Origin of the sequence: Nostoc commune NIES-4072, from assembly GCF_003113895.1 — a bacterium.
GTDB lineage: Bacteria > Cyanobacteriota > Cyanobacteriia > Cyanobacteriales > Nostocaceae > Nostoc > Nostoc commune.
Genome location: NZ_BDUD01000001.1, coordinates 2,638,754 through 2,695,841, shown reverse-complemented (window position 1 = coordinate 2,695,841; position 57,088 = coordinate 2,638,754). Strand labels below are relative to the sequence as shown.

Sequence of the window (57,088 nt, the reverse complement as noted above, 5' to 3'; positions counted from 1 at the left end):
ACTCATTTGTTATTTCGGGGTACTCATTTGCCATTTCGGGGTACTCATTTGTTATTTTGGCGTGTCTATAACGCACCCTACGAAACTACTAGAATTGAAACATAGTGCTGGTCATACTTGTGTGTACACCGTAGGATGTATTGGGGGGAAAAATAAAGGCTTGGGTACCGATAGCCTCTCATGAATGGGATTCGGGGAGACGCCAAGTGGAGTCTCTGGGTGTGGGGTGCAATGACTATGGAATCATAAAATTACCCAGACATGATATGACTCAGCACTCCTGAAATGATTTTACCCCTGACAAATGGTTCACCCGATTGGGTGAATGCGATCGCCTCATCAGGAACTACTCTGAAAGAAGGCGCAGTTTTGATTCTGTTAGCGATTATGCCTACAGAATTAAAACTGTTAAATTAGTTATTCTGGCTTTTAATTGTACATCAATAGCTTGTGTATCAAAGGGTCAAAGAGTGGATGAAACCGTTGTAAAATCGCTGTATACACCAAATTGCCAGCAAGACGCTATTAACTTGCTCTCAAAACTTGCGGTCAATTTACCAGGAATGATTTTCCAAGTTCTGCAACAGCAGGATGGTTCTGTGTTAGTCCTTTATGTTAGTTCTGGTTGTGAATATTTGTATGAATTAGAACCAGAAGCTATACAGAAAGACTTTCGAGTGCTATACAAACTGATTCATCCACAGGATATAAAAGCTTTTACAGAATCTATAGATTATTGTACTACAAATATTACACATTGGCATTGGGAAGGTCGCATCATTACGCCTAGTGGGAAACTTAAATGGATTCAAGCTACTTCGCAACCAGAATTACAAGAATCAGGTGATTTGCTTTGGAATGGCTTGGTCATGGATATTACAGACCGAAAACAAGCCCAAGAAAAATTGCTTGAGAGTGAGGCGCGGTATCAAGCAATTTTGGATGCTATTCCCGATTTAATGTTTCGCATCAGCCGTGATAGCGAATATCTTGATTTGAAAAGTGAAGGCGCAAATGTCATTCTTTCGAGAGAAGAAATAGTTGGGAAACATGTGCAGGAGTTATTGCCTAGTGATGTTGCTGCAATTAGTCTAGAAGCGATCACTAAAACTTTAGATTCTGGAACTTTGCAAACTTGTGAATATCAGCTACCAACGCCTTTGGGAGTCAAAGATTATGAGGCGCGGTTGGTAGTAAGTGGTGAAGATGAGGTAGTAGCAATTGTCCGAGACATCACAGAACGCAAACAAGCAGAAGTTGCTTTACAAAATCTTGCCCAAAAATTTGCTAAAGCTTTTAGTTGCAGCCCCGATTCAATTACCATTAGCACACTCCAAGAAGGACGCTTCATCGAAGTTAACGACAGTTTTGTGAAACTCTCAGGTTATGAGCGAGATGAGGCGATTGGTAAAACTTCTTTTGAGTTAAATCTTTGGGTACACGATCGCGATCGCCAGAATTTGTTACAGGAGTTGCAAGCCACAGGAGTTGTTCGCAACTTGGAATTTGAATTTCGGCAAAAGTCTGGCAAAATAATTACAACGCTGCTTTCAGCCGAAATCATTGATTTAGATGGTCTGCCTTCGATTTTAGCAGTTCATCACGACATTACAGAACGCAAGCAGGTAGAAGCACAATTACGTCTATCAGCAGAACGCGATCGCTTGTTGGCAGAAACCTTAGTACGAATTCGGTCTTCGCTTAAGTTAGAGGAAATTCTTCAAACCACCGTGACGGAAGTCAGGCAATTTCTGCAAGCAGATCGGGTTTTTATTGGTTTAAATAATACCAAATTAGGAGCCAAAACTCTTGCAGAATCAGTAGTTCCCAAGTATCCATCAGTCACAGGATGGTCTACTAATGATGAAGCTTATCTACAAGAATTAAGAAACTTACTCAAAGATAATGTTGTGGGTGTCATTGAAGATATAACCCAAGTCGCATTATCTCCCAAAGTCAAAGCGCACTTTCAAAAATTCCAAACAAAGGCGACTTTGAGTGTACCAATTATGCTAGGTAATGAATTATTTGGGGCGTTAATTGCCAATCAATGTTCAGGGCCGCGTCATTGGCAACCAATAGAAATTGATTTGTTACAGCAGATGTCAGAACAAGTAGCGATCGCCATTCAGCAAAGCCAGATTTACCAAAAACTTGCAGAACTCAACACTAATTTAGAACACCAGGTACAAGAACGAACAGCACAATTGCAGCAGAAAATGCAAGAAGTTGAAGAATTGCATCGGGTAAAAGATGTTGTTTTGCACACAGTTGCCCACGATTTACGAACTTCGGTGATGGGTAACTTGATGGTGTTAAAGAATTTGTTAAATCAAAAAGTGGGAAGTGGGGAGTTGGGAGTGGGGAGTTGGGAAGTAGAGGAGCAGGGAGCAGGGGGCAAGGGAGAAAATTTCCCTCTGCCCCCCGCTTGCCGCCTCTCTGCCTCTTATGCCCCATCCCCCATGCCCAATCCCCAATCCCCAATTCCAGTATCTCGCAGGGTAATTGAGCGGATGATTCAAGGCAACGATCGCCAACTGACGATGATTAATTCATTGCTAGAAATTAATTCTTATGAAAAACAGGGTATTGACATCAAACCCGAACCACTGGATTTTAACACCCTACTGGAAGTAACATTCACCCAGTTGGAACCCATACTGACACAAAATCAAGCAACTCTAAAGAACTTGGTTCCCGCCGATTTACCATTAGTAATGGCAGATGCAACTCGATTGCAGAAAGTTTTGGCACATTTGATAACACATAGCTTGCAAAATAATCCACCAGGATTAAATTTTATTCTGAGTGCCAGCGTTGAGGACAAAATGATTCGCACTCAGATTCAAGATGACGGTGTGATTATGAGGAAACTAGAGTGCGATCGCCTTTTCGATCTACATGTCCGCGATCCCCAAGACTGTTGTTCCACAAGCATTGGCTTAAAAACGTATCTTTGTCGGAAAGTTATTAAAGCACATGGCGGTGAAATCGGTGTTACTAGTAACCGCAAGCGCGGGTTAACTTTCTGGTTTACACTACCTTTAGCAACATCTGCAACAAATCACCCATAAATCACCAAAAAATGAGAGGGTGTTATTTATGGCAATGTTGAGTTAGGGAAACACCCTCAAGGTATGGGCAAAGTTGCTCGGATGCTAATGTTTACAAGAGTGCAAAGGTGGTGCAGACAAACCTTTTCTGCACCAATAAAAGATGAAACCACTACTCTCTACAGAGATTGGCGTAACCGTTTTTTGTGGCAGAGATTGCGTTTATGGTTATGGCTGGCGCTGATGTGTCTGTTGTCTTTTGCTTTGCGAGACATTTATGGCTTGTTTTTTCCTTTTGCAGAGTTGCAGCAGCTGCCAGAAGTGCTTAGAACTCAGCGCCTTGTAATTAATATTGCAATGTTGCTGAATATACTAATCTGCCTTGCTTTACATAAAACTAAGTTAGGTCGCAATCATCCAGATTTATTATTTTTGGGGTCTTCTTGGTCAATTAGTCTAGCATCACAGTTGTTTGCAACCATCAGAGGTTTCGCGCTACCTGATACCATCGGCTGGTCGCTGCTATTTTTAAGCCAAGCTGTGTTGATACCTGTCTGCTGGATTCTTCACTTGCTGACTCAAATGAGCGTGCTAATTTACTATTTTGGTGTGAATACGGCACTTGGGCTAAAAACACCAATCCTCGACCATCCAGAAATATATAATGTAACGTTCATTTTATACATTTTTTGGTTTTGTGCTATATGTGACATCGGTGTTTATCTGTACGATCGCCTGCAACGTTCTGAGTTTTACGCCCATAAAGAATTGGAATCTGCCTACCAAAAACTCAAGGTTGCAGAAGCTAAATATCGCAGCATTTTTGAAAACGCTGTTGAAGGGATTTTTCAAAGCAGTCCCGATGGACGTTACATTACAGCAAATCCGGCTTTAGCACGCATTTATGGCTACTCATTGGCGGAGGAAGTGACAGCAAATTCTACTGTTATTGAACAATTGTACGTTGAGCCGAACCGCCGCGCAGAATTTGTCCGCCTAATGGAAAAGTATGGCAGCGTTTCCGAGTTCGAGTCCCAAATTTATCGCCGCGACGGAAGTATTGTCTGGATTTCAGAAAAAGCCTACGCAGTGCGTGACGAACAAGGAAAATTGCTTTACTACGAAGGTTTGATTGAAGATATTACCCAGCGCAAACAAACTGAAGAAGAACTACGAGTATTTTTCCATGCAGTTTCCCACGACTTACGTAACCCAGTGCTGGGTACTTTAATGGTGCTGAAAAATTTGCTCAATAGCGGGGGATCGGGAACTGGGGACTGGGGACAAGGTAGAATTATTGAAGAAGTCTCTTCCCAATCCTCAATCCCCAACCCCCAATCCCCAATTCCTGTTTCACGCTCAATTTTAGAGCGAATGATTCAAAGTAGCGATCGCCAACTTAATTTAATTAATTCCTTGATGGAAGCTCATATCAGCGAGGTGCAAGGTGTTGTTTTGCAGCGTCAACCCGTACAATTACTAACAGTTGTCGAAGCTGCGGTCGCAGATTTGGAGCCATTGTTAGAGCAAAATCAAGCCAAGCTCACAAATCTAGTATCCGCAGATTTGCCATTAGTTAATGCAGATCCCACGCAACTATGGCGAGTTTTTTCTAACTTAATTGTGAATGCGCTGAAACATAATGCCCCTGGTTTGCTCTTGACAATTAACGCTACCCGTGAGGGTGAGATGATTTATTGTACTGTTAGTGATAACGGCGTGGGCATTAGTCAACAACAAAGCGATCGGCTTTTTGAGCTTTATTTTCGGGGTGCAAGTATCCGCAATTCTGTAAGTTTGGGATTGGGCTTGTATTTATGTAAGCAAATCATCCATGCTCACGGCGGCGAAATTGGTATTAATAGTGCATTGAATGCAGGGGCAGCTTTCTGGTTTACATTGCCTATTAGCTAACCTCCGGTTATTCATCCGCCAGCGATGCACTGAGCATAACCGAAGTGTCATAGGACTTACGCAAAAATTGCTAAAAAGCTTAATTTCTCGAACCGCCAAGACGCCAAGAGCGCCGAGAATTCGTAGAGTGTGCGTAAGTCCTATGTCATATAAAATACCCAACTGATATCATGTCCGGCTAAAGACTTATCATTAAGACTGCAAGGGAGCAGAGAGCAGGGGAAAAGAAGGTTTTCTAATTTTTGCACAGATGGGGTAATCATAAATGATTAACCGGACTTGATATTAATTCTGACTTCTGACTCCTGAATTCTATATTCTGAATTCTGCTGTAAATCTTAGTATTAGTGACTAAAGTAACTATTTAAGCGTGACGTTAGATACAGGCGTGTGCCTGATTATTCGGATTAGATTGTAAATATACAAATCAAGCAATGCAACGGAGATTATAAGGATATATGAACCGCTTTAAATCTATTCTTCTTGGAGGCTTATTAGCATCTGCTTCAATTGCTGCTCTTTCTCAAAATGCTAATGCTGCTGAATTTAAATCTGAGCAAGATCATTTTAATCGTAATAATACTGTAGCTTTTAATAACAATAAAGTCCAACACGAACGTCAAGTCCGCGAACAACGCGCTCGTGAATTGCGTGAACGCCAAGCCCGTGAACGACGCGCTCGTGAATTACGTGAACGCCAAGCCCGTGAACGACGCGCTCGTGAATTGCGTGAACGTCAAGCCCGTCTTCATCACTAAGCTGAAAGTTTTCCCTCAGATTACGTTAGGAGAGTAACACTACTCTCCTTTTTTTGTTTGCATAAATCTATTCAAATTAATGCCAAAATAATATTATTAGGACTAGCCCTTTCAAGATGACTCGTAAAATAAGATTGTTTTTTCTCAGCGCTCTCTGTGCCTCTGCGGTTTCAAAGTAGTTTATTGAACCACAAAGACACAGAGAACACAGAGAGAAGAGGTTATTGACACTCTCAGGTCTGAAGACACTGAGATTCTACTGACAGAATTAGATTAAGAGTACTATCTAAATCTAATCTCGCTACGACCGTCAAACGCCGTCTACCTAGTCACTCTAAGTCAAGCTTAAGTTTCTAGCTACTTTTATGTTTCTAATGCTTTCAGAATCCATCACTAAGCCAAAACGTGGTACGCTTTGCAACCTGCCATTATCTGCTCTTTCTTGTCATACTGCCATTAGGACTAAAACCTAACCGTTGTTTCACCGGAGCCGGGATTTCTCCGATACTAGGATGCTTCAACACGTAGATGTTTTTTGTTCTTACTAACAATCTAATTTTACCACAAATACCACTGCGACCTCTTGTCGCTCGTGCCGTTTCCCTCTCAGGTCTAAAGACGCGCTCGTTTCCCACATCCCGCGAGGTTCTATGAGAAATCTCTGTTGAAAGATTCTCAAAACTTTTTGGTATCTTCGATTTCTGTCCCTGGTAATGCAAGTGTATTTTCAGACCTAGCTCCCTGGAGTCTCCTTGGATCAAGTCCTAGTGCCTCCAATACTGTAACTGCAATCTGTTTGCTAGAAACTTTCTTGATCTGAAAAGTCCCCTTAACACGATCTTCTAGTCCACGACTACTGAGGATTAAAGAAATATGGGTATCGTCATCAGAAAAACCGCCGTGTTCTGCTCTTTTGGTACTGTCTGAAATCACATATCCTGGTTTGAGTTTGATAATGACATCAGGAGTACGATCTTCTTGCAACGGATTGCCAAAACCTGCTGCTAATAGTGCACCACCCGAATAAACTGTATCAATTGCTGGATTTGCCAGTTTCTTTAAAACACTTGTTGCAGTGCTGGCTTGGCTTTGATTTTTAAGCCAGAGTAAAGCAACATCATCCTGAGTAGCTTGATTAACTGTAATACCAGCTTTTGTTAAGGCATCTGTAAAAGTATTTTCAGGAATAAGGGTAGCTATTCCCAAACGGGGATTTTGACCATGTTTCGCTGTTAAAACTATCAGTGTCGAGTCAAATTTCCCTTCTTTCTTTAAGGTATTTACTATCTTGCCGATACTGCTATCTGTATGTTCTAGAGCATTAATTAAACCTGACGAAGGTGTGCCATTACTGGCAATCCCACCATTACTACTGGCATCTTTCTGGGCTACGCTAAGAGCTTGGAAATTCATGCCAAAAATTGCGGGAATTCCAGGTTTAGCTGTGCCTTGTGAATTTTTTCCAGCAATTTCGTTCAGTATCGCATTTACCTTCAGATCATCGTAAGCTTCTGTGAGGTTAATGTCTTTGGTGGTCGTTTTAAATGTGAGATTACCAGGATTCTGTGCTGTTGATTGGTCTACAAGTTTGCCATTTTCTAAAGCAACTTTGGCATTTATTTCTGGCGCGTAGAAGTCGTCAACTCCCTTACCAGAAGGGCCATTGGCAATGTCATAAGCAGGATGTTTATCAATAAATGCAGTGTGCAAACCTGAAGCTTTAGCTATTTCAAAAATGGTATTTACCTTTAAATAGTTGTGAGGATAAACACGATTTCCATTACTATCTACTGGTAATTTGCTTGGATCAATACTATTTATCCCGAAGTCACCACCACCGCTAAGGAGATCCGAGTTTTTATCTATGTTTTCCGCAAATTCAACTTCTATACCAGCAGGAGAACCTGGTTTTTCTGATAATACTCGACTATATGTATCGTCATAATAAACCCCAGTGGTTTTGGGACTTGCTCCTGTTAAGTAGTTTAATACACCAGGAAAGGAATCGGAAGGAGTGCTAGTAAAAGCGTTAGTGTAACTGATACCCGTTTGTCTCAAACAATTGATGTTCGGCAAATAATGTTGTAGTTTAGGATCTGACAAATCTGCTTGACGTAAACCATCAATTGATAGTAAAAGTACACTCTTAAACTTCCCAGGACGCTTATAAAAGGGTTCATCATCCTTTTTCCGGCTATCAGCTATTCTGACTGTGGGCGAGGAATAGTCATATCTGATTACTGGAGGCTGTAAGTAGTGAATTGGTATCATGATGTTTGTATATACTGTGTAAACAGAGTTTTAGAAGTTATTTTTGATAGTCACGCTTGGGCTTATGTCAATAAAGCTTCACAAAAGACTACTGAACTTTCAATAGAAACCCTGATATTTTCAACCTCAAGATACGAATAAAAGATTAAGAGAAGGTTATGTATAATAGTCACAAAAGGTTATGACATGAAACCAATTAACTGGCAAGGAGGCATGGTTTAATGTTGCGGCTATCAACCTTGACCGGAAAATTTTAGGTTCAATATCATCAATTTTAGAATCAAGATTTGCATATATATAGGATTACTATTTGATTTTTGAACGAAATTAAGTATTGTAGAGTGTGTTAGAACGGAGTTCGTAACGCACTATGAACACGAGTTTGATGCCGTACTCTCCGTGCTAACACATCCTACGTATATTTTCAAAAATCAAACCGGATTCCTATATTTAACGATTAGGTTTTCATCAACCTTATCGAGTTTGTTATTATTCAGGAAAAAAGTAATTAATAGAACAACAAAATCCGGGTAAAAGTGGCGATGTTATCTCATCATCACCTAACAAAGTAGCAACTAAAACCAACTGTGCTTTTTCTCGCCGATAAACTTCAATTTTTTTAGTTAAGCGATCAACAATCCAATACTCACGCACACCTTGAACTGAATATAGTTTCAGTTTTGCTTCTTTGTCTCGAAGTTCGTTTTGTTTACCAGGCGATAAAACCTCTACTACTAACTCTGGTGCGGCCGTCAAATGTCCCGCTTCATCTTCAATTTGCGCCAGTCGTTCTCGACTTACCCAAACAACATCCGGTATAACGCTATCTGCTTGCGAAAAAAGCACCCCTGGAGCTACAATTGTTTCCCCTAAACCACTCGAATCTGACCAAACATCGAGTTGTCGAGCAATTTTTACACAAACTTGTTGATGACGACGGTGAGGAGTGCGAGTCACAAATAGTTCTCCATTAATAATTTCATAGCGCGTCCACTCATTTTCGGGTAGAACCTCTAAATCGTGAATTGTCCAGCGTACTCCCTCAACGGCTTGGTTCATAATTGTCCCCGTTTGGCTCGTTGCCTTTATTTGTTTAATTTTATCTTTTCTTCGGGCAAGGCAACTATGAGGTTTAAATTACAACCATAATAAAAAGCGGAAGTTCAGACAAAATTCTCTATGCTGACATTTACCCAACTTAAACCATCTAATTACGATGCCGCAGTTACTTTTACTCTGGCGCTAACAGCAGAAGAACGCACCCGTAGCCGTCATCGCTTTGAAACGGAAGATGGTATTGTAGTTTTACATTTACCTAGAGGAACTGTCTTACATGATGGCGATATTCTGCAAGAAGAAGCCTATAGCAGTTTAATTAGAATTACAGCCAAACCAGAACTAGTACTGACTGCTTTTGCCCAAACACCACTTTTATTATTACGGGCGGCATACCATTTGGGAAATCGCCATGTACCTGTAGAAATTACTCCGGCTTATTTACGCTTGTCTTCAGATTCGGTTTTACGCACCATGTTAGAACAACTGGGGTTAGAAGTTAAAGAGGAAATTTTACCGTTTCAGCCAGAATTAGGAGCTTATGGACAACACCATCATGCTCACTGATAGTCATCTTTTGAGTATTTTACAGTTGGCTAGCCCCGCTTTACCTGTAGGAGCATATAGTTATTCTGAAGGTTTGGAAATGCTGGTAGAAAATGGTACGATCGCTAACCACACGCATCTCAGAGATTGGTTAAAAGCAGAGTTGCTCTACGGGGCAATTAGGTTAGAGGCAGGGGTGATGGTACGATCGCAGCAATCCGCAAAAATGGGTGATGTAGAGTCGTTATGCCGTTGGAATCTCTGGTTATCCGCAGCTAGAGAAACAGAAGAATTACGCGCCTCTAGTTGGCACATGGGGCGATCGCTGATCCAATTACTTGGTAAACTAGAACCGCAGATTATACCTGTTGCCAATGCTGTCGGTAATCCTTGCAATTATGCGATCGCTTTTGGTATTGCTATTGCCCATTGGCAAATTAGCATCCAAGCCGCATTACTCGCATATCTGCATAGTTGGGCAAGTAATTTGATTACTGCTAGCGTGAAACTTATCCCCCTTGGACAAACAGCAGGACAGCAGTTATTACTAGATTTACAACCATTACTCAGTGCTGCGGCATTAGAAATTCTTACGTTGGAGGATGATCAACTAGCCTGTTGTAGTTGGGGTTTATCGCTAGCGAGTATGCAGCATGAAACGCAGTATACAAGGTTGTTTAGGAGTTAAAAGTTAGGAGTTAGGAGTTAGGAGTTAGTGAGGAGTTATGAATGCATTTCGAGTAGGGGTTGCTGGGCCAGTGGGGTCAGGGAAAACGGCTTTAGTGGATGCTTTGTGCAAGGGATTGCGTGAGCAGTATCAGATTGCGGTGGTGACGAATGATATTTATACTCAGGAGGATGCTCAGTTTTTAGTGCGTTCTCAGGCGTTGGCAAGCGATCGCATTTTGGGTGTAGAAACTGGCGGTTGTCCTCATACTGCTATCCGCGAAGATGCTTCGATGAATTTGGCGGCAATTGAACAGTTAGAGGAACGTTTTATCGATTTGGATTTGGTGTTTTTGGAAAGTGGCGGTGATAATTTAGCTGCTACCTTTAGTCCAGAATTGGTGGATTTAACGATTTACGTTATCGATGTTGCGGCTGGTGATAAAATTCCCCGCAAGGGTGGCCCCGGTATTACTAAATCTGATTTATTGGTGATTAACAAAACTGATTTAGCACCTTATGTTGGTGCAGATTTAAGTGTGATGGAACGAGATGCAAAAAAAATGCGCGGCGATAAACCTTTTATTTTTACTAATTTAAAAACTCAGTCAGGACTTGCAGATGTAATTAATTTTGTTTGCACAAATATCTGTTAAAAAAAATGAGCCGGAGTCAGAATTGAGCAAAAATGCTTCGCTTCTCTATTTTTCTATACCTAGTTTTGCTTGGTATCAACGTAAATACCGTTGCCTTGTCTTCAGATGGGAACGTCAAAAACTTAGGACTTACGCACTGTACAATTAGATGCAAGTAAGTCTGCACGATAAAACCGAGGTATGTTTAGTTTTGTAAAAACTGTGGAATGACCTATTTTTTAAGTATTTGTTAGCTTGACATTTCGTTACGTAAGTCGATTTTTTTAACGCCGACTTACTTATCTATTGAGAGTATTGACTAAGAGAGGTGAATATGTATAACCGCCAACTTTCTTTTTTGCTGAGTCTGGGTGCTATTGCTGTACTTGGAGGTGATTTGTCTGCTCAAGCTCAAAAACCGACTACTTTTCCTAATAAAACAATGCCAATGGCAGAAAATAGAGAAGGTATAGGAAGTCAAAGGATAAAGTTATATTACGTTCGTAATGTAAACGCTTTAAAGGAACTACTAAATAAAGTGAACGAAAGCGAAAAATGGGGTCTTACAATAGGTACATCTACTGACACTACTGATAATGATATCATTCTCTATGGTTCAAGAGAAAAAAGAAAGTCTGCGTACCGATTGATTGCTGGAATTGATCTTCCCCGTCCCGGTATCAAGATGGAGATGTGGGGAATCCAGATTTCCAGCAATAATCCCAAAAACTTAGCTAAAGTAATGTCGGAAGTACGCCAAGAAATTAATCAAACTCAACAGTTAGTGCGAGAAACGTATGCTCTAGTTGAGCAATACGCAAAAAAATATATAGGGGAAAATGACTTTGATCCTGAGTTCAAAACACTTGTTGAGAGACTAGGGTATAAATCAGCCCTGAATAAAAATCGCCCTCTATCTCTGACGGATATAGTCCTACGCTTGGTGGCTGCGGAAACCAAAAATAACGATAAGACCGTAGAAATAGCCAATGAACTTACGAAGTTTGTTCAAGAAGATGACCGCTATAAATACTATTTAGATAAGTTAAGAGAGCAAGGAAGACAGCCACTCGAAAGGTTTTTTTCTATTCGTGGTCTGGAGCCAAAGTGCAGAGGTGAAAAGGAGACAAAAAATGCCTATCCCTTCTGTTGGAAGACAGATTTTGAAGACGACTATGCCCACATAAGTCGCGCTACACTACTTGATTTTGCGCTACAGTATGCCCATTTTATTGATAAACCAGATCAGTTTAGCCCTTACGATCTGCAACAATCAGCCGATGTCTTTAATAATCGCTTACAAGATACTGTTGATGCGTTAAACCAAGATATAGAAGATTTTTTTGTTATCCCTACTTTGGCCAAAATCCAAGAGATTGTGAGTGAATTTAAGGACGTGGAATATGCACAGGTGGGAAGAACCAGTGTATCTAGTCTGAGTGGGATAGAAACAAAGGTGAGTTCGGATTCGATTAGTGCCTTCGATGTGACTCCACCGTTGAAGCTTTCAGATTTGCTCACAAATGCTCAAAATCTCACAGGGCAGGTTGACAAATTTGTTCCAGCAATACCGTCATCAATGTCGGCAGATCCCATAAAGCCATCGGTTGGCTCTTTGCCTCTGGCGCAGGTTATTGGCCTAGTTGCTGCCCTCCAACAGCAAAACGCTGTATTTCGTGAGCTGAAAACTGGGGTTTCATTGACGGTAACTCCTAATGTGTTACGAAATATGAATTCTGCTGAACTCAAAATCGATTTGACTATCGCTGATCCATTATTTACTGGTACACAACAGAACAGATCACAAGAGCCACTATCACGTATCGGTGAACAGAAGGTCACAACCAGTGTTTACACCAAGGCCGTGGATTTTTTCGCTCTTTCAACATTCTCTAACCAAAGTACATTAAATGGGGGACGTGCTTACGTACCTATTATCGGCACGGTGTGGAAGGGGATTTTTGGTGATGTGCCGGTGTTGGGCGATTTGTTTAGTTGGAAAAAAGGTCCTAAAAAGGTTCTTCACGAAAGTTTGCTGTTGACTAACTCCTTCATTACACCTACAGCGATGGGAATGGGTTTGCTCTATCCATTAGACAGCGACAGCGAGACCCCTACTGATGACAAAAAATTCTGTAATTTAAAGCGTCAGGTTGAATACTATCGAGATGATAATCTAGATACAAATAATCGAGGGTTTAAAAAAGCTGTTTGTAACGACAACAATCGGTCAATAAACCTAACACGATAATGTTCAGATAAGTTTGCAGAAACTAATAATATCAAATCCAGTTGAACAACCACACTAAAAATAAGCTACAACTAATTTTGTTATTTGATTGAAACTATGTGCAATCAGCCGGATTTGATATTATAATTTGCGTTTGCAAGCAATACAGTTCAGATAAAGGTGTACTGAGTTTTTTTCACGCAATCAAATAAGTAAGTCAGTGTAAAAAACTCAAGGTTTGTAGTGAGCGCTTTAGCGCTAAAGCGCTCACTACAAACCTTCTGTCAATGGTCATCTGTCTTTTTAAATACAAATGACTAATGACTTTTGACTAATGACAACCGTCTCCTGAAGGAGACGCTGCGCGAACACGAGTAAATATACAATTTTATTTGCGTAACAGCTTAGTCTCTGTTCCAATCACTGTTGGAGGGAGGAAATCTCAATAGTAAAGTTTCTTGACAATTAATCGCTGCTACCGTTTCCGAAATACCAGTAGGATGTCCTTCAGTATCAAAAGTCAGGGAATCTACACAAGCCTCTAAAGCGGAAGTAAGAGGAGGTAAACATTCCTGTTCTGCTCTGTTTGTTGACATCTGTTGGCTCAAAACTCGAAAACATTGATTTGTATCCTCTAGAGCAAAATTACAGAGCCGTGTTGCCTGTTCCGTTGAGGTCACATTCCGCAAATCCTGGAAGCATTGACTGGTATAAGGTGTTGCTATACGGCATAGTTTCTCAGCGCGTTCCAAAGAGGTAGAATTTCTTAATTCCTGAAAGCACTGGCTTGTATAACGGGTTGAGTTACGACACAATCGTGCAACTCTCTTTGCAGAGATATCTGTTCGTAAATCCTGAAAACATTGAGTTCTCACACTTAAGCTGTGTTTATAATCCTCTTTTTCTGGTAAGTTGTACTGGTTTTGAGCGTGTACTGATATACTCGGTATAAACATTACAAATGCCAGAATCAGAGAAGTCTGGACTAAACCAAAATTCACATTGAAAAATTTCATAGTTTTTATTCTATGAGTTGAAAAATAATATTTATATTCAGATGTGAAGGTGATTTCTCAAAAAAAGTTCCAGGTAGTAACTCCCCAAGCTTTTGTGTCTAGGGTAGGGGTTTCAACAGCACACTCTTGGAGTAGGTGCGATTCGTTATGCAGTGAATCACGGTAGCCAGTCTGTAAATAACTACACCAACCCACTTTAGTAATATAAACTCTACAAAGCTCGTAAATGACGATTTCGCACCCGTTCAGCACTACCAGTAGGAATTGCAGCAATTAATTTTTGCGTGTATTCTTCTTTGGGTTGTTGGTAAATGTTTTCGGCTGTGCCTTCTTCAACAATTTGACCGCGATTCATAACTAAAATGCGATCGCTCATAAATTTCACTACACTTAAATCGTGAGAAATAAAGATATAAGTAAGCTGAAAATCTGACTGTAATTCTTTGAGAAGATTTAATACCTGCGCCTGTACTGAAACATCCAGTGCTGAAACTGATTCATCGCAGATGATAAACTTAGGATTTAACGCCAAAGAACGGGCTATACAAATCCGTTGGCGTTGACCACCAGAAAATTGATGAGGATAGCGGTTCATCGCATCTGCACTCAACCCCACCCGTTCTAAAAGTTCGACTACCCGTTGGCGTCGTTGTTGCTTTGTCTTACCCACGGCGTGAATTAACAATGGTTCCATCACCGCATCTCCAATCTTCATCCGTGGATCGAGGGAACTAAAAGGATTTTGGAAGACTATTTGCATTTCTCGTCGCAGTTTTTGCAACCGTTCTCCTTTAAGGCTAGTAATATCTTGTTTTTCAAAGATAATCTGACCACTCATCGGTTCAATTAAGCGCAGCAAGGTTCTGCCAAGGGTAGTTTTACCGCAACCAGATTCTCCCACTAGACCTAGTGTTTCTCCTGGTTTGACATCAAAAGAAACGCCATTAACCGCCATGTTGTAACGTTTTGTACCACCAAACACTCCGCGTACTGGAAAACCAACTTTCAGGTTGCGGATTTGCAGCAGGGGTTCCTTTTTATTGAAGTTTGCCAATCTTGCAGCAATCTCTTCAGTAGTGACTTCTGTAGGTTGTGCGGGTTCTTTCGGCTGAATTATTACTTGTCCAGTTGCTGTCTCTTCTGCACTCATGTAGTCAGAAACGGTAAGTAGTTTTTGGGGACGGCGGTTAAGTGTGGGGCGACAAGCTATCAAACCTTTAGTATATGGATGCTGGGGACTGCTAAAAATTTGCTCGGAAGTACCAGATTCGACAACTTTACCTTTATACATCACCGCTACTTGGTCAGCAATTTCTGAAATTAGCCCCAAATCGTGGGTGATGAAAATCATTGCCATATCACGGCTCTGCTGCAATTCTCGCAACAAGTCCAAAATTGTAGCTTGCACCGTCACATCCAAAGCTGTGGTTGGTTCATCGGCAATTAAGATTAATGGGTTGCAAGAAATTGCCATTGCAATCATTACCCGTTGCAACTGACCCCCAGAAAGTTCATGAGGGTAGCGTTCCAGCATGGCTTCTTTGTGTTCTTTAACCAACTGTGCTAACTTTGATGGTTCTGGTTTCGATGAAGTTTCGATATACTGCTGTTGTATCTCCTCATCGCTAGGTAGAAGTTTAACCTCTTGTAGACCTGCGATCGCAATTTGTCGTGCTTGGCCTGCTGACACCTTTTGATGCCGCATAATCGCTTCTGTTAGCTGAAACCCAATGTCATAAACCGGATTAAGCGAACTCATCGGTTCTTGAAAAATCATGGCGATGTCGCCACCCCGGTGTAGCTGCATTTGCTCAGGAGGCAATTTTACCAAATCAATGGCGTTGGCATTCTCTTGAGGACGAAACCAGATTTCACCGCCAGTCACTATACCGGGACTTTGCAACAAACCCATCACAGCTAGAGCTGTCACTGATTTACCACTCCCCGATTCTCCTACTATTCCTAGAGTTTCACCTCGATGCAGCCCAAAGGAAATACCATCCAAAGCTCTGACAGTATTCCCATCACTGGGAAATTCAACTTGGAGATTGCGAACCTCTAGGACAGTTTCTCTCATAGGAGTTAGGTAGAAATATTAACTTAAAATTATTTGATTTTAACAATAGTTTTGATCTATATGTAAGTGAATTTGGTTTTTACACTTTTTGGCAGTTTCTCACATACTTCCACAATATACACGCATTTGCGATGTAGAACTGCTTGTGATCTCTGCAAATTGCGATCAGCTCAAACACTATGCCGGAAGTCCCAAAGCTTTTAGAATCAGTGGCAATAGTTTACTGCACGACTCGATAATGTTGGCAGTGCTTGGCAAACTCTTCAATGTTGCATCAAAGATTTTTCTAGCAGTTCGCACCAATCCTTTCTTTTTCTCCTGCTCAGGTGTTTGTTCTGCTTCTGCCAAAACTTTCACCTGCTCTAATAAATCTGCTTTATCTTCGGGAGCTAAGTCGGTATCTTCATCAACCGCTTGTTGAAGTTGGATCAGTAATTCTTTAATTCCCGGTTGAGTGGGTTCTGGAGAACTAGGTAACTGATTGAGAACGTTAGACACGCTACCGCTAATTTCACCCAAATTAATGGTTGAACCTGTAATGTCGCGTCCCACTGTAATCTTGGCCCCTGTGGAGGCATCTACATTACCACCTGCACTACTAATGTTCTGATTTTCCATAATCTCTCCAACTTGATTTTTAAAGTAGATTTGATGGCCTTGTCCTTGAAAAATCACACTTTCAGCAGAACCATCTGTGCGTTCAGCTAATTTTTGCGAGAATTGCGAGTACATATCCATTAAAACCTGGAAGTGACTATTGAGACGGGAAATCTCACCTTCCTTAGCGTCCAAAGTCAACTGATAACGAGCCTCAAAGAGTTTACGCAAGTCTTCGTAAGTTTCATTTACCCGCTCCACCACTTGTGGGCGAGAAACCCCTTCCCGATGACCAACTTTGACAATCCAAAGATCGCCGCGTTTCTCTAAACCCTGTAACTCTAGCCCTAAACTCTCATCTTCCAAACGGAATTTCTCAAATACAAAACTGAGAGATATTGGGTCAATCTCCTGCTCAAACACCAACTCATAGGAAGTTTCTAGCTTGCGAACGATCGCCTCAAACTCCCCAGGCAAAAAGTTCCGACCTAAAGGATAACGTTGGGTAGGCTCACCATCTTCAAAGTCACGGTAGATATAGTCACAAATTACGCCCTGAAAACAGGTCTGGCGATTAAAGCTCCAATCTTTTAGACAGCAACCTGTTAAATCTGCTTGGGAAAAGTCTACATCAGTAACCAGTGTCCGCACAAATGTAGCATGACGGAGGTTAGCCCCTCGGAGGTCTGCTCCATCCAAAATTGCCTCTGTAAAGTCGAAATCCTGCAACTTCACCTCTTGCAGATAGGCTCCCCGTAGGTTGGTACGAAAAAAGTTTTGGGTTATGGGTTCTCCTTTTAGCAAGGCTTGCACTTTGGGCTGATGTAAATCTAAGTAGGAATCATCTACTGTTGTGGCGTCCCAACCAGTTGTACCAGTAAAACGAGTCCTGTAGAGTTTCTTGGCCCGTAGGTCAATGTTTGCTAAGGATATTTCGCAAAAGTTGAGATGGTTCAAGTCTAGCTTGTAAAAAGAAGTGCCTCCCAAGTTAGCGATCGCTTTTCCCAGACTAAGAATTGCATCGGGTTGTCCCTGCAAACGACGGTTGTCTTGGAAAAATTGCAGTATTACTAAGGCAATCGCTACAGCCAAAACACTACTACCTAACCATCCCACTAACTCAAATACGAGACTGGGAAAAGTTTTAGCTTGCCGTATTTCCTTCAAATACTCATTGTCTAGATTACCGCTTGCAGCCTGCACTACTCCTACTGCACCACATAACAGCATGAAGCTAGTCAGCAAAAACCCGTGCAACCAGCGAAATTGTCTTTGAAAACCCATAGTCAGCAGTGAACTCGCCAAGCTCAAACCGACTACACTTAACAGAGAAGCCGCTGTCAATAGAGTGCCAATTAAAGGGCTGCCAATGATAAACAGATTCAACTTTGACGGTGATACCAATCCTACCAGCCTCAACACCACCGCTAAAATCGGCAAACCCAGCCAGCACCCAACGAATATCACTAAAATACTCTGCAACCATTGGGTACGCACCCAGTAAACAAATGCAGCTAGGATAATTACCACAATGGCGATCGTCAGATAGCGCCACCCCTGGTAATCGAATACTAGATTGAGTGCTAACATAGCTCCTGCAAACGCTGCTACCACTGCACATAAAAAGCTCAGTAGTAAGCTTAAGGAAAATATCCCCATTCGACTAGTCGCAGAAAGTCCCAGCAAACATTGGCTGAAGTCCAGTTGACTCAGCATCTCTTGAGAAACCCGCTTTCCTCGGAGATTAATCAAGCGAGGCAGGCTAGTTGGTGGTGATGCCTGATTCATTCAAGTTAAGATAATAGCGGCTTTTAATTACGTAATAACACTGACTATATACAATTAGCTTAAACTACCATTGGAAATTTCTTATGGCAAAGATTTTATTGAACAATTTATTGGGTGGAGGAGTCGGCAAGCTTGTTCGCATACTAGAAAGTATCGATTCTAAAAAAGACGAGCCTCAAGAAAAAAATATAGAGTCAACCCGCGTGTCAGGGATTCAACTGGCAGATTTGATCAATCAGCGATTACGCCGACGGTTTGAGAAAGCTAATAACCTTTATGTCTTAAACGATAATGATTTGTTACCTTTCAGTTTTTTGGAGAAAGGGCGAGACGCAGGTAAAAGTGTCTGCTGTCTAGTCCGCCGGATTAGGAAACCCGAAGACTTAGACAAATTGATCGAAGCAGCTAACAAGGAACCAATACTGCGACGAACGCTACTGAAATGGTACAACATCGACCCGGTCGCGGAGCCAGGCAAATTTAAGACTAACGATAAAGTGGTAGATTTGCCTTACGCCTCTGGGTTTATTGTTGGCGGTGACTACTTGATAACCAATCGCCATGTTGTAGATGATAAAAATTTGCTTCCTGAATTTCGTGCCGTGTTTAACTACGAAGCCAAATTCCGCCGCCAGGAAGACGACCCAGAGCTATTAGCTGGATTAGACAAGTATGAGTTTGATCCTACATTTTTGGTCACATCACTCAACACAGACCTGGATTACGTGTTGCTGAAGCTGAAGCCACTGGATGGTAAGTTTAAGGGAGTTAATCTAGCAAAAAATTTAGCAGGAGAAATCGCCCCAGAACTGACTACAAAAACCCTGACTGACTCTGCCCTGAAAGATCAGCTAGAAAAGAAATTTATAGATATTATCCAGACCAAAAACTTTATTTCCGCCGACCCAATCCACATGATTCAGCATCCTGGGGGGCGACCTAAGGAAATAGTTGTGTTTAATAATCGCCTGGTAAATTTCTATGAGAATTTTCTTGAGTATGAGACTGATGCTGAACCTGGCTCCTCTGGTAGTCCGTTATTTAATACAGATTGGCAAGTAGTTGGTATTCATCAAGCAGCACTCTTAGATGAACAAAGTGTTGAGATGAAGGTCAAAGGCTATCTAGGCATTCGGATTGATAGCATTTTGGCAGACCTGAGAAAACAAAGCTCTGATAATTCACAGTTGCAAGATTTTCTGAAAGTCCTTGACGTTGATACCACCGCCCCACCCCAGCCTAAAGTATTTATCCTTGCGGGACGACCAAGACGTTCAGTTTTAGGAGATAACTACGCAAAGCTAGAAAAAAAGGCAATGGAGAATCTGCGAGGGTCAATCATTGCACAAATGAATCATCTTGATCAAGATGTGAAGGTTGTCTCGATATCAGTAGATCCTACTAATGAATCGCAAGAAATAGCAGCCATCAAGCAGACGATACAGAATATTAACCAGCAACGCAATCCTGAACAGCAGGGTGAACTAGCAATTGAACTGCTGGTCAATAGTTCAGATACTCCTAACTCCAGACCTCGTAGCATTAAACTCTACTACAGTGCTGCCAATGACCGCGCTAATAAATTAGCAGAATCCTTGCAAACCTTTCTGAAAAAGGACAATCCATTATTCGACATTAGCGCCCTTCCTGATTCCTATACGAATACTCGTGGCTTGATGTTTTGTCGAGATGTGAATTTACCAGCAGTTGTAATTTTTGTAGGTGATTTAGCTAATGCGAGCGATCGCGCTTACCTTGAAAAGATACAACAAGATCCTGGTAATGCGTCATTGCTTGCTACCAGTCTTACCAAAGGTATTCTTAATGCCTTAAAAAGGCTGGAAAACTGATAGCATTAGTTCCTCTATGTTTAGAACGGAATATCATCTGGATCTGGTTCTTCCGCTTTCACTGTCGGATAAGTGGTTCGCTCATAATTTGTGGGTTGGGGTGCGGGTTCGTAAGTTTTCGCTTGGGGAGCAACGCCAACAGGATTTGTAGCCGGGGTAGGCGCTGGACGTGGTGACTCGTAACTGGGAGTGTCTTTTTGTGGAGGACGGGATGCTGATGGTTGTCGTGGAGCAGTTTCAGTGAATGATGGAGTTACGGTTGCTGAGGGCAATGGATCAGTATTAAAACTACCTCCAACAGGTTGAATTTGTTGCACCGTCAATTCAGCGCGTTTTTCTTTAAAACCTTCTTGACGATCAACAGTATTCATGCTTAAACGTCCTACCAGGATGACGCGATCGCCTTGGTGGTAGTTTTGCTGAATTTCTGTCGCTAAATTTCCCCAGCCGACAACTTTCAGGGTAGCTGGCGGATCTTCTGGTTTCTGGGAATTCGGAAACTGCACCAGCATTTCCGTCACTCCCAGATTATCGGCTGTATAGCGGAGTTGCGGTTCGTTAATAATTTCCACCATCAAAACGCAGCTGTTCATTAAATTACTCCTGACTGCAAAAAGTACTGATTTCAAAAGAGAAGGTTTTTCTATGTAGTGCCAATTAATATCTAGATAGGTTTAATCTTTTGCATTTTTTAATAATGTTTGAACAAATTTCCTACATCCGCTCTGAGTTTTTAGTCCTTTCTAGCATAAAAGCCAAGCGTAGGCGTAGCCCGTCGTAGACATCGCTTTGAACAGCATAGAGTCTGCTGCTCTCCACCTTCGCCTGACTAAATGAGCATTGAATTCTGTCTGGAGTAGTATAATTGTACCATCCATTCATTAAATATAAAAAGTTTTTGCCAAAAATTAAGTCTTGACATGAACTGGAAAAACACCCAAAGCAATCAACCTGCCTGGAAGGTCGCGCAAGATGGGTAAGCGCAAAAACCCAGGTGGTACAAAGGTGCGATTTGAGATGAGAATGGGGGCAAATACCCGCTTTTGGATAAAAGTTTGAAACGCCTGAATGATGCGTGTGGGCAACTCACGTTGACGCTGTACTTTTGCTAAATCGCTAAGTTGTACTTGTCCGTTTTTGAGTGGTTTGCTGAGTACATTCGCTGCGACTACAGCATCTTGAATTGCGTAGTTAATGCCAACTCCACCGACGGGGGACATTATATGGGCAGCATCACCAATAAGTAGCAAACCTGGACGATACCAACGTTTGACGCGGCTGGACTCGACCGAGAGAAAAGCTATTTGTGACCAATCATGTAAATTTTCGATGCGTTGCTGGAATTCTGACACGACTTCGACAATAGATTTTTTTAATTCCTCCAAACCCGCAGCCCGTAGTTGTTGATAACCTCCCTTGGGGATGACATCAGCAACTTGCCACTCATCACCACGGTCAAGCATGGCAATGATTTTACCTTTACCAAAGCGCCCCATTCCCCCCTCTGGGTCTTCTGGCTGACGGGGTAAGCGAAACCAAAGGACATCCATTGGTGGCGAGGTTTCGATTGACTCAAACTCACCCAGGTGGCGCAAACGTGAGTGGCGACCATCTGCACCAACTGTCACGATTGCCCGGATTTCATGCCAGCCACCGCCTCCCCGATAGCGGACACCTTGAATTACGCCATTTTCGGTAATTAATTCCTGCACATTCGCACCCATTACCAGATGGAAACTAGGATATTTTTGTGCTTCTTGGGTGATGAACTCCAGGAATTTCACCTGAGGAAGCATTGTAATGTAAGGATAGCGGGTTTTCAGATGACTAAAATCTGCCAATGTGACAGTATCTTCAGGAGTTTTAAACCTAATTTGGCGCATTTTGGTATGGGGGAGTTTTAGCAAGCGATCGCTAAGTCCCAATTCTTCCATAATTTCCATTACCGACGGATGAATCGTATCGCCGCGAAAATCGCGATCAAAGTCTTTGTGTGCTTCCAGCAGCATCACCGAAATGCTTTGACGCGCTAACAACAGCGCCAAAACTGCTCCTGCTGGGCCTCCACCCACAATGCAACAATCTGTGGTTTGTCCGTCTACAATGTCATGGACAGGGTTAATACTCGGATCTTGGGAAAGATTTTTAGGTACATCGGTAGTCATAACAACACCTTCTGATAGCCCTAAAATTTAGGATAGTTTGCTTTTGATAATGCAAGCTGTTTTTTTTACTTTTCGTATTTACATAGAACGTATATTATGATTGGCGCTAAACTGTCATTGGTCATTGGTCATTAGTCATTTGTCCAATGCCCCATGCCCCATGCCCCATGCCCAATCCCCAAATTAGTTGTGTCCCAAGTTATTTTAGAAAACGTTTATAAAAGTTTTTCCCCGCGTAAAGGGGAAGGTGTAACCTTACAAACCCAATTCCCCCTCACGCTTGAGGAAAAAACTGATGCAGCGCAAGAACGTGCGGGAAGTGTTAACGTCTTGCGGCGGATTAACCTGACGATCGCAGATGGCGAGTTTATGGTGCTGGTAGGCCCTTCTGGTTGTGGTAAAAGTACCCTGCTACGCTTAATCGCCGGTTTAGAAGTGATGACTGGCGGTAATATCTGGATAGGCGATCGCTTAATCAATGACCTACCACCCAAAGAACGCGACATCGCAATGGTATTTCAAAATTACGCCCTCTATCCCCACATGACGGTGTACGACAACATCGCCTTTGGGCTGCGCCGCCGTTTTGGGACACGGGGAGAAATTACTCCCTCATCTCCCTCATCCCCTTATCTTCGGACGTGGACAGAAAATCTCTTCGTAGGGGCGACAAGAAAATTACCGAAAGGACTGCGCTACATTTCTGATAAAGAACGGGCGGTGGATGAACAGGTACGTAGTGTTGCCCAACTGTTGCAAATCGAAACATTGCTGAATCGCTTACCCAAACAGCTATCTGGGGGACAAAGACAACGGGTTGCATTGGGACGAGCGATCGCGCGTGACCCTCAAGTATTCTTAATGGATGAACCGCTTTCTAACTTAGATGCCAAACTACGGGCAGAAACCCGCGCTCAAATTGTCAAATTGCAGCGCCAACTGGGGACAACGACAATTTATGTTACCCACGATCAAACAGAAGCGATGACAATGGGCGATCGCATTGCGATTATGTCTGAGGGTAAAATTCAGCAAGTTGCTTCTCCCTTAGAACTTTACAACCGCCCAGCCAATCTTTTTGTAGCAGAGTTCATTGGTTCACCACCAATGAATTTTATTCCTGTAGAATTTCATGCCCCACAGTTGATTACTCATTCCCAGTTTCGTTTCACCCTCCCAGAAGTTTGGGGAAGAGCTTTACAAAAATATGATCGGAAAGCTCTAATTTTAGGCATTCGCCCAGAACACTTTAACTTGAGTATGCCTGCTACCAAAAATATACCGGTACAAGTAGATTTGGTAGAAAATCTCGGCAACGATTCTTTTCTTGCAGTTAAGATTGCCGAACCTGGATCTCAAAGAGCTACTACCAGTTATCTACAAGTGCGAATACCACCAGACCGATTTGTACAACCTGGTGAGCAACTATGGTTATCGCTAACACCAGAGAAAATTCACTTTTTTGACCCGGAAACTCAGCTAGCAATATTTCCCTAAAGTGGAAGTAGGGGAGGAAGAATCTAATCATCGTTCCGCAAAGGGCCAAACGGAATCAGAATTGAGAGCGATTGTTTCAAATTGCGATCTCAAGGCAGAGCATCACAAATTTTAAAATAAATTTAATTTATCCTTTTAACAAATAAGACTATTTGCTTTTATTGCATCAATCGATTTATGCTGAAATTAGCAGAGATTTGCACTTTGAACAAGTATAAACTTGGCTTGCGATTAATACTAACCTTTGACTCAGTAATTAACTTTGCAAATCTCTAGTACAACACGGCGGAAATAAACATACCCTTCGGGTTCACTAGTCGCCTGCGGAAGGGAAACCCTCCCGCAGCGCTGGTTCACCATTTCAAATGGCGCAAGAGCATGGAATACAATTCTTTTTACTTCCGTCTTGCGGTATTAGTGCTATCAAATTTAGGTGTTTTGCCAGCAAACAAACTAATGCTAACTAAATTCCTCAAAGAAACTTTGAGAAAACAAAGGAGAACAATAATTAAATGCTAGATCAGCAGATTGATTATCCTTCCAGGCCCAAGACAAGTGCAATGATCATGAAATTTTGCCAAATCACTTTAGTGGTTTTAGTACTTTTGATAAACTTAGCAATTGCTTTCCCCTCTTGGGCAGAAAAAGAGCCTTCTTTAACTAGTAATGCTGACTACTTTCAAGTAGGGCAAAAAGTCATTTGGCTTTACAAACCTCGCGCGGATTCTAGTGATGTCCAAAGAATTCCCGCCGAAGTAGTCAAGTTAAGTTCCAAGCAAGTGCAAATCAAGGTGTATAAACATAATCACGAATTTGTCAATCGTTGGGTGAATCCAAATAAACTTGAGAATTCGCAAAAAGTTAAAGAGTCAGTATTCTAAAAAGTTGGGTATCTGAATATTGTGATTTCCACAAATAAAAGAGGATTGGTATTTTTATTTTTTGTAAATCAAAAAAACTGAACCAATCGGCCCAAAGTTTTCTACATAAGTTTTCTGGTTATAATACAATCCTGGAGACATACCGCCATCAAATAATATCGCTTCTTGAATCTTACCTAAACAGTTATTGCTAGCAATACCTTCTAGGACATTATCAAACATATCTGGCAGTAACTCTTGATTAACTTGAGATAATTCAATATCTGAATTAGCTTTCAAGTCATTAACTAATAAGATTACATAGCCTTGATTGGTAATAGCTGCCATAGAGCGATTTTTAGCATTTTTACAAGCAAATTCTCCTAAATCTTGACAAATATCTTTAAATTTACCCTGACGATAGAATCTGCCATTACCACCCACTAAATTGTAATTGAGAATATCACTTTTTCTTCTACCAGCTTGGATAGTAGCCTGTCGCTGATTGGGTGTACCTCCTGATATCCCAAAGGAAGAACGCTTATTTTTAAATACTCCTGAATACTCGACACCACGAGAAACATTTAAGCCTTGTGGTTTATCATCAGTACCTATATAGTCAGCATTAATTGCGGCAATGGGTAGCTGTCCGTTTAATTTGGCATTATCATCGCCGATGAGTTCACGAAACTGTTTTGGTACATATTCTTTACGCAGTTTCCCCGTAGAATCTTTGGCGTAGATTTTATGAGATAGACCAACATTAACTTTGAAATCTAATTCTGCTGATTTGGGATTAAAAATAATCACATTGTTAATACCTCTTTGATTTTTTTTACCTTGATTATTGGTTTTAAAAAAATCGATGCTGAACTTAGCATTTTTGCCAGGGCAAGTTTTAGATGCTTTTGGGATTGAATTTGCTTCAATCTGTTGACAACCTGATAATAAGGTTGCGCCAATTATCAAGATAAATAACAAAAATAATTTTTTTGTATACATAATAATGCAAAAAAAACCGCTATAGGATTACTATAGCGGGGAATAATTTAAAATTTCAGTCTGGAGTTTATCTCAGAGGTTGTTTGAAACCAAAACTTAAGAAAACCATTCTAAAACAGCTTCTTCTTTGGTGTTGGTATTTCTAGATGGTGTCTCACGATTAAATTTCATCTGAATTGACCGGGTTTGCTCACCATCAGCAGCTACAGCCAAGATTGGATAGTCAATTAAACCATCTTGGAAGGACATCTGGAAGCGGAATGTTCCATCTGGATTTAGCTGAATTGGACGGCCACCAATGGTTACGGTAGCATCTGGTTCGGTTGCACCATAGACGATTAACTCAGCATCGGCAATTAACCAGAACTGGCGCGGACGCACTGGTACGGCGGAAGCTGAGAAGCCAACACCTGACATTCCTGCACCGGAAGCGGTTAAGCCTGACACGGTAGGAACTGCCCACATACCCACACCAGATGGGAAAACGTAGGAGCTAATAGCTTGTTCAGGACGCGCTGAACTTGGTACTTGATGCTGGGAACCGAAGATAGAACCAGCTACCCGTAGTGATTCGGCAGATTCGGCTAAACCAAAGATTTGGTCGTAGATGGGGTTGCCATTCACAGCATTACCAGCATTGCCATTGGCGGTAGCTGCAACCTTCTTGGCAGGTGGTACGAGTTCGTACTGAGTCTTACCACGCAAATCTTCTTCAAAGTTGACAGTGATGAAGACATCCTCAATCCAGTCAGAAGGATAAACAGGAGGAATGTGTACTTTAGCAGAACGAGCGAGTACCAACCAGCGTCCATCAGCAGCACGATAACCGATATCTATCACATAATCGCGATCGCTAACTGGAACTGGCAGATACCATTCTCTAGCTAGTTCATCAGCAGGATATTCTTGAATGCTGTGGGGGCTTTGGTATTCGATATTGATGTCGGTGACATCATAAATCCGGAGTGCGAGTTGTTGTCCCCCTTGTCGGCGCAGTTCCTCTTTATGCTCATTGGGAATATCCCAGTAAGTGTAAGCCCACTGTGGATCGCGTGGTAAGAGTACAATCCGGCTTTCACCATAGCCAGAGGGCAAATCTGCGAGTCCTTCATCAACATCAGCTAAAGATCCACCAGTTCGATCTTCCTGACCTAATTCAAACTTTGCAGCTTCCACGGTTTCCTGTGCCTCCAATGAACGAGATGGACTAAGTAAATTTTTACTGCGCTGGACTTCTTGAATTGATGCCAGTAATTGTGATTTACGCATTCGGCTATACCGAGAGATGCTATATTCGCTAGCAACTTTGCGTAGTTGGCGTAAGGTCATCTCCTCTAGTGGCGGGCGTTCTTTTGCCATTATTTTGGCCTCCAGTAGTTTAAGCGGTAAATGATTTCCCCTGGTTAAAGAATGCTATATAAAATGTCATCCACTCCAGATGAATTTCTTATCCTGACTCCTGGTTTTGCCCAGTTTTTAAGGTTTTTTAGTCTGTTTTTAAATGGGGGTAACATCCAATCAATTCCTTAGTTATGCCAAAATTAGCATTTCTTTGGGATCGAGGAAGTTCTATCTGTTAAGTCAATATTAACCACTAAGCATATCTAGGGATCAAGGGGTTTTAATAGCTTTTTTGCCTGTTTCACGAATTTACAAGCCCTTCTGGGATCGCATTGTCATGTTTTCATAACATTAGTGGCTGGTTAGATGTTGAGCAATGGTAATAATGTCAATTTTTCATGACATTGGGTTTTAGGCATTGAATCCATTTCGCCGCAGCGATGGTTCTTATGCCTACATGTTTGATCGCGGTTATGTCGTTCATGACAAAATAGGTAAGCCAGTTGGCAGATCAAATAGGCATTATCTCAGCTCAAAGCCTAATCCTAGAACAAGAAACTCGGCAGAGGCGAGAACTTATCCGTTCCAATGAAGAATTGAAACAATTTGCATTTGTCGCCTCCCACGATCTGCAAGAGCCACTGCGTAAGATTAAAAGCTTTGGCGATCGCCTCAAAACGACCTGTGGCGACACGTTAACTGAACAGGCTCAACATATAACTTACATACTTGATTATTTATGTCAATGTAAGAGTTGTCATCTATGCCAAGTTAATAATTTGATTCATACTAATACAAAGGAGACGATACATAGTAAAGGGTCGAGAAACAAACGTTTGCTTCATTAGTTGAGGTTATCAAGATTCTAGTTAAATACTGGTTTGAAATTGTGAAACTGCCACTAGAACCCGTGGGAGAAAAACATGGACAACAGCCCTATCAAAGTTCTGTTCATTAGCCAGTGGTATCGCCCACGACCTAAATAATATTCTTGCCCCGATTCTGATGACAGCCCAACTGTTAGAGATACAAATCGCTGATGAGCGTTCTCGGCGATTATTGCAAATATTGATTACAAACGCTAAACGTGGGGCTACTTTAGTTAAGCAAGTATTATCTTTGCTGTCAGTGGACTAACTTCGCAGGATAAAGTTAATACAGCTTATGACATGGGTATCAAAGCCTTTTTATACAAGCCTTATACAGCTAGCCAATTATTGCAAACTATTAGTACAGTCAAAAATAATTAGGAGTTGGGCATTGAGAATTACTAATTTATTTTTCAAAGTTGAGAGTTATAATTTAGGAATTCCTAACTCTTAACTCTTCACTCTTAACTCTTCACTATTTAATTCCCCATGACTAAGGATGAAGTCTTAGCGGCTAATGCAGCTTTTTATCGAGCTTTTGAAAGAAAAGATATTGAGACAATGAGTGCAGTATGGTCACAAGGAACTGGTAGTTTTTGTATTCATCCTGGAAGTAATATACTGCGAGGTTGGAAGGAAATTCGCACCTCTTGGGAGCAGATATTTAAAAACACCGCTTATATTGAAATAAATACAGATATAATTGCTACAGAGATTACTGATAAAATTGCTTATGTTGTGTTGAGAGAAAATGTGTTCCAAGTAGTAGGTGGGAGAAGACTTGAAGCACAATCAACAGCTACAAATATATTTCAGTTCCTTGGCGAGAAGTGGTATTTAGTACATCATCACGGTAGCCCAATTTTGCGGTGAGGTTGGGGGATGGGGAGCAGGAGAGGCAGGCGAAGAAAACTAATGACTAATGACTAATGACTAATGACTAATTAACTCCACTGCATCTCGTTCATCGTAATTTTGTAAGTAAACTTTGACAACTTCTTCTTTAGCAGTAGGTAACTTTTTGCCAATAAAATCGGGGTGGATTGGTAATTCTCGATGACCCCTATCTACCAACACAGCTAAACGAATCACCTCTGGTCTACCGTAGTCGTTGACTGCGTTCAAAGCAGCGCGAATCGTCCGTCCTTTGAAAATTACATCATCTACAAGTACAACGGTTTTCCCTGTCAGGTCAAAAGGAATTTCGCTTTTTGCTGGAGTCCGCAATCCAATTTTATCGAGGTCATCTCGATAAAATGTAATGTCCAAAGCGCCGACTGACACGGCTACACCTTCGAGCGTCTCAATTTGACGCGCCAACAATTCGGCTAATAACGCACCTCTTGTATAAATACCAAGAAGCACCAGTTGAGACAAATCGCGCGTCCTTTCTACAATTTGAGAGGCAAGGCGAGTTAAGGTACGACGAATTTCTTCGGATGAGAGAATTTCAACTACTTTGGCAGACATAGTGAGTAATAAGTTAGGAGTGATGAGTTAAGGAGTTAGGAGTTTTTATTCTTAACTCCTGTACAAACGCGATTAATCGCGTCTCTAACTCCTAACTTTATATTTATCATTACCTGTTTGGAAATATTAAGAATATTGCGATCGCTATCCCTAACCATACCAAAAAACAATATCGGGTCAACTGCAAAGCATTCTGAATGGAAGTTGCACTAATGGGATAAATAGCATCTCCTAGCAGTGGTTTGTACTTAGCTACCCCGCGATACCAATTTGTACCCCCCATCTGCACGCCCAAAAAAGCAGCATAGGCGCACTCACTCCAACCAGAATTGGGACTAGGATCATTAATTGCATCCCGACGACAAATTTGCCAAATATGCATCGGTTTACCCGATAACAGCGCCAGAGTCACAACTGTTAACCGACAAGGTAGCCAAGTCAAACAATCTTCCAACCGCGCACAGAACCATCCCAAATAAGTATAGGGTGCTTCTCGATAGCCCACCATTGAATCAAGGGTACTGCTGGCTTTATATGCTAAAGCCAAAGGAGTTGGCCCCACAACTGGCACAAAGACACCAACAATTGCATAAAAAAGCGGAGCCATCACCCCATCAGTGGCATTTTCTGCAACCGTTTCTAAAACGGCTCGGTAAATTTCTGTTTGTGAGAGGTTTTGAGTATCTCGACCAACGTAATTACTTAAAATCTTCCGAGCTTTTTCTAAATCTCCTGCTGTTAAAGGTTCTAAAACAGCCACTGCTGCGGCTCGTAAACTTCTGCCTGCAAAACAACTAGCCAAAAGAATGCTATTTAGTACAATTCCCAACAACGGATGAACCAATTTGGCACTTTGAATAATCAAAAAGCCAACAAGTCCACTACCAATTATTAGGATAATACCTAGTAAAATTCCAGCTAGGCGTTGCGTTAGAGAATTTTTACACAATTGGAGAGAAAATTTGGTCAGACGAGAAATTACCCACCCCATAACTTGCACTGGATGAGGCCAATTCCAAGGATCGCCAATTAAGTAATCTAAAAGTGCAGCAATTATTAAGATATAGATGCTATTGGTCATAAGTTACGAGTCAAGGGTCAATATTTGGACTATTGACCTTTGACTAAACCACAAAACTAGCTTCTTCCCCAAGGGCAGCTTGCCAGCTACGAGCATCATAATAAAGGTCTGCCAAAGTAATACTGTATAAAGCTTCTTTGAGCTTTTGGTTGAGTCTCTGCCATAGGCTAAATGTTACCCAATCTTCAGCTTGTGCAGGTGCTGGAGTGTGATGGGGTAAAGGGCTAGTCTCGCCAACTGCTTCTAAAATTTGTCCTATAGATATTTGTGCAGGCTCTCTTGCCAATTGGTATCCGCCGATGCTACCACGAATTGATTTAACTATTGATGCACGACGCATTTCTATTAGTAGTTTTTCGAGGTAAGGAGCTGGGATATCTTGACGTTTAGCGATCGCTCTTACAGATACAGGGCCATATTTTGGCTGTAAACTCAAATCTAGCAACGCCTTCACACTATAGTGTCCTCTGGTAGTTAGTTTCATTTTGGCAAGCTTTATTGTTTGTCCTCTGTCTTATGTAAATAACCAATGGCCAATAACCAATTATCAATGGTTAAGGATCAGTTTTACTTATCATTCTGTGACACTGTTATCATCCTCAGCAAGTAAACAACTTTTCGAGCATCACTTTAGAAAACTTAAAACTTGTATAGTCTAGCAGTGATTCACTAACTATATATATATAGTTATCAGCATTGCCAGCATTATCTAAAATAGATTGTCTTAAAAATATTGGTAATAGGATAACAATTGTGCATCTGAGTGTAATATACTTGGCTAGGTTGAGATAAAAACTAAAGGATTATGTTCCTATTAGCTCAACGTCAGCTAAAATAAAATCGATTCCAACACTTCAAACATTCATTTTCGACCTAAGTTGATGCCTAAACAGAAAAAAATTGAACCCCTACTCGGTGAAGAACTGCTCAAAAAAGTCAAAGAGCTAGAGAGCGAGAGCAAAGAAGACAAAGCCAAAAAGTGTGGCTACTATACCGTTACCAAAAATGGTATAGAGCGCGTCAATATGATGAAGTTCTTAAATGCCCTAATTGATGCCGAAGGCATTCAATTGGATAGTACACCCAGTGCTAATGGGCGTGGTGGACGTAGTGCTAGCTATAGAATTAGTGTGCAATCGAATGGTAACTTGCTTATAGGTTCAGCTTATACAAAACAGATGAATCTGAAACCAGGAGATGAATTTATCATCACTTTAGGCAAAAAGCACATTCGTCTAAAACAGGTAGACCCAGAAGATCGGGAAGATGATGAAGACATAGACGCTACAGCTTAATAAATATAAATGGTCATTAGTCAATTGTCATTTGTCCTTTGTGAAAACCAATGACCAATGACCAATGACCAATGACTAATGACTAATGACTAATGACTATATCTGTAGTCGGTAAGACTGGTAAATAGTGACGAAGTGCCTTGCGCGTAACTGCTAAATTGCAGGTTAACGCAATTTGCTCTCTTTCTAGTAAACCCAAAATGCGATCGGGTTTATCTCGTGCTACTACTGGTAATTGATGCAAACCTCTAAGACTCATGCGGTCTAAAGCTTCAGATAATAGTTCATCTTGCCATGCATAAAGGATTTCAGTAGTACAAATGTCTATGAGAGTTTGACTGGATAAATTATCTGGAATTTCAGTTGGTGAATTTGAGTAAGTTTGCCAAAGAGCAAGGGCACGGTTAATATCTTCCAGAGAGAGTATACCAATTAATTGCTCTGCTTCATCAACTACTAAAGCACTGCGGACGCGATCGCGGATCATTTCTACAGCTGCATCTAATACTCCAAGAGTTGCAGGTAACTTTTTTGGGCAGGGATACATAGCATCTTCTACCAAAATTTGCTGCACAATTTCCGCTTGTTCATCTTTCAATTCAGAAAGACCAATTTGTTGTAAGTTAGAGTTAGAGTTAAAAGTTGGTTTAATCCTTTCCACTAGCCAAACACTCAAACCCACAGCTGCCATCAACGGTAAAACAATGCGATAGTCGCGGGTTAATTCAAACAGCATTAAAATAGACGTTAACGGCGCTCTAACACTACCAGCTAGCACTGCTGCCATTCCTACCATTGCGTAAGCTGGGGGAGCCGCCATCTGATCGCAAATAGCTGGGAATGCTACAGCCAAAATTTTGGCGTAAGCCGATCCAAAAGAAGCGCCTAAGAACATTGCTGGTGCAAACAAACCGCCGATGAAACCACTACCTGCGCTAATTGCAGTCATCACTAACTTCACTACCAATAGCACCACCAACAGGTAGAGTGGAAACTCCACATCCTGAAGCATTGCTTCTACAGTTTCATAACCTACGCCCAGAATTTGCGGGAAGTGCAAAGCAACTGCGCCAATCATCACACCGCCAATAATTGGATGAATCGGCTCAGGAATTTGTCCCAAAAAGGCAAAACCTGGAACTTTGCCAGCAAAGCAGGCTTTTGCTAAACGAATTGATTGAGTATAAGTGACAGAAATTATGCTGGCCCCTAAACCTAAGCCAAGGTATAAGGGTAATTCTAAGGGACTGCGGACTTGGTAAACAGGTAAATCAAAAGCAGGTTGTGCCCCCAAACCAATTTGAGCAATTAATGCTGCTACTACCGCCGCTAACAGCACCACACTCACAGCAGAAGTAGCGAAAGATGTTGCTCCCATCACCACCTCTAGGGCAAAAAATACTCCAGCGATGGGAGCATTAAATCCAGCCGCAAGTCCAGCCGCCGCGCCAGCACCTAAAAGCAAACGTTGGCGTTCTTGAGATACATTCAGGATTACAGACAACAACATCCCAAAATTTGCGCCAATTTCTACACTCGGCCCCTCAGGGCCCAAAGAAGCACCGCTCCCCAAAGAAACAGATGCAGCCAGCATCTTCGTAACTGGTCGTAGTGGTTGCTTAATCTCTGTTCCCTGAGAAGCGGCGATAAGAGATGAAAGTCCAGGGCCAAAATCTTGAGTGCGCCAGCGCATCAAGCCAACGATTAATCCGCCAAGGGTGGGAACGCAGGCTAAAGTCCAAGCACCCCAGACGCCGATTTGACCCATTAAATTTTCCAGCATCAACTGGTGAATCAGCTGGATTAAATAGTGAAAGGTGACTATACCCATACCCGTACCACCGCCAATGAGCATGGCTAAAAACAGGACAACGGTTTCTGGGGATGGTTGAAAACGATTAATTAAGTAGGCTAAACGAGCAGAAGGTGTAGGAAAGGCAGGTTGTTCCGTTACCTTCCTCAGTTGAGTGGGAGGCAAGAGAGTCATTGAGAGGCGGGGTAAATGTAAGAAAAAATTTAAATTTTTATCTGTTACTTATCATTGTGAGCCATTATTTAGCAACCAGACAAGTAGACTTTATTTGCTTGATTTACAAAGATTTAGTAAAAAATGTGATTGTGCAAATTTTTATGGGGAAAATGGTTACATGGAAGACAATTATTTAAGGGTCAGCGATGCCTAGTTTGGATATAGCTGCGGCTAGTGGGGTGAGAGTGAGCGCCAACGCTATTCTTTCTAAAGACAACAAGTTTTTGTGGGCTGGGTGGACGCACCCACAAATATTAACTAGTAGTCCATTAAAGAAACTTTGCGGAGGTTTATGGTAAGAAAATCAAGTTGTTTTCTTCCCCTGCTTCCCTTCACCCGTCATTTTTGGGTTGGTCAAGTACTAGGAGTCATCCTTGCCTAAATCTAGCTATACTCGTGTTGCGACCATTGGCCCATCCTTGGTAGTAATACAATATATGTATGATTTATGGCTGATGTCAGACCATACTTGGAAGTCTGCTAAGTATTGATCGGAATTCAGTATAGCTATTGTTATAGAGCGAGTAAATGGACTAGGCGGACGAGGTAAATGAATATACACACCTTTGATAATCATTATGTTACTTGCCCAATTTGCCAAAGAAATAATACGCCCAAACTAGTTAAAACGCGCATGGGTTTGTTTTGCTGTCCCAATTGCCAGGAACGGCTAGTAGTTTGCCAAAGTGGTCATTATGTGCGCGATCCGTTTACTTGGAAACAATTGATTGTTGCTTCGTCGCTACGTCGTCAAAGCCGACCTTTAGCTAGGATTATCAGAGATTTTGTCTTGCTGAAACGTCCTATGGTAGCCTTGGCTGTAGGGAGTGCAATTTTCTTTAGTGCGATCGCTTTAACTCAAGAAAGGACAAACTACGATCACCAAGGATTACCCACAACAGAGAAAGTTAATAAACCAGGAAATAACTCTCAGTAAATGGATTACTTTGGTATAAATCAAATCTTACTTTGATTTTTGTAATATTATAACTAAATACTTCTATAAAACCGTGTCTTTTTGCCCCAAATAGGACACGGTTTTACATTATGTTCGCTGAAATACACATCTTAGTGCAACAGTAAAGTTGTTCGATGGATATCCACTTCGTGGTACTCCTTAATTCACTGTTTCTGAATAACTTCTTTAGAAGGTTCCTTCATCTCACTAAATGAATTTTTGATAACTGTCATAATAAAATAAACACTTTTCGATAGTCAACTTGAAGCAGAATACATGGATGCAGATAACTGGACATATTAACTACAAAAGGTACAACCCATGAGTTCTCGCGCACTGCTGTTAGTAAATCGTCATGCCCGCCAAGGAGAAAAGGGTATATCAGAAGCGATTGAAAATCTGAAAACACTCGGCTTTGATTTAATTGAGGAGTCTACAGAAGACCCCAAACATCTTACTGAAGTTATACTTCGCTATCAGCATCAAGTTGATTTAGTAATTATTGGTGGAGGAGATGGAACTCTTAATGCGGCAGTAGATGGTTTAGTTAAAACTCAGTTGCCCTTGGGAATTTTGCCTTTAGGAACTGCCAATGATCTGGCTAGAACTTTGGGAATCCCCAATTCCCTCAACGAAGCTTGCAAAATTATTGGATATAGAAATTCACACCGCATAGACTTGGGTTGGGTAAACGGCAAGCACTTTTTTAACGTTGCCAGTCTGGGATTGAGTGTAAAAATTACCCAGCGACTTACCAAAGAAGTCAAACGCCGTTGGGGAATATTTGCTTATGCTGCTACTGCATTGCAAGTGATTTTAAAAGCTAGACCTTTTACTGCGGAGATTTTAATCAATGGTGAATCAGTTCACGTGAAAACAGTGCAAATTGCTGTGGGTAATGGCCGCTATTACGGCGGCGGTATGGCAGTGGCTGACGATGCAACAATAGATGATCAAAGGCTAGACCTCTATAGCTTGGAGATTAAAAATTGGTGGGAGATTCTACTATTACTCCCCGCTATGCAACGAGGGCGACATATACATTGGAAGAGTGTACGCTCTCTTCAAGGTCAAGAAATAGAGGTACGTACTCGCAAACCTCGCCCTATTAATACAGATGGTGAAATTACTACCTATACACCTGCTCATTTTCGAGTTATACCTAAAGCTATAGCTGTTTTAGTACCCCCAGAAATTAGGAGTTAGGAGTTATTCTCTCTCATCTCCCTCTACTAAAAATGTGGGAACTTGCATCAAATGCATCTGAGATTTTCTCAAGATATAAAGTCCTTGTTACAACGCCTAGCTGAACAACCCCTAACTCTAGGTGATATTTTGGCAGAAACCTCAGAACGAGGGTTCTGCCTGGTAATTACATTATTAATTTTGCCTTTTTTATTTCCTATGCCACCGGGATTAACTGGCCCTTTTGGTGGTGCTTGTTTACTGTTGTCAGTGCAGATGGTTTTAGGAAGGCGATCGCCTTGGCTACCGAAAAGAATTGCTAACTACAAATTTCCTCGTCCCTTTGCTCAGTTACTTTTGCAAAATTTGGGACGTCTTACCAAAGTGTTACAGAAAATCGCCCGTCCTCGATTGGCAAAAATAGCCCATAATCCTTTGATTTGGCGAATTAATGGACTTTGTATCTCTTTGTTAACAGTATTACTAATATTACCAATTCCCTTTACAAATCCCATCCCCACTGTAGGTATTTTACTTTTGACTGTTGCCACCATCGAATCTGACGGTTTATTAATTTGCATTAGCTACGGTATTACTATCCTAATTACCTTGCTCTTTGGATTTATTGGTTATGCTGTATGGTTAGCTCCCAGTTTGCTGCCATCTATATTTAAATAAGAAAAGCCCCCAGCTTTAGGCTGAAGGCTGTAATTTATTAGGGTGCATCTACCATTTATTAATCCGCTTTAGTGATTACCATATCCGGGGAAATTAAACCTTTATTCTTAAATTAAAAAATATCAGCAATAAAAAAGCCTTCAACTAAAAGCTGAGGGCTATGATTTAATTAAGGTGCATCTACCATTTATTAATCCGCTTTATTGATTGTCATATCCGGGAAAATTTAACTTTGTAAAAAATTTATAATTTAAAATCAAAAAATATCAATAATAAAAAAACCCTCAACTAAAAGCTGAGGGCTATGATTTAATTAAGGTGCATCTACTATTTATATATCCGTCTTAGTGATTGCTGCATCAGGAAGAATTGAAAAAAATCGATGGCTGTAGAATTGATCTTGTTAACTACAAAGGTACTACTGATATCAACGAGGATAACCTACGGTTTTTAACTAGGTAATTATTGACCAACTTCATAGTAATTTTACAATTACTCAAAATTTCCCTTGGATACGCAAAGTTTCTGTTAATATCTCTGACCCTATATCCGCAATAGTACGAATTTAGTTTATTAGTTGGGTATATAGCTATGAAAGTTAGACGTACCCAACTTGATGAAGCGATCGCAGTTTCTATTAGCCCTTGCTAGTTTTAGTATTGTCGGGGGAAGCTTTTTTCTGAGAAGAAATTTTAGCAGTATTAGGCAACCTAAAGTAATAACTGATACATCACGTTACAAAGAAATTCGTAATCAGCTATGGTCTGATAATGACCAAATAAAACATTTTCCTAATGAGATTCCCACTGATGCCAAAGATGTTCACATTGCTTACTCTCCTGAATCGCAAGGAAGTAGTTTTTTTCAAATTAGGCTGAAACAGCAACCAGAAAAAATAGAAAAATTATTATCACAATATAGAAGTAGTGCAAAGCACAAATATAGGGGTGGTAACACAAACGATCACATAAATCAACCTAATGGTGTGCCGACAACTTTTTTCTACACCAGCGACTCTCATACAGAATCTTTTCCACCTAGTTATGAAATATTGGTATTAAATACAGAGGATAAAGGTAGACCTGGCTTCAAGTGGAATCATGGAAATAGCTACGGCGTCGCTATTAATACTTTTGCCTCAGAAATTGTTTATTGGTCTGAAAAATGGTGATTAACAATTTCATTTTGAATTGGAATCGCCATGAGAAAAATCATTATTTTGGTCACGGCTCTCATTTCAGTACTAAATAGTGCTTTTCACCTTTTAGGTATATCACTTTGGGTAGTTAAAACTTTTAGCCAGCATCGCTAAAATTATAATGGTGCTTAAAAACTATCTAAATATGTAGAATGCCAACTGCTTTAATTACTGGTGCTTCTAGTGGTATTGGTAAAGCTTTTGCCCAAGAACTAGCTGCACGCAAGACCAATCTTCTACTCGTTGCTCGTTCCGAAGAGAAACTAAACCAATTAGCTAAAGAACTAGAAGAACAACACGAAATTCAAGTAGAGGTTATAGTTAAAGACCTCACAGAACCTAATGCAGCAGCAGCTATATTTAATGCTACTAAAGAAAAAGGATTAACCATTGACTTATTAATCAATAATGCTGGTTTTGGTTACTATGGCGACTTTGCTGAAGGAGATGGAGAAAGACAAGTCAAAATTGTCCAATTAAACATTTTGGCATTGGTAGATTTAACCCACAAATTTCTCCCCTTGATGCGGCAACGTCGTTCTGGAAGTATTATCAACGTATCCTCTATTACCGCATTTCAACCGATACCATACCTTTCTGTTTATGCAGCCAGCAAAGCTTTTATTCTCAGCTTTAGTGAAGCACTATGGGCAGAAAATAATCAATATGGTGTCCGTATTTTGGTCACTTGTCCAGGGCCAATAGAAACAAACTTTTTTGCAGAAGCTCATTTTCCCCCAGCACTGGCAAGTACTACAGATAAAGTGTATTCTTGCGAAAAAGTTGTTTGGGAATCTTTAGACGCTTTGGAAAAAGGCTATCCAACTGTTATTAGCTCTAATAGTATTACTCAAATTAGAAGCAAATTATCTCGACTTGTACCGCGCAAACTTCTGTTGGATATGTTAGCAAAACACTTTAAATCCTAAGTATATGTTTAAGAGTGGGGAGTGGGGAGTTAAAGAAAGCGGGGAATTTAAAAATCCTAACTTTTCACTCTTCGCTTATTACATATATCTTGTTAGTTGAACTCGGTAACGGTCTTTTTTTGTAACAGCGATTTCTCCAACTTCTAAACGTCCTTTAGAGCGAATGGCGATTAAGTCGCCTGATTTGACTTGAGAACTAGCTTGAGTAACTTCCTTCCAATTGACGCGCACATCACCAGCATCAATGAAATCAACCATTTTGCTGCGGGACATGCCAAAACCAGCAGATGCGATCGCATCTAATCGCAAAGAAGCCTCTACAGTAGTTAATTCTTTTTTCTTTGGTTCCCTAACCCTTAATTCACTTACCTCAATCTGCTGAGTTTTCACAGGAACCGATCGCACCTGTTTAAGATTCAATTCCAAAAATTCCACCAACTCCGGTGCAACAATCGCCTGGGCCCCTCTTTCACCCAAGACAATAACATCTCCCGTCTTTTCACGAACAATTCCTGTCCCCAACATCGCGCCTAAAAAGTCGCGGTGAGAAGCAGTATCAAACAGGAAATTACCAGCAATTTCTACAGCTACAAGGCTGACTTGAGATTGATCTAAGGGAAGTTCTGAACGAGCGATCGCTATTCTTTGGCGTTCAGCTTGCGGATATCCGCCCCACGCAACTAATTGCACTTCTGTTAATCGGTTAAACACCCGTTGAATTTCTGCCAATTCTGGCGGAGACAGAAAATCAGTCAAAACCACTTCCCAAGTTTTGATGGCTTGCTCTGCTTGGTCAATTACACGAGCTACACTATCTCGATTTTCAACACCTTTTAAAAGTTCTTCTCGTGGTAACATTCTTAAAAATTATGAATTAGTCATTAGTCATTAGTCATTTATCTTCTACCGATGCCCCATGCCCCATGCCCCATGCCCCATGCCCCATTCCCCTCTTTAAAACTATCTTGATTCTAACTTTAATTCCCATTCCAGCAGGTTTTCATCCTTTTCCAAAGAACAGGGAAGCAACTCAAGTCGCTGTGTCGTGATGTGTAAATTACAATTCATTTAATACACAGTATTTGTGTCAGCATAACCTTGGATATTTTCTGGATCAAACTGACGTAATATTCGGGTTGCTTGTCGAGTGAGAGTTTCAGAACCTTGAACGGCAACTAAATATTTACCTGCATCTAAACGGTTGCGATAAGGTAAAGCATCACCACCACCTACAAGTAAACCGACTCCGCCACCGACCACCACACCACCCATAGCACCACTAGCAGCACCCAGCAATCCGCCAACGATGTGATTGCCAATTTCACCCGCCCAGGCAAAAGTATTTAAACCAGTAATCAGGCTGAATGTAAAACCTGCAAAAAAGCCGAATGGTATCAGCCAGGTTGCCATCAGTTGTGCTTGCTTTTTAGCTTGGTCTTTGGGGTCAATTAAGCCAAACTCGTCAGCTGTTTTATATCCTTTCCCCAGGATAGTGCTGTTTATGCCTTGTTCTTCTAAAGCTAAGTAAGCGGCTTCGGCTTGAATACGGTCTGGTAATACGGCAACAAGGTAATTCATTGATTTTACAATTTGTCTAATAGAAGTTTTGCCTTAATTAACAGCGTATCAGTCTTGGTCGAATCATCTTGCATTGGTTAGAAGTAGAGACGCGATTAATCTCGTCTGTACAGGAGTTAGGAGTCTTACTCCCCAACGCTAGCTCTTAAGGGGCTGGGGGTTAGGTCTGTATTGAACTCAACTGCAAAGCGCGTAGGCGTAGCCCGCCGCAGGCATCGCCCAAGTTTAAATGTACATCCGATCACTTTAGCAAATCTAGTGGCTCACAAAAATTGTTCACGCCTTGCTTGAGGACATATATCAAAACTGGTGTTGCTAAAATTTTAGGAAACGTCGGCATTGCTTTTAGATGTTCCATCATCTTTTGAGGTGAAGAATTAAGCAAATCTTCCCGATATTCTTGTTCGCAAATGACCACGCGCCATTTTCTAGCTAAGGCATCTAACCACTCGGAATTTGCTCTTTCTGGTTGTTGTCCTGCCCGGATAGCTAGCGTCATCGCTGCATCTTCTAAATCTCCATCACAGTCTTCAATCAAATCCAGCGCTTCCATATCGCTGGGATCATCTGCCAATTGAGAGCGAAACTGTGCAATTTCTTGAGATGTTACTTTAGTCATGAGTCTTTGACAAGGCGAGCGATGCCTACGGCGGTAAACTACGGACACTCAGTTATTGCTACATCATTTCACAAAATTGCTGTTACAAATACGTTTTTTTAGCAAAAAGCCTCATTCTTCAATGTAATTATTGAAAAATGAGGCTTTTAGAATTTTTAATTGAAAGATAACTCAACAGTACTAATACAGGTCGGCGGAAATAAACTTACCCTTCGGGTTCACCAGTCGCCTGCGGAGGGAAACCCTCCCGCAGCGCTGGTTCACCATTTCATTACAGCCAGAAAGCCCAAAATTAAAGCATGGGTGACTTTTGACTTTTGAACGCCAGTTGCTACCCTGCGGGAACGCTAAGAGCGAACAAGTCGGCAGAGCCGCCCAACGCACTGGCTCCTTTTGACTTCCCTGAGGGGGCACTAGCGTAATGCTCTGAGGGTAACAGACCGTTGTAACTGAGCTAAAGCACGGTTGTAATCCAAAATTGCTGTAACTCGATTACCTTCAGCTTGTGTGAGGTCGTTTTCAGAGTTAATCACATCAGTTTGAGTACCTACACCAGCTTGGAATCGCAAACGTGCTAAACGTAGAGCTTCCCTAGCTTGTTCTAAAGCGGTATTAGCGGTTTGAACATTCTCTAATCTAGATTGCTGGGTAGAATAGGCTTGTTCTACCTGAAAGCGAATTTGGTTGCGCTGTTCGGCAAATTGAGTTTCTGCGATCGCAATATTAGCTCTGGACTGAGCTGCCCTTGCTCTTGCTGCTCCTCCATCAAATAAATTTAGGGTTGCCCTAACTCCGAATGAATAACCATCAGTAGCACTGGCATTATCATCGAACTGATCTAGTAGATCGTAAGTACCTACCAAACTAATTTGAGGGCCTAGCTCCGCAAGGGCTTGCCTACGCTGCTGCTCATAAGTATTGCGTTGTGCTAACTGCTGTTGCAATTCTGGACGATTTTGATAAGCCAGCACAATACTTTGTTCTAGCGTTGGGTTCCAAAGACCAGCTAATTGTACAGGATCGGCTGCACTGATATTTACTGCCTGTGGCAAACTTATCCGAGTGGCTAATTGACGACGGGCAATTTCCTGCTGCGATCTAGCATTAGTCAAATTTTGTTGGGCATTTGCTAAATTCACTTGCGATCGCAACACATCAAACCGCGTACCAACCCCAGCTCGCTCTAAAGCTTCTGCATCACGCAAACTAGCCTCAGAGTTCACCACAGCCGACTGGCTAATGCGTACTTGTTCATCCGCTTGTTGCAGATTGTAGTAGTCAGTGGCAACATTCAGACGGATTGTCTCAGACTGAGTTTCTACAGCAAACTCATAGAAACGTACCTGTTCTTCAGCCGCTCTGATATTAGCTTGTATTCTCCCAGAAGTATAAATGTTATATGAAAGTTGTGCTTGACCAGAAAAAGATGTACTGGGTTGATCTTGCTGAACGGCTAACGGATTTTGCCCGTTTAATTCGTCTTGAAGCTGACCACTAGCAGACTGACTACGAGTAAGATCCGTGCTAATTCCCAGAGTAGGCAACAAACCAGCTTGCGCCTCGCGTAGAACCGCTCTATTGCGTTCTAGCTCCAATAGAGACACCTGTAAATCCCGATTATTGCGCCGTGCTAGCTCCAAAGCCTGTGCCAAAGTAATCGGCTGATTTGCCTGAAGTCTCACTTCCTCCGGTTTGGTGGGAAATTGCAGGGGATTTGAGCTAGGAATCAGGTTCTGTGGAATTTGCACCGGCCCTGACGGCGCAGGAGTTATGCTTCTCGGCACTGTGGGAGCTTGCACCGAACCCCCTGGCGTAGGAATCACGGTTTCCGGCACTGTGGGAGCTTGCACCGAACCCCCTGGCGTAGGAGTTACGGTTTCCGGCACTGTGGAAGGTTGCACCGAACCCTCTGGTGCAGGAGTTACGGTTTCCGGCGCAGTAGGAGTTGGCGTCGAATCTGTCGGAATTGGGGTATTACTCTGAGCAATGCGTAAGCCAGCAGCATTTTGTTGTGAGCAGGTACTTGAAATTAGTAGCACAGCTGAGGAATCAGTTTTGCTTTTCCCTAACTCTTGTGGACATTGTTGCGCTGACAACAGTTTTGCTGATCCTACACCTGTAGCTGAAGTTTGTAAAAATGTCTGCGACTGAGTAACAGTATTTATCTTTTGAACCACTGGCTGCTGGAAAGAAGACAGGGACAAAACTTCTTTTTGGACAGAAAAGGGTTTTGAAGTGTAGTTGGGAACTACTATGTTCTTTGATTTCTGCCCATAAGCGCTTGAATTACTGTTTTTTTGGTTATTTTGAGCAGAACGGCTGACAGCAAGCTGTTGGGAAGCATTAGAGGTAGGTGTCAAACTAAAAAATCTACCTTTATCTTTCTTAAGTACTTGTTTTATTGGCACAACAGTGTTTTCAGCCGTAAACACTGGAATACTGTTATTACTTAAAGGCTTCATACTAAGTTTACTGAAACCGAAAGCAGGTACTAGGGTTGGAACACTAACATTTGCACCGTAATGCAGTTGCGTATTCACAATGCTCCCAACTAAGTCTTGACCATAAGTAGAAGTCAAAACACTAGGAGAAGAGGCCAGCCGTACCCCAGTTAGTTTTACAGTACCAGCCCAAGTCGGCTGGGTTGTTAAGACTGCTGCTGTCACACCAGGCAATAAGCTATGGAATAATTGCTGTCCTTTCACCGCATCCCTCACACGAAAATCAATCTAGCGGCAGAAAACCTTTCTTCACCACAGAATATAGCACGATACTAAATTTAGGAAAGAATATACTACGATACTAAATTTAGGGTTCGGAACTCTGTTTGTCTTCAAAACGTCTAACAATGCGAGAAAGTTCCGCCTTTTCATCGATACTAACGCGAGTAGGTGCACCGCTAATAATCCGTTCGTAGTTTCGGAATGAATCTTTGATATCGGGCCCGTCAGCAGTAATATTATACTCACGAATGCCCTTATCATGCCAAGATCCGCGCATTTTAAATACGTTAATTGCCCGCGACATTTCTCCACGAATTTCTACGTACTGTAGCATCAAAATTGTATCAGTAATCGTGGAGATATGAGAGTCAGTAATCGAATGCGCTCCCAGGAATTGGTCAGTTGTGTTAGTAAAGAAACCAGTAATTTCTTCTTGTTTAGCATAACCAGTCACCCCAATTACAAACTGCCGAAATGCATTATTGCTGACTCCTCTAGCTAATGCTGATAGGGAGTCAATAGCAATTCGGGCTGGTTTGAAGACAGCAATTTCTGATTTGATAATTTGTAAGTGGTCTTCTAAACCAGTTGATTCAGGATAGGTACAAATTATTTTGAGTAAACCTTGATCTTCTAATTCTTCAAAATCAATTCCCCAAGAGGAAGCATTACGAGATAGTTGGGCGCGTGATTCTTCGTAAGCAAATAATATTGCTTGTTCTCCATTCAGGCAGCCATCTTGAATAAACTTACTTACTAACAGAGTTTTACCAGTCCCTGTGGCTCCTGTTGCCAAAATAATCGAATCTTTAAAGAAACCACCACCGCACATTTCATCTAAAGTTTTGACACCAGAAGATACCCTGACATTAGAAGATCGTTGAGTCAAGCGCATTGCTCCCAGTGGGAAGATGTTAACCCCTTCATTAGTAATTGTGAAGGGATACTCGCCTTTCATGTGAGTGGTACCGCGCAACTTGAGGATTTCAGTTGTCCGACGGCGGCGTTCTCCTTCTAAAACGTTGCGAACAATTACTACATTATCGGAAACAAATTCTTCCACCCCAAAAGAGGCGACGGGGCCATATTCTTCGCTACGTTCAGTTGTAATAATAGTGGTGACATTGAGTAGTTTGAGACGAGCTACTAGGCGGAAAATCTCGCGCCGGACTACTCCCATCGCTTCATACTGCTGAAATACTGCTGTTATTGAGTCGATTGAAACTCGTTTAGCTTTGTATTTGCGAATAGCATATTGCAATCGCTCAATTAGTGCAGACAAATCAAAATTACCAACTATATCTTGTCCTTCAGGATCAGGAGATGCATCGAGAATAAATAACTTGCCTTCCTCAATTAGGCGTGGCAGGTTCCACCCAAAAACATGAGCGTTTTTAATAATATCACTGGGTGATTCTTCAAAAGTAACAAATACTCCTGGTTCGTCAAAGTAAGTGATGCCGTTATAGAGAAACTGAAGAGAGAATAAAGTTTTGCCTGTACCGGAAGTGCCACTAATCAAGGTAGTTCTACCAATTGGTAAACCACCATGACTAATATCGTCAAACCCTTCGATCATCGTGCGAATTTTTTCTACACCCCCACTTTTTGGTGTGTTTTTTGGTTTTACTTGCTCGGTTTCACTCATTGCTTGATAACAAAAGGGTATTAAAAACTTGTTTTTTATAAGAAGAATTCAGAACTCAGGAGCGGAGCCGGAGACGCTCCGCCAAGGCGTCAGAATTCAGTAAGAATTTTGTCTGTACGATTGGGTGATGTCGCCTCCCTTGCGTGTCTTGTAGAGAGCATCTGTAAGTACTTACGCGCAATAAGGGCGAAACTAGTATTAAATATTCTCGCCTTAAAACTCTATCCCTTGTATTCTCGCTCCTTCATTAATTATTCTCCTCTTCAAAATCTCCTTCACTCAGTTCTTCATAGAGCAAATCTAATCCAATCAATACTCTCTCTCTATCTGAAAGATCCCCGATAATTTTGCGAACGGGTGGAGGCAAAATTTTAGATAATGTTGGCGTCGCTAATATTTTATCTTCTTCTGCCAGTTGCGGGCTTTTCAGTACATCGATCACTTTTAAAGCATAAACACCTTTAAACTCCTGCTCTAAAATATTTTTGAGTGTTTTTAATGCCCGGACTGAATTAGGGGTATTCCCTGCTACGTAAAGTTTGAGAACGTAGGTTTTTCTGGCTTTATCCATATACATACAAGCTAGTCATGAGCATATAAATACAATATTTGTTTACACATTGGGGGTGATTAACAGAGGTAGCTTGTGCTAAGTTCAACATTGATAATTTTAATTTATCTAGAAATCGAATTTCTGTAGAGTTCGCATAGGTGAGCCAGGATATCTATCAATGTAAGACGATAATCAAGTAACGCTTCATTGCTCCTTCCTTCTAATTTTAGCTGGTTAGAAAATTCTTCAATTATCTCCATGTGAATTTCGATGATTTGGGGCACAGGAATATTCGCATAAAATATAGTATTGATAAATTTATCAATTTTTTCTTTGAGGGTTTTATCTGTGGTAAAATAGTTTATAAGAATCAGACTGTAATCTGATTTAAGGTGTCTTAATAATCCTTGCCTTTCTGCTGGAGTCATCTCCTGGAAAAGCTGTTGGCTTTTTTGGATATGACTGGCAAATACATAGATATACTTGTCTGTATGTGCTTGATTTAATTTTTGTTGCAGCAAATTTGGTAAATAGTTAATTTTTCCAGAGGTAGTTGCAACAAGGGGTAGATAGCAAAATTGGGCAATAATCGCGTCAATAAGTTTCCACACCCATCGGCTCCCACCTTTTTGGTTGTATAGATTAACTAGATTATCTAAACATTTGTTAATATTAGGTTGCAGAATCAATATCGGTAATAACATTTATTCTTAAATCTATCTCCTTGATCGCCCTGACCAAGAAACGTGGGCTAATGACTTTGGCTAACGCTTCTAAGGGAATACTAGGTGTCCAGTAAACTGGTGATTCCACCCCAAAATAACGCTCTATGTTAGCAGGTAGTGCTAATAAAGCGTGACGTAAATTAAGCTACCATTTTAAAAGTTGCAAAAGCCTTGATATACAAAAATTTTGACTTTTGACTTTTGACTTCCGCCTTGCGGCCCCTAGCTACTCAATAACTTAGTGCAGCAACTGAGTAATTAGACTTAGTAGGTTTCTGATGATGAGGTATCTGTCGGCATAGCAAGACACAGTAGCTAATCTATTATTTGCATATTTATGTATACAAATAGATAGATTTTTTAATTTTGCTCCTTGATAAGATACTTAAACGAACTTAAAGGATTGTCCCATTCTAAATCATTATAATTCCTCAAGGTTCTAAAGCGATTCTTTGGGGCCATAATTGTTTTAGCTGTCGCTATCGATGAGGAGTTTAAATACCAGTAAGACACTGGGGAGGCTAGTTGCTAGAACTTAGAAACGTCGCCTCTTGGAAAAATATAAAGGACGCAAAAGTGCCCGTGAGGGTAAATCTCGTTTTTTTTAATGGCGTTGAAATAACCAGAGTTGCTTATATGAGTCTTCTTAGAGGATATGGCTTCAGGCGAAAACACCATCAAGATTTGGCAGATGGAAATGCCGGAGGGTTCCACAGGAAGAATGACCCCAAAAGCCCTATGTTAATGCTAGATTACCCGCTTTATGACTTTCAGGCAACCGTACCTAGCTGCCCACAAACAAGTTCTCTAGCAGTTGTGTTGGAGATTTTTGAGCAAGAGCAGTGCGATCGCTTGGTAGTATTAAATCAACAGCAATCCCCCATCGGCTTGCTGTATTCTGCCCGTTTAATCCAAAAATTATTAGCACATAGTGACGATAAAAATCTAAATTTACACCAATCACTCTCTATCTGGGGTCAAGGTCTAATTGAGCCAATACAGACAATATCAGCTTCTGAGCGTGTAGAGCAATTAGGCTTGCACTTGAATTATGCACAAGCCGAAAAGCAGAACTTAGATTGGGCGCTGATTGACTCTGATGGTCAATATTTGGGGCTGCTGGATAGTTCTCGGCTGTTGCGATCGCTGGCTAAGGAACGCATGGCTAGTTTACAAAGTTCAGGCATCGAAAGGTCGTCTAGTGTACAGCCGCCAAATCAATCCAAGTCATTGAGACACCAGCCACTGATACAGTTACTAGAAAGGCTGCCTTGGCCTTTGATGTTGCAAACGGGTACTGGCGAGGTGATAGCCCGAAATCCCGCCTGGTGGGAGCAATTAGGAGTTTTGAAAGATCCAGAAGGAGTTAGGCAACAGGTGGAGGCAATACTTGTGCCTAACCGCTCCGAAAAACCAGAATATGTTAGCCAACGAGCCATCAAGGTTTATCCCAATGGTAGGGAAAGTGAGCATGGTGGTGAAGAGGAACTGACCCAGCAAGAAGCATCAGATCCTGTATATAGTCGCTGCTATTTGGATAGTCAAGTAGGGACTTGTACTTGCGTTGTCGAAGTGCAAAATGGTCAGGAGCGAATCTGGCAGTTTGCCAAAATTCCCTTAGATAGTCCTGAGTTTCAAGTCATGAGTGCTGAACAAGAAGTTGCACTCAGCAATGATTTGTGGTTAGTTTTAGCTACTGATGTGACTGAGCAGCAGCAGCTTTGCAAAGAATTGGCTGCAAAGAATGCCGATTTAATTCAACTAAATCGGTTGAAAGATGAATTTTTAGCTTGTATTAGTCATGAACTCAAAACTCCCCTAACTGCCGTTTTAGGATTATCGCGGTTGCTGGTGGATCAGCAGTTGGGAGAACTCAACGAACGTCAAGCTCGTTATGCGGGGCTGATCCATCAAAGTGGACGCCACCTGATGAGCGTGGTTAATGACATTTTGGATTTGACCCGCATGGAAACGGGACAAATGGATTTGACGCTGACTCCGGTGAAAATTCAGGCTGTGTGCGATCGCGCCTTATCAGATGCTAAAGCCATCCACACTCAAATTCCCAAAACCACATCTGCCTCACCAACTCAAAACGCCCGTTCATCTGCTCCCCAATTCTGCCTTTCCATTGAACTAGGTTTAGACCAGATAGTGGCAGATGAATTGCGCTTGCGCCAGATGCTAGTACACCTACTTTCCAACGCCTTTAAATTCACTGAATTATCTGGCGAAATTGGTTTGCGGGTGAGTCGTTGGGAAGGCTGGATTGCCTTTACCGTTTGGGATACAGGCATTGGGATTCCTGAACACCAGCAACACTTAATTTTTCAAAAATTCCAACAACTCGAAAATCCCCTGACTCGCCAATTTGAAGGCACTGGTTTGGGGCTGGTATTAACTCGGGCCCTGGCTCGTCTCCACGGAGGAGATGTTAGCTTCTTATCGCGTGAAGGAAAAGGTAGCCAGTTTACACTACTTCTACCGCCCAGTCCTCCGAAGACAGGCTTTTCGGAACCAGATATGGGAATCAAAGAAGAGGAAGAAACGCGACACCAATCGACACGAGAAAATTCCGCAGCCGTTGGGCATGTTATTACGTCCACACAGCATCATCCCGCCAGTTCGCAACGGTTAGTTTTAGTAGTCGAGGCAGTAGCGCGATATATTGAAGACTTGACCGAACAACTTAAAGGTTTAGGATATCGGGTAGTGATTGCGCGATCGGGGACAGAAGCAGTAGAAAAAGCTCGGCGCTTGCAACCAATCGCTATATTTTTGAATCCGTTGCTACCTCTACTATCTGGCTGGGATGTGCTGACTTTACTGAAATCTGACACCGCAACCCGGCATATATCTGTAATTGTGACAGCGACGGCAGCCGAAAAAGAGCAAGCATTTGCTAACCGAGCCGATGGTTTCTTAAGTTTGCCAGTAGAGAATCACCTTTTAGCACCAGTTCTCGAAAAATTATGTACTTCACCAGCAGTTTTGCCCCAAGGGTTAAACAACAGCGCAATTGTCCCAACTAAAACCCCACTACGAATTCTCAGGTTGGTGAATCCCCAGTTGGAATCGGTTAATCCCCACGCCTCACTTCGAGAACACCGGGTGATTGAAGTAGATGACCTAGATCAAGCAGAACTTTTGGCGCGGGTATGGCAGTTTGATGTTATTTTGCTAGATGTCGAAAGTACCACCGCCCAAATTTATCTACAACAACTAATTCAGCACCCACGTTTGGCGGCTATCCCCCTAGTTACTTGCGATGTCGCAACTACTCTAATAGCTTCTAAAATCCCAGAATTATCTGTATTTCCTTACTTAACACCATTTGCTAGGGACAACAGTAGTCGCGCTGAAAACACAGATGCCTTGCTATCAGTATTGGAAATTGCTTCTGGGATTTGCTGTCCTCCTAACATCCTAGTAGTGGATTTGACAATGCTGCGTGATTTACCACAAATAAGACGCAAAGTTAAGGGTTCTGGGACAGCAAAAAATTGCTCAATTAGTAGTGAAACTGCACAACGGGGGTCTGAGTGGTTCCAAGCTTTAATTCAGTACCTACAAACAGCAGGCTTCAAAGCGGCGATGAGTCCCTGTTGGGCAGAAGTATTACAACAAATTCGCCACCAAAGCGTTGACTTACTGCTAATTTGTTTAGGAGAATCCACGATCCACAAAGACGTGCTAAAAGCATTGAAAACATTGGGAGATTCACCTGATAAATTACCACCAATTTTAGTACTGAATCAGCGATTAAATCACCCAGAAACCAGTTTCCAGTCTGGGGTAGCTTACAAGGAAATTGACAAGCAGAAGAAGAATGGTTTGGAATCGATAGAAACTATTGTTGGTGCGATCGCTACCCAAATATTACCGCGATCAATATCAATGGAAGACCTATTAAACCAGATTAATCACGCTTTAGCTGTCAACGGTTACAATGACAAATGTTAATGGGAATGGGGAGTGGGGAATGGGGAGTAAGGCATGAGGAAGCAGGGGGAGAAGACTTAATAACCAATGCCCCATGCCTAATGACTAATGACTAATGACTAATGACTAATGACTAATGACTAATGACTAATTATGAAATATCAATTTTTTCAGTTTTATTTTTCTTAAAAGGAACTCGAACCAAGTTATAAGCACCCTTGGTTGATAAATTCTTGTAATCATCTGGCTGTAAATCCATTTGTAAAAACTTTTTCTGTTCAGCCAACAGCAGCACTGAAGCAGGTTTTAGTCCTTTGGCAGCTTGGTTTTTTATATGCTCTATAGCCTCTTGGGGAAATCTTAAATAATTTACGTGAATGTGGCTATAAAATACCACACTAGGCTTTTTGAAGCCAAGCATGATCAATTCTTCATTTGGTTCTTTTGCTTGTAGAATGACCGCAGACAATTCCCTTAAGGGTAATTGACGTTCTCGATCAATAAAAAACGAAGCAGGCGTTAAAACAAAAATTAAAAACGCTACAAACCCGATTAAATTAATAGCGATAACCTGGTTCCATTGGCGATTTAGTAATAAACCCGCAACTAAAACGGCACAAACTAGCCACATTACCCCGGCTATTACTGGTAAACCAGTTCGTTGAATTTGTTCGTGGAAGTTGCTTATAGCTGGATCAGTACCTAATATGTGGGTTATGTTAAACAGTGCTATAGATAGGAATGATAAAAATACTACATTTACCCAACCACTTACTTGGAGAAAAGAGGGGGAGATGGGAGGAGTGGGAGAAGAAACAGGTATTGTTTGCCTAGCCTCTGTATCCTGGAAAAAGTCACTCCACAACAAGGCTACCAAGATTGCTGCTGCTGGCATTAAAGGCAACACGTAGCTAGGGAGTTTGGTAACAGCAACGGTGAAAAAGCCAAAGATGCTAGCAAACCACAACCAGGCGAATAAACCAAACTGTTGAAAACGTTCAAGGGATCGCCAGTGCGATCGCTGCCAAAACTTTAATCTTACTATAGAGAGTGGTAAATACACTGAGTAGGGCGCAAAACCCAGCAGCACTACTAAAAAGTAAAAATACCAAGGTGCTGAGTGACCATTAACTACTTCTGTAAAGCGTTCCAGGTTGTGATAACCAAAAAAGGCATTAATATAATTCCAGCCATTGCGCCAAATTACTAAAGCATACCAGGGCACTGATAAACCTAAAATTATCAGCATACCCACGAGAAGGCGCATTTCCCGCAACACCTCTCGAAATTTTCCCACATAAAGCAAAAATACGGCAACAATTAGCCCTGGTACAACAATTCCCACTGGTCCTTTAGTCAAAATTGCGCCAGCAATCAGCACATAAAAAGCTAAATACCACTTATTAGGGAATGGAGAGGTTGCTTCGCTCTGGGATTGGTGATTAGGGGTTAGGGATTGGGAAAATTCTTCCCCACTCCTCTGTCCACTCCCTTTAGTCCCCAGTCCCCAGCCCCCAGTCCCTCCCTTACCTGCGTACCCTAGAAAGAAACATAACAAAGCTGATGCCATACATCCAGTGAGCAGCATATCAGAGACACCAGTTCTCGCCCAAATAATAGTTTCGGGATTGAGTGCCATGAGGGCTGCTGCTATAAAAGATGTTTTGTAGCGGCGATTAGGGCGCGAAACTTGCTCTAGTTCGTCTTGTTTAGCGAAATACCACTGTATGGTGTAAAAAGCTAAACAAATTAAGGCGAAAGCTGCGATCGCTGAAGGAAGGCGCACTGCCCACTCATTCACCCCTATAATTGCATAAGCGATCGCTTGACACCAGTAAATTAAAGCAGGTTTATCGAAACGAGTGTCACCATTGAAAAATGGGGTAATCCAATCACCTGTAACGAACATCTGGCGGGAAGCTTCGGCAAACAACGGCTCTGTCTCATCAATCAAGCCAATATTGCCCAAATTCCACCCAAAAGCTATCCAGTTAATCAATATCAACCACAAAATCGACACAGTTACACCAAGGGCTGGATTTTTCACTATTTTGTTGAACCACTGATCAACAGTGTGCTTAACACTCAATTTCATGCTCATTAGTCAATAGTCAACAATCACTACTCAATAGTCGTTGATTATCTATCTTTTGTTCTTCGGAGTTTTGAATTCAACAATATTACCCTTTTTCCTGTTCAGTAACGCCAGTTGTTCTAAGTCTCCAAAGAAACCCATCCAATACAGTACTAGTCTGTCAAATACATTTTGGCGGATATGAAGACATTTAAGAAACAGAAAAAACTCTTTCCCATTCCCTATTCCCTACTCCCCACTCCCCACTCCTAAATATCGACTATGGACTCAGCACTAGTTGCCATTCTCTGCTTTGCGAATTCCATTTCGGTAATTGAGTTTCGCCGACAACATAGGGGCCCCAGTAACGACGGGAACCATCTTGTGCGAAAGCAACTAAAATATCTCCCTTCTCCAGCTTTAAATTATTCTGAGGTAGGGATAAAATTAGTCCCTTCTCACTACCTTCTTGGGGAGCAAAATCCCAATGTGCCGGTACATCATAGTTAGCTTGTTTAGTACCAGAGCCTTTTGCGAAGGACTGTCGCGCCAGTAGAGCCAACCGTACAGGCTGATTTGTTTGATTGCTCATTCGCAAAGTTCCTTGATGCTTACTTTTGCTAGCTGATTTATCACGCTCTGCCAAGACAGGATAAGTTTTCTCTTCAATATTATTATGTTCTACTTGATTGGTTGAGGTAGTTGCTGGAGTTGATAGACTAGCTGAAACACCCTTTTGAGGTAAAACGGGTGTAGAGGAAGTCGTCTCCCACTGAGTAGTTTCAGTCGGCGGTTGTGAAGATGTATCTGGTGTGGACTCAAGGGATACGCTCACTCCAAAGCATCCCACCAGAGCAGCAAGCAGTCCCAAGCAAAAAACTGTAATACCGAGGTTACGATATACTGAGGATTTCATATTGATAGTTATTAGAAATAAATATTTTGTTTAGGCTTGACCAAATAGTAGCCTATTATCCCAAAAGGGAATCATAGAAAGTAGTCTAATATAGACTTTCCTAAAATTAATGATACTAATGTATTATAATTATCATTCTGATTAGACAATATTCGGAGGAAATAATTCCCTGGATGTCTGATAAACTTGGGGTAAAGATACCCATTGCTTTGTGTCTTGACCGTAGGCTTACATAAAAACAAGAAAATTACATACCGAGCCAGCCAATTCATTTGTATAAAGAAAAATAAAACTTTCGTGAAACCACTAGTACAGGTAGGCAGAAATAAACCTACCATTTTATTACAGCCAAAAAGCCTAAAATCACAGTCTTTTGACTTTTGACTGACACGAACGCGAATTTATGTTGAGCAGAGTCGAAACACAGCGTATCCAACAGTTGGGGCTGACTTCCGCTTTGCGGTAATAGCGATCGCAACAAGGCGTTTTTTGCCAAACCCTTAGATAAATCTAAGATGCATATTTCATCTTGCGTTAGAATAAGCACCTTTTTAAGGTACTAAACTTCCCTAAAGATGATATGATGTGCAAATTTGAATCAACGCTAGAAACCCAGGAGATATCTATAATATTAACAAACAAGCTGAGGCTAAAACCAATATCCTCTTTTGAATATAGATATATTTCAAGATATCTTGACTTTTCCCAGAAGTCTATGTGATGCAAAACACTCGTCTCAATAACTTATTCGATGCTATTGCTACACGCTTGGGGCAATGGTTTTTAAATCCTTGGCGGCGGCTATCGTTGCTGATCATTAGTTTTTTGTTAGGTTTTTTTCTGGCAAACGTAGCTTCCACTACAGCCGGTCAACGAGCAGAATTAGACATTGTAGTAGCTGCTTTTTTAGTAATGTTGACGGAAATTACCAGTAGGATATTTTATCATCGGAGCTTTTTGTCAAGGCGATCGCTCTTAGTAGATTCACTAAATCTCCTCAAAGTTGGTTTCATCTACGGACTGTTTCTCGAAGCCTTTAAGCTGGGATCGTAGGGTGGGAGATGAAAGAGATGGAGAAGCAGTCAGCAAGAGAAGCGGCGTTAGCAGATGGGGTGAGGGCAAAAGCTTTTGGAATCACGCCGGAAAATGTCGATGAAATGATAGAAAAGCGATCGCATTTACTAAAATCTGTCTTACCAGCTTTTAGCCAATTCTGCCAAACTACTTTTCAAATCGAACCCAAGGAAATGTTACAAGTATTGTGGGACTTGTGGCTACCTTTGGGAATCAAGCTAGCATCGCAGCGCCAACAGTTAAAACGCCCCCTGATTCAAGGAATATTGGGAGGACAAGGCACTGGTAAAACCACAATGTCTAAGGTTCTCAGCTTGATTCTCGATCAGTTGGGATACCGGACTGTAAGTTTGTCTTTAGATGACTTATATAAAACTTACAGCGATCGCTTGGTTTTAACACAGCAAGATCCCCGCTTGATTTGGCGCGGCCCACCAGGAACCCACGATGTAGATTTAGGTTTAAATGTACTAGACCAAATCCGCCAGTTGCAAAGTCCTGTGATGATTCCCCGCTTTGATAAATCTGCTTTTGGAGGTGCTGGCGATCGCACTACTTCAGAAATTGTCACAGGTGTAGATATTGTACTATTTGAAGGTTGGTTTGTGGGTGTGCGACCACTCGACCCAGATGTATTTGATACTGCACCACCGCCAATTATCACAGATGAAGATAGAGCATTTGCCCGTGATATGAATCATCGCCTCCACGATTATTTACCATTGTGGGAGAGATTAGACAGCTTAATTGTGCTATATCCAACTGATTATCGGTGTTCTTTAGAGTGGCGCAAACAGGCGGAACAGCAGATGATTGCTGTGGGTAAATCGGGGATGAGCAATGCAGAGATAGAGCAATTTGTCAATTATTTTTGGCGATCGCTCCACCCGGAATTATTCATCAAGCCTTTGGTAAAAGATGCGACAGTTGTTGATCTAGTCATTGAGATTCATGCCGATCATAGCTTTGGTGCAGTGTATTGCGATCGGGCTAACTCCTAACTCTTGTACAGACGCGATTAATCGCGTCTCCTATGGTTTTGACGCAGATTTAGAAGCATTACTAAATAACCTAGACCAAGAATTATCTTCACCTCTTTGAGCAGAATGACCGATAATCCGAATGGGCATTTTCGGGGTAATTGCAGTTGAAGAGATGGGTAAGAGTTGGATATCTTCTGGTAGTTTACCGCTAACTTCCAAAATAGCTAAATCGAGTTGTTCGTTTATGGAAGTCATTTGGAACAACTTGGCATCTCGCCGCATTCGCACTCGGTCTGATGGCGGGGAACTGAAAAATTCAACTTGGATATTTTTACCTTGTTCATAGCCATCAAAAATGACATGACGATTAGTGAGGATTAATGTTCGGCTGCCTTCTCGCTGAATTATTACACCAGTGCCAATCTCTATTCCCTGGCGATCGCTGTTCAAAAACTCGGCAGTAATGCGTACCACAGAACGCTTAACTGGTAGAGTGGGATCATCTTTAGGCAACCATTGGCGATCGTCTTCTACGCTTGCTAGTTTATTCTGTTGTTCTGTCCATAACTGCCTTGTTTCTATATTATTATTCTTGGCAATGCCTCCTCTTGTTTCCCTTGAGCATTTAGCACGTTTCCTATACCCACGTAAGCTTCCGCATCATTAGGATTGAGTTGTAATGCTTTCTGGTGCGCTGCTAATGCTGCATCTAATTTTCCCTGTCGCCGCAAAGCATTACCCAAATTGTTATAAGCTTTGCCATTATTGGGTTCAAGTTGCAAAACTTTACGCCAAATCGTTTCAGCTTGGGAGTTATTACCAACTGTTTCGGCAGCGTCGCCTTGTTGAAATAGCTGTTCTATATTATTTTGAGCAACTACAATCTGGGGTGTGATAGCCAGAGATAGAGTTAAAAATAAAGTAGTAAATATACGGTTGTGCATAATCATGCTAATACGTTTTCAGATTCTATCAGGACTCACGAAAAACTCGCCAAAAACCTGATGAATCTTTGAGACATACTCGTGAATGAGTCTTTGAACTCCGTTAACGCGGTTTGCAGTTGAGTTTAATATAGACCTAACCCCCAGCCCCTTCCCTACAAGGGAAGGGGAGTAAGATTCAAAGCCTCTCTCCTAAAAGGCTACGGTGTACACACAAGTCTGAAGTTGTTCTTTGAATCTGGGTTTTGCTCCACCCTAACCACTGCTTGAATTCAATAAACGACTACCCGAATTC

Annotated in this window: 45 protein-coding genes and 2 pseudogenes; 23 read left to right on the top strand and 24 right to left on the bottom strand. The window is 41.6% G+C overall.

What is annotated here, in order from left to right; translation table 11 throughout:
• Positions 1–285 precede the first annotated feature (285 nt).
• The 4 genes from CDC33_RS41210 to CDC33_RS11835 all read left to right on the top strand — a co-directional run bounded on the left by CDC33_RS41210 (position 286) and on the right by CDC33_RS11835 (position 5,725).
• Positions 286–417, top strand: coding sequence for a hypothetical protein (locus CDC33_RS41210; protein ID WP_280524408.1), 132 nt, complete (start codon positions 286–288; stop codon positions 415–417).
• Between the two features lie 53 nt (positions 418–470).
• Positions 471–3,074: a PAS domain S-box protein gene (locus tag CDC33_RS11845; RefSeq protein WP_109008652.1), complete on the top strand. Its 2,604-nt coding sequence runs from the start codon at positions 471–473 to the stop codon at positions 3,072–3,074.
• A 63-nt stretch (positions 3,075–3,137) separates the two neighbouring features.
• Complete coding sequence (locus CDC33_RS11840) at positions 3,138–4,967, top strand: PAS domain-containing sensor histidine kinase (RefSeq protein WP_244919202.1); 1,830 nt, start codon at positions 3,138–3,140, stop codon at positions 4,965–4,967.
• 458 nt (positions 4,968–5,425) lie between these two features.
• Complete coding sequence (locus CDC33_RS11835) at positions 5,426–5,725, top strand: hypothetical protein (RefSeq protein ID WP_109008651.1); 300 nt, start codon at positions 5,426–5,428, stop codon at positions 5,723–5,725.
• Positions 5,726–6,400: 675 nt separating this feature from the next.
• Here CDC33_RS11835 and CDC33_RS11830 read toward each other — a convergent pair.
• Positions 6,401–7,996 carry an alkaline phosphatase family protein gene (locus tag CDC33_RS11830; RefSeq protein WP_109008650.1) on the bottom strand — a complete coding sequence of 532 codons (1,596 nt, stop codon included), beginning with the start codon at positions 7,994–7,996 and terminating at the stop codon, positions 6,401–6,403.
• 489 nt (positions 7,997–8,485) lie between these two features.
• The gene (locus CDC33_RS11825) at positions 8,486–9,055 is read right to left on the bottom strand and encodes a Uma2 family endonuclease (protein WP_109008649.1); all 570 of its coding nucleotides are present in this window, start codon (positions 9,053–9,055) and stop codon (positions 8,486–8,488) included.
• A 120-nt stretch (positions 9,056–9,175) separates the two neighbouring features.
• On the opposite strand from CDC33_RS11825, the gene ureE reads away from it, so the two are divergent.
• The 4 genes from ureE to CDC33_RS11805 all read left to right on the top strand — a co-directional run bounded on the left by ureE (position 9,176) and on the right by CDC33_RS11805 (position 13,150).
• Positions 9,176–9,619 carry an urease accessory protein UreE gene (ureE, locus tag CDC33_RS11820; RefSeq protein WP_109008648.1) on the top strand — a complete coding sequence of 148 codons (444 nt, stop codon included), beginning with the start codon at positions 9,176–9,178 and terminating at the stop codon, positions 9,617–9,619.
• On the top strand, positions 9,594–10,286 hold the full coding sequence (locus CDC33_RS11815) for an urease accessory protein UreF (RefSeq protein WP_109008647.1): 693 nt from the start codon (positions 9,594–9,596) through the stop codon (positions 10,284–10,286). Before ureE ends, CDC33_RS11815 begins: the two co-directional genes overlap by 26 nt.
• A 37-nt stretch (positions 10,287–10,323) precedes the next feature.
• Entirely contained in the window at positions 10,324–10,920 is a 597-nt protein-coding gene (gene ureG, locus CDC33_RS11810) for an urease accessory protein UreG (RefSeq protein WP_100901384.1), read from the top strand.
• A 313-nt stretch (positions 10,921–11,233) separates the two neighbouring features.
• Complete coding sequence (locus CDC33_RS11805) at positions 11,234–13,150, top strand: hypothetical protein (protein WP_109008646.1); 1,917 nt, start codon at positions 11,234–11,236, stop codon at positions 13,148–13,150.
• A 383-nt stretch (positions 13,151–13,533) separates the two neighbouring features.
• Here the strand turns inward: CDC33_RS11805 and CDC33_RS11800 are convergent, their stop codons facing one another.
• The 3 genes from CDC33_RS11800 to CDC33_RS11790 form a co-directional block, all read right to left on the bottom strand.
• Positions 13,534–14,145 carry a hypothetical protein gene (locus CDC33_RS11800; RefSeq protein ID WP_109008645.1) on the bottom strand — a complete coding sequence of 204 codons (612 nt, stop codon included), beginning with the start codon at positions 14,143–14,145 and terminating at the stop codon, positions 13,534–13,536.
• Between the two features lie 211 nt (positions 14,146–14,356).
• Complete coding sequence (locus CDC33_RS11795; RefSeq protein WP_109008644.1) at positions 14,357–16,222, bottom strand: ABC transporter ATP-binding protein; 1,866 nt, start codon at positions 16,220–16,222, stop codon at positions 14,357–14,359.
• Between the two features lie 177 nt (positions 16,223–16,399).
• Positions 16,400–18,607: a pentapeptide repeat-containing protein gene (locus CDC33_RS11790; RefSeq protein ID WP_109008643.1), complete on the bottom strand. Its 2,208-nt coding sequence runs from the start codon at positions 18,605–18,607 to the stop codon at positions 16,400–16,402.
• Positions 18,608–18,690: 83 nt separating this feature from the next.
• Between CDC33_RS11790 and CDC33_RS11785 the strand changes: the two genes are divergently transcribed.
• Positions 18,691–20,457, top strand: a complete 1,767-nt coding sequence (locus tag CDC33_RS11785; RefSeq protein WP_109008642.1) for a trypsin-like peptidase domain-containing protein — start codon at positions 18,691–18,693, stop codon at positions 20,455–20,457.
• Between the two features lie 20 nt (positions 20,458–20,477).
• Here CDC33_RS11785 and CDC33_RS11780 read toward each other — a convergent pair whose 3' ends face one another.
• Together CDC33_RS11780 and CDC33_RS11775 are read right to left on the bottom strand one after the other, a co-directional pair.
• The gene (locus tag CDC33_RS11780) at positions 20,478–21,050 is read right to left on the bottom strand and encodes a single-stranded DNA-binding protein (protein WP_109008641.1); all 573 of its coding nucleotides are present in this window, start codon (positions 21,048–21,050) and stop codon (positions 20,478–20,480) included.
• A 315-nt stretch (positions 21,051–21,365) separates the two neighbouring features.
• Positions 21,366–22,622, bottom strand: coding sequence for an FAD-dependent oxidoreductase (locus CDC33_RS11775; protein WP_109008640.1), 1,257 nt, complete (start codon positions 22,620–22,622; stop codon positions 21,366–21,368).
• Positions 22,623–22,811: 189 nt separating this feature from the next.
• On the opposite strand from CDC33_RS11775, the gene CDC33_RS11770 reads away from it, so the two are divergent.
• Together CDC33_RS11770 and CDC33_RS11765 are read left to right on the top strand one after the other, a co-directional pair.
• Positions 22,812–24,119, top strand: coding sequence for an ABC transporter ATP-binding protein (locus CDC33_RS11770; RefSeq protein ID WP_109012546.1), 1,308 nt, complete (start codon positions 22,812–22,814; stop codon positions 24,117–24,119).
• Between the two features lie 566 nt (positions 24,120–24,685).
• Entirely contained in the window at positions 24,686–25,000 is a 315-nt protein-coding gene (locus CDC33_RS11765) for a hypothetical protein (protein ID WP_109012545.1), read from the top strand.
• A 54-nt stretch (positions 25,001–25,054) separates the two neighbouring features.
• On the opposite strand, the gene CDC33_RS11760 is transcribed toward CDC33_RS11765, so the two are convergent.
• Complete coding sequence (locus CDC33_RS11760; protein ID WP_109008639.1) at positions 25,055–25,981, bottom strand: phosphodiester glycosidase family protein; 927 nt, start codon at positions 25,979–25,981, stop codon at positions 25,055–25,057.
• A 96-nt stretch (positions 25,982–26,077) separates the two neighbouring features.
• On the bottom strand, positions 26,078–27,340 hold the full coding sequence (locus CDC33_RS11755; RefSeq protein WP_109008638.1) for a DUF4912 domain-containing protein: 1,263 nt from the start codon (positions 27,338–27,340) through the stop codon (positions 26,078–26,080).
• A gap of 482 nt (positions 27,341–27,822) precedes the next feature.
• On the opposite strand from CDC33_RS11755, the pseudogene CDC33_RS11750 reads away from it, so the two are divergent.
• From CDC33_RS11750 to CDC33_RS11735, 3 genes and pseudogenes are all read left to right on the top strand, one after another.
• Positions 27,823–28,035, top strand: a pseudogene (locus tag CDC33_RS11750) (histidine kinase); the annotation flags it as partial.
• A 238-nt stretch (positions 28,036–28,273) separates the two neighbouring features.
• Positions 28,274–28,441 (top strand): annotated as a pseudogene (locus CDC33_RS11740) (histidine kinase dimerization/phospho-acceptor domain-containing protein); the annotation flags it as partial.
• Between the two features lie 239 nt (positions 28,442–28,680).
• The gene (locus CDC33_RS11735; protein ID WP_109008637.1) at positions 28,681–29,064 is read left to right on the top strand and encodes a nuclear transport factor 2 family protein; all 384 of its coding nucleotides are present in this window, start codon (positions 28,681–28,683) and stop codon (positions 29,062–29,064) included.
• A 60-nt stretch (positions 29,065–29,124) separates the two neighbouring features.
• Here the strand turns inward: CDC33_RS11735 and pyrR are convergent, their stop codons facing one another.
• The 3 genes from pyrR to CDC33_RS11720 all read right to left on the bottom strand — a co-directional run bounded on the left by pyrR (position 29,125) and on the right by CDC33_RS11720 (position 31,226).
• Positions 29,125–29,661, bottom strand: coding sequence for a bifunctional pyr operon transcriptional regulator/uracil phosphoribosyltransferase PyrR (gene pyrR, locus CDC33_RS11730; protein WP_109008636.1), 537 nt, complete (start codon positions 29,659–29,661; stop codon positions 29,125–29,127).
• A 109-nt stretch (positions 29,662–29,770) separates the two neighbouring features.
• Positions 29,771–30,742 carry an adenosylcobinamide-phosphate synthase CbiB gene (cbiB, locus tag CDC33_RS11725; protein WP_109008635.1) on the bottom strand — a complete coding sequence of 324 codons (972 nt, stop codon included), beginning with the start codon at positions 30,740–30,742 and terminating at the stop codon, positions 29,771–29,773.
• A gap of 43 nt (positions 30,743–30,785) precedes the next feature.
• On the bottom strand, positions 30,786–31,226 hold the full coding sequence (locus CDC33_RS11720) for an Rrf2 family transcriptional regulator (RefSeq protein WP_109008634.1): 441 nt from the start codon (positions 31,224–31,226) through the stop codon (positions 30,786–30,788).
• A 397-nt stretch (positions 31,227–31,623) separates the two neighbouring features.
• On the opposite strand from CDC33_RS11720, the gene CDC33_RS11715 reads away from it, so the two are divergent.
• Entirely contained in the window at positions 31,624–32,037 is a 414-nt protein-coding gene (locus CDC33_RS11715) for an AbrB family transcriptional regulator (RefSeq protein WP_109008633.1), read from the top strand.
• 82 nt (positions 32,038–32,119) lie between these two features.
• On the opposite strand, the gene CDC33_RS11710 is transcribed toward CDC33_RS11715, so the two are convergent.
• The gene (locus CDC33_RS11710) at positions 32,120–34,024 is read right to left on the bottom strand and encodes a chloride channel protein (protein WP_109008632.1); all 1,905 of its coding nucleotides are present in this window, start codon (positions 34,022–34,024) and stop codon (positions 32,120–32,122) included.
• Between the two features lie 592 nt (positions 34,025–34,616).
• On the opposite strand from CDC33_RS11710, the gene CDC33_RS11705 reads away from it, so the two are divergent.
• From CDC33_RS11705 to CDC33_RS11685, 5 genes are all read left to right on the top strand, one after another.
• Positions 34,617–35,003, top strand: a complete 387-nt coding sequence (locus CDC33_RS11705) for a hypothetical protein (protein WP_109008631.1) — start codon at positions 34,617–34,619, stop codon at positions 35,001–35,003.
• Between the two features lie 342 nt (positions 35,004–35,345).
• On the top strand, positions 35,346–36,230 hold the full coding sequence (locus CDC33_RS11700; protein ID WP_109008630.1) for a lipid kinase: 885 nt from the start codon (positions 35,346–35,348) through the stop codon (positions 36,228–36,230).
• Between the two features lie 51 nt (positions 36,231–36,281).
• Entirely contained in the window at positions 36,282–36,887 is a 606-nt protein-coding gene (locus CDC33_RS11695) for an exopolysaccharide biosynthesis protein (RefSeq protein ID WP_109008629.1), read from the top strand.
• Positions 36,888–37,503: 616 nt separating this feature from the next.
• Positions 37,504–38,058 carry a hypothetical protein gene (locus CDC33_RS11690; protein ID WP_109008628.1) on the top strand — a complete coding sequence of 185 codons (555 nt, stop codon included), beginning with the start codon at positions 37,504–37,506 and terminating at the stop codon, positions 38,056–38,058.
• A gap of 179 nt (positions 38,059–38,237) precedes the next feature.
• Positions 38,238–39,014 carry an SDR family NAD(P)-dependent oxidoreductase gene (locus tag CDC33_RS11685; RefSeq protein ID WP_109008627.1) on the top strand — a complete coding sequence of 259 codons (777 nt, stop codon included), beginning with the start codon at positions 38,238–38,240 and terminating at the stop codon, positions 39,012–39,014.
• Positions 39,015–39,092: 78 nt separating this feature from the next.
• Here CDC33_RS11685 and CDC33_RS11680 read toward each other — a convergent pair whose 3' ends face one another.
• From CDC33_RS11680 to CDC33_RS11650, 7 genes are all read right to left on the bottom strand, one after another.
• Positions 39,093–39,872: a photosystem II electron transport protein, Sll1252 family gene (locus CDC33_RS11680; RefSeq protein WP_109008626.1), complete on the bottom strand. Its 780-nt coding sequence runs from the start codon at positions 39,870–39,872 to the stop codon at positions 39,093–39,095.
• 210 nt (positions 39,873–40,082) lie between these two features.
• Positions 40,083–40,592: a hypothetical protein gene (locus tag CDC33_RS11675; RefSeq protein ID WP_109008625.1), complete on the bottom strand. Its 510-nt coding sequence runs from the start codon at positions 40,590–40,592 to the stop codon at positions 40,083–40,085.
• 241 nt (positions 40,593–40,833) lie between these two features.
• A complete protein-coding gene (locus tag CDC33_RS11670; RefSeq protein WP_109008624.1) occupies positions 40,834–41,211 on the bottom strand; it encodes a hypothetical protein in 378 nt (125 codons plus the stop codon).
• Positions 41,212–41,624: 413 nt separating this feature from the next.
• Entirely contained in the window at positions 41,625–43,916 is a 2,292-nt protein-coding gene (locus CDC33_RS11665; RefSeq protein WP_109008623.1) for a TolC family protein, read from the bottom strand.
• A gap of 103 nt (positions 43,917–44,019) precedes the next feature.
• Positions 44,020–45,582 carry a circadian clock protein KaiC gene (kaiC, locus tag CDC33_RS11660; protein ID WP_109008622.1) on the bottom strand — a complete coding sequence of 521 codons (1,563 nt, stop codon included), beginning with the start codon at positions 45,580–45,582 and terminating at the stop codon, positions 44,020–44,022.
• A 247-nt stretch (positions 45,583–45,829) separates the two neighbouring features.
• Positions 45,830–46,153 carry a circadian clock protein KaiB gene (gene kaiB, locus CDC33_RS11655; RefSeq protein WP_109012544.1) on the bottom strand — a complete coding sequence of 108 codons (324 nt, stop codon included), beginning with the start codon at positions 46,151–46,153 and terminating at the stop codon, positions 45,830–45,832.
• A gap of 104 nt (positions 46,154–46,257) precedes the next feature.
• Positions 46,258–46,839 (bottom strand): KaiA family protein, encoded by a 582-nt coding sequence (locus CDC33_RS11650; protein ID WP_109008621.1) that lies wholly within the window; start codon positions 46,837–46,839, stop codon positions 46,258–46,260.
• 759 nt (positions 46,840–47,598) lie between these two features.
• On the opposite strand from CDC33_RS11650, the gene CDC33_RS11645 reads away from it, so the two are divergent.
• The gene (locus CDC33_RS11645) at positions 47,599–50,823 is read left to right on the top strand and encodes an ATP-binding protein (RefSeq protein WP_109008620.1); all 3,225 of its coding nucleotides are present in this window, start codon (positions 47,599–47,601) and stop codon (positions 50,821–50,823) included.
• Positions 50,824–50,953: 130 nt separating this feature from the next.
• Here the strand turns inward: CDC33_RS11645 and CDC33_RS11640 are convergent, their stop codons facing one another.
• On the bottom strand, positions 50,954–52,903 hold the full coding sequence (locus tag CDC33_RS11640) for an ArnT family glycosyltransferase (RefSeq protein WP_109008619.1): 1,950 nt from the start codon (positions 52,901–52,903) through the stop codon (positions 50,954–50,956).
• 253 nt (positions 52,904–53,156) lie between these two features.
• The gene (locus tag CDC33_RS11635) at positions 53,157–53,792 is read right to left on the bottom strand and encodes a hypothetical protein (RefSeq protein ID WP_109008618.1); all 636 of its coding nucleotides are present in this window, start codon (positions 53,790–53,792) and stop codon (positions 53,157–53,159) included.
• A 720-nt stretch (positions 53,793–54,512) separates the two neighbouring features.
• Between CDC33_RS11635 and CDC33_RS11630 the strand changes: the two genes are divergently transcribed.
• Both CDC33_RS11630 and CDC33_RS11625 read left to right on the top strand, forming a co-directional pair.
• Complete coding sequence (locus tag CDC33_RS11630; protein ID WP_109008617.1) at positions 54,513–54,845, top strand: DUF565 domain-containing protein; 333 nt, start codon at positions 54,513–54,515, stop codon at positions 54,843–54,845.
• A gap of 17 nt (positions 54,846–54,862) precedes the next feature.
• Positions 54,863–55,867, top strand: a complete 1,005-nt coding sequence (locus tag CDC33_RS11625) for a glycerate kinase (RefSeq protein ID WP_439956596.1) — start codon at positions 54,863–54,865, stop codon at positions 55,865–55,867.
• 30 nt (positions 55,868–55,897) lie between these two features.
• Here CDC33_RS11625 and CDC33_RS11620 read toward each other — a convergent pair whose 3' ends face one another.
• Positions 55,898–56,362, bottom strand: a complete 465-nt coding sequence (locus CDC33_RS11620) for a S1 family peptidase (protein ID WP_181373976.1) — start codon at positions 56,360–56,362, stop codon at positions 55,898–55,900.
• A 65-nt stretch (positions 56,363–56,427) separates the two neighbouring features.
• Complete coding sequence (locus CDC33_RS11615) at positions 56,428–56,793, bottom strand: tetratricopeptide repeat protein (RefSeq protein ID WP_181373975.1); 366 nt, start codon at positions 56,791–56,793, stop codon at positions 56,428–56,430.
• Positions 56,794–57,088 lie beyond the last annotated feature (295 nt).

Bases quoted from the DNA above. Each gene is read 5' to 3' on its own strand.
- CDC33_RS41210 (WP_280524408.1), top strand. From the start codon at position 286: ATGATTTTACCCCTGACAAATGGTTCACCCGATTGGGTGAATGCGATC.
- CDC33_RS11840 (WP_244919202.1), top strand. From the start codon at position 3,138: ATGGGCAAAGTTGCTCGGATGCTAATGTTTACAAGAGTGCAAAGGTGG.
- CDC33_RS11835 (WP_109008651.1), top strand. From the start codon at position 5,426: ATGAACCGCTTTAAATCTATTCTTCTTGGAGGCTTATTAGCATCTGCT.
- CDC33_RS11830 (WP_109008650.1), bottom strand. From the start codon at position 7,996: ATGATACCAATTCACTACTTACAGCCTCCAGTAATCAGATATGACTAT.
- CDC33_RS11825 (WP_109008649.1), bottom strand. From the start codon at position 9,055: ATGAACCAAGCCGTTGAGGGAGTACGCTGGACAATTCACGATTTAGAG.
- ureE (WP_109008648.1), top strand. From the start codon at position 9,176: ATGCTGACATTTACCCAACTTAAACCATCTAATTACGATGCCGCAGTT.
- CDC33_RS11815 (WP_109008647.1), top strand. From the start codon at position 9,594: ATGGACAACACCATCATGCTCACTGATAGTCATCTTTTGAGTATTTTA.
- ureG (WP_100901384.1), top strand. From the start codon at position 10,324: ATGAATGCATTTCGAGTAGGGGTTGCTGGGCCAGTGGGGTCAGGGAAA.
- CDC33_RS11805 (WP_109008646.1), top strand. From the start codon at position 11,234: ATGTATAACCGCCAACTTTCTTTTTTGCTGAGTCTGGGTGCTATTGCT.
- CDC33_RS11800 (WP_109008645.1), bottom strand. From the start codon at position 14,145: ATGAAATTTTTCAATGTGAATTTTGGTTTAGTCCAGACTTCTCTGATT.
- CDC33_RS11795 (WP_109008644.1), bottom strand. From the start codon at position 16,222: ATGAGAGAAACTGTCCTAGAGGTTCGCAATCTCCAAGTTGAATTTCCC.
- CDC33_RS11790 (WP_109008643.1), bottom strand. From the start codon at position 18,607: ATGAATCAGGCATCACCACCAACTAGCCTGCCTCGCTTGATTAATCTC.
- CDC33_RS11785 (WP_109008642.1), top strand. From the start codon at position 18,691: ATGGCAAAGATTTTATTGAACAATTTATTGGGTGGAGGAGTCGGCAAG.
- CDC33_RS11780 (WP_109008641.1), bottom strand. From the start codon at position 21,050: ATGAACAGCTGCGTTTTGATGGTGGAAATTATTAACGAACCGCAACTC.
- CDC33_RS11775 (WP_109008640.1), bottom strand. From the start codon at position 22,622: ATGACTACCGATGTACCTAAAAATCTTTCCCAAGATCCGAGTATTAAC.
- CDC33_RS11765 (WP_109012545.1), top strand. From the start codon at position 24,686: ATGAAATTTTGCCAAATCACTTTAGTGGTTTTAGTACTTTTGATAAAC.
- CDC33_RS11760 (WP_109008639.1), bottom strand. From the start codon at position 25,981: ATGTATACAAAAAAATTATTTTTGTTATTTATCTTGATAATTGGCGCA.
- CDC33_RS11755 (WP_109008638.1), bottom strand. From the start codon at position 27,340: ATGGCAAAAGAACGCCCGCCACTAGAGGAGATGACCTTACGCCAACTA.
- CDC33_RS11735 (WP_109008637.1), top strand. From the start codon at position 28,681: ATGACTAAGGATGAAGTCTTAGCGGCTAATGCAGCTTTTTATCGAGCT.
- pyrR (WP_109008636.1), bottom strand. From the start codon at position 29,661: ATGTCTGCCAAAGTAGTTGAAATTCTCTCATCCGAAGAAATTCGTCGT.
- cbiB (WP_109008635.1), bottom strand. From the start codon at position 30,742: ATGACCAATAGCATCTATATCTTAATAATTGCTGCACTTTTAGATTAC.
- CDC33_RS11720 (WP_109008634.1), bottom strand. From the start codon at position 31,226: ATGAAACTAACTACCAGAGGACACTATAGTGTGAAGGCGTTGCTAGAT.
- CDC33_RS11715 (WP_109008633.1), top strand. From the start codon at position 31,624: ATGCCTAAACAGAAAAAAATTGAACCCCTACTCGGTGAAGAACTGCTC.
- CDC33_RS11710 (WP_109008632.1), bottom strand. From the start codon at position 34,024: ATGACTCTCTTGCCTCCCACTCAACTGAGGAAGGTAACGGAACAACCT.
- CDC33_RS11705 (WP_109008631.1), top strand. From the start codon at position 34,617: ATGAATATACACACCTTTGATAATCATTATGTTACTTGCCCAATTTGC.
- CDC33_RS11700 (WP_109008630.1), top strand. From the start codon at position 35,346: ATGAGTTCTCGCGCACTGCTGTTAGTAAATCGTCATGCCCGCCAAGGA.
- CDC33_RS11695 (WP_109008629.1), top strand. From the start codon at position 36,282: ATGCATCTGAGATTTTCTCAAGATATAAAGTCCTTGTTACAACGCCTA.
- CDC33_RS11690 (WP_109008628.1), top strand. From the start codon at position 37,504: ATGAAGCGATCGCAGTTTCTATTAGCCCTTGCTAGTTTTAGTATTGTC.
- CDC33_RS11685 (WP_109008627.1), top strand. From the start codon at position 38,238: ATGCCAACTGCTTTAATTACTGGTGCTTCTAGTGGTATTGGTAAAGCT.
- CDC33_RS11680 (WP_109008626.1), bottom strand. From the start codon at position 39,872: ATGTTACCACGAGAAGAACTTTTAAAAGGTGTTGAAAATCGAGATAGT.
- CDC33_RS11675 (WP_109008625.1), bottom strand. From the start codon at position 40,592: ATGAATTACCTTGTTGCCGTATTACCAGACCGTATTCAAGCCGAAGCC.
- CDC33_RS11670 (WP_109008624.1), bottom strand. From the start codon at position 41,211: ATGACTAAAGTAACATCTCAAGAAATTGCACAGTTTCGCTCTCAATTG.
- kaiC (WP_109008622.1), bottom strand. From the start codon at position 45,582: ATGAGTGAAACCGAGCAAGTAAAACCAAAAAACACACCAAAAAGTGGG.
- kaiB (WP_109012544.1), bottom strand. From the start codon at position 46,153: ATGGATAAAGCCAGAAAAACCTACGTTCTCAAACTTTACGTAGCAGGG.
- CDC33_RS11650 (WP_109008621.1), bottom strand. From the start codon at position 46,839: ATGTTATTACCGATATTGATTCTGCAACCTAATATTAACAAATGTTTA.
- CDC33_RS11645 (WP_109008620.1), top strand. From the start codon at position 47,599: ATGTTAATGCTAGATTACCCGCTTTATGACTTTCAGGCAACCGTACCT.
- CDC33_RS11640 (WP_109008619.1), bottom strand. From the start codon at position 52,903: ATGAGCATGAAATTGAGTGTTAAGCACACTGTTGATCAGTGGTTCAAC.
- CDC33_RS11635 (WP_109008618.1), bottom strand. From the start codon at position 53,792: ATGAAATCCTCAGTATATCGTAACCTCGGTATTACAGTTTTTTGCTTG.
- CDC33_RS11630 (WP_109008617.1), top strand. From the start codon at position 54,513: ATGCAAAACACTCGTCTCAATAACTTATTCGATGCTATTGCTACACGC.
- CDC33_RS11625 (WP_439956596.1), top strand. From the start codon at position 54,863: ATGGAGAAGCAGTCAGCAAGAGAAGCGGCGTTAGCAGATGGGGTGAGG.
- CDC33_RS11615 (WP_181373975.1), bottom strand. From the start codon at position 56,793: ATGCACAACCGTATATTTACTACTTTATTTTTAACTCTATCTCTGGCT.